We start from the raw sequence: 57,671 nt of genomic DNA, 5'->3' as shown, positions 1-57,671 counted from the left end.
TTGAATGGTTTGAACCAGACCAGGGATGCAAGCCAGTAAAGCGCCGGAACGGCGATAATGGCTACGGCCAGTGTAATGTTTCGCGTCTTGAACATGATGTCTCTCCATACTGCACTGGCTCCAATATGAACCAGCATTGGGACGGCAGACTGTTATTGTTGTTGGCTGCTATTTTTCCGGTTTGTCAGCTGAACCTGCTGACTTGCCATCAGACTTTACCTCTTTTTTTGCTTTCTGGATTGCGTTTTCCGCAGCCAGGGTCTTGTCCTTGTCCAGCACCGCAGCAACCTTGTCCTTTATTGCCTTGGCCACTTCCTCATCCATCATGCCCATTTCATCTTGAATGTGGGCAATCCATTGTCCTGCCTGTTTTTTCTGGCTTTTTACATCGTCCTTGGCCGATGCAGGAACCTTGAGATCTTGCAGATGCCTGAACGTCAGAATCGCATCACTGTATTGCTTGTTTTCATACTGGGCGATGCCCTTGACCAGGTAAGCCTTGGCCCGCATCTTGGGTTCACGACTTCGAGTAGCCTTGGTCGCGGCTTTTACCGCCTCGGACCACTTGGACATATCGAGATTAACCTGCGCAGCGCTGTAATACAGATCCGGGTTGTCTGTCACCTTGGCGGCCTGTAACAGCGCTTCCAGCGCTTTGTCATGCTCCTTGGCCTGCAGCCATGCTTCGGACAGGAACTTCAGGTTCTTTTCGGTCGGCTTGACCATTTCCTTTTCCAGTCCTTCCTGAACCACGCTGGCCGCTTCAAAGGGGTCCTGGTTAAACGCGTACATCTTCGCGAGATTCATGTACTCGGTTTCCTTTTCAAGGTAACCCATCTTTCTCGCCAGTTCATAGACTGTCAACGAGCGCGTTGTATTGCCGACAGTAAAATACAAGCCTGACAACTGTTGCCAGTATTCCCGGGTCTTGGGAAATTCCCTGACCATTTCTTCGAGAATGGTGATTGCGTTCTGGTAATCCTTTTTCTGGAAATACAAACCAAGCAACAACTTGTACCAGGCCTCCTGGGCCTGATCATCATTCCTGATGGCGATTTCCAGGTGCTTGATTGCATTATCCGGAGATTTCAGCTGCGCATAGGAGATGCCCGCCAGCGCATGAGTTCGACCAATCGGTTTGGTTTCGTAAGTGAAACAGCGCTTGACCGTATCGATAGTCTTTTTGTACTGCTCCTGGGCCATGTAGACCTGGGCCAGGTTGTACAGGATCGAATGAGCCAGCGATTCGGGGATGGTGTTGTTTTTCAGTGCATCCTCAAAATGACGCTCGGCCTTGGGATACTGCTCCTTCGAGGCATAGATAAAGGCGTAGGTCTGGTGTCCCAGCGTACGCAAGTAAGGATCATGCTCCATGGACGGAAAAATGGTATCCAGCTTGGATTTTGCCTGGTCATATTTCTCATCGCCAATCATCAACTGCACGTCACCCAGGTGCTTGTGCATGCGCTCTGTAAGATTGTTCGCGGCATGTACCTGTGGCGCCAGGCTGGCGAGAATCAACAGGGACAATATTTTACGGAACACCATATTTAGCCTCTTACTGTTCCAGCTTGAATTCGATGGTCTGGGTTGCGCGCTGGCGCACAGGTTTGCCACCTTCAAGTTTCGCCCGGAATTTCCACTTCAGGATCGCCTGGATAGCAGCACGATCAAATACCTGGCGCGGCTTGGAATCCACAACGACGGCTTCGGCGACGGTTCCATCTTCCATAATTGTAAATTCAACCTTCACCCAGCCCTCGGTTCCAGACATGGCCGCGCGACGGGGATACTGTGGCGGAATACGAACAACCGGCACTACGTCACCGTCGCGCGAACCGCCGCCGGCACCGAGGAATGGTCCACCGGTCATCTTGTGTCGTGCCAGTTGCGGTATCTTGATGTTCAGGTCCGGCATGTCCGGGCGACTTTGTTCAGCGATCTTGGTAACCGGCTTTTGCGGTGGCTGCTTGGGCTCGGGCTTCTTCAGCTTCTGGCGGGTTTTGAGCTCAGTATCAGAGTCCCGCTTCAACCGGATAAAATCAATGGCGGCGCCGTTGTTTTTCGCGCTCTTGTACTTAAGATCATGGCTGATCAAACCCTGCATGACATAAAAAATGGCAAGGCTGGTGATAACACCTGCAGCAATAAATTTCGTGTAATACCAGTTGTTAATCATTACTGCACTGACGATCAGTTGTTGGTTGCGGCAATGGATATGTTATCCACGCCGGCAAGCTTGGTCTGGTCCATGACTTCCACCAGCAACCCGGTTTTTGATTTCTTGTCCGCCTGTATAACAACGGCACCTTCAGGGTTCTCAGCATGCAGCCGTTCAACATTGGCGCGTACAGCGGAAATATCCACTTTGCGCTTGTCGATCCAGATTTCATTCTGCTCGGTAATCCCGATCAGGATATTGCCACGCTCCTTGCGCTCGGCCGTCTTCGCACTCGGGCGATTCACATCAACACCGGATTCCTTGACAAAGGATGTGGTGACAATGAAAAAGATCAGCATAATGAAAACGATGTCGAGCATAGGGGTCATGTTGACCTCTACTTCTTCCTCATCATTAAATCGTCTTCTTCTCATGATTAATCCTCGTAAAAACGCAACAGGTCATTGAATCGTTCGCGCTCAAGACTGGCGCGATGACTTAACCTGGCACTGAAATAAAATCCGGACAGGGCGCTGACCAGGCCGGCCATGGTCGGAATCGTTGCCATGTATACACCCGATGCCATGGCACGCGCATTGCCAGTACCAAACGCGGCCATTACATCGAATACATGGATGATACCGGTAACCGTTCCCAGCAGCCCGAGCAACGGGCACAGGGCGATGATGGTCTTGATCATTCCCAGGTTGCGATTAAGCTCGAACTTCACCTCGGCCACATAATATTCGCGAATCTTGTGCGCATACCAGTCGTTCTTGATCTCACGCGCCTGCCATTTCTTGCTGAGCGACTCAACGTATGCCGGGAATATCTTTCCCATATACCAGTAACGTTCGATGATCAGCGTCCACAAGACAATGGTGATCAGCAGGATCACCCACAGCACCTGTCCGCCTGTATACAGGAAGTCGCGGATGCTGGTGAATGGCTCGAGCAGGAAATACATTATGACTTCGCACCTTCTGCATGCATGGCAATCAAGCCGGCGCTCTGCTCTTCAAGCACACCGATGATGAACTTGCTCTTGGTGTGGACCACCGTATAGAGCAGTACCAGCGGGATGGCTGTTACCAGGCCCAGTACCGTGGTGACCAGCGCCTGGGATATACCACCGGCCATGAGCTTCGGATCACCGGTACCAAACAGGGTGATCGCCTGGAAGGTTTCAATCATACCGGTAACCGTACCCAGCAGGCCCAACAACGGTGCGATAACGGCCAGGATCTTGATAATAGGCAGGCCTTTTTCAATCTCCGGGATATCCTTGAGTATGGCTTCGTCAATCTTCAGTTCGAGCGTCTCAACGTCAGTATTCCGGTTCTGTTCATAAACAGACAGGATGCGTCCCAGCGGATTGGTCGGATCCGCGGTCTTGCTTTGCAGCTGGCGCTTAACCGCCGCGTCGATCTTGTTCAGGGCCAGGTACCGATGGGCAACAATGGCCAGGCCGGCGAGGCCCAGCAATACAATGATATAACCGACCAGCTTGCCCTGGGCCAGGCGCTCGAAAAGATTCGGCGTTTGTACCAGCAGCGACAGGATAACGCCACGCGAAGGATCTACCGCCATCTCGACAAATCCTTCCTTGGCATCTTCCAGGTCTCCTGCCATGGAACCATATTGGCCAGCCGGCTGCCGACTCAATTCAGCAACCTTGTCGGTGTCGGACAGGTAACGCAGGAACTCGCCGTCAGAGACCAGGTTAAACAGCCCCACTCGTACGGTCGGACGGTTTTCTTCACCGCCGTCGGGCAGCAGGATCGGGCTTTCAAATTTCACAACTTTGCCGGACTCGATGATTTCACGCTGCAATTCAAACCAGAGTTTTTCCAGCTTGGCGATATCCGGCAACTCCTTGCTCTTGGCCAATTCACCGAGGAACGGCTGACGATCCTTGATATGGGCCGAGGTAATGGAGTTCTGGAAATTGGCCCGGGCATCTCCGGCAACCTGGCGAACCACACCGAATACTTCGCCGAGAGAACCCAGCTGCTCACGCAACTCGGTTTCCAGGACAGTCAGCTTCTTTTCATTTTTGTCGAAATCGGCCTTAAGGCGAGTGCTGCGCACTTTCTCGGCCGCCAGTTCCTGCTTGGCCTTGGCCAGCATCGCGGCACGCTTGGACTCTTCGTCGGCAAATTTTTTCAGACGCTGCCGGTTCTCGGCAGTTTCTTCGATTTTCGACTGCTGGACTTTTTGCAGCAACTCCGCGAACGGATCAGCCTTGGCGGGTTCATCCGCCGCCCACGCAGGGGTAATACACAGGCCGGAGATTAGTGTTGCCAATACAAGCTTTTTCATTGAATTGCCTCCGGTGCCTTGACGGGCATGGTAATCAGTTCGGGTGCCGCCTGCTTGCGCGCTATGCGCAATCCCTTCTGGATTGAATCATCATACTTGCCGGGCAATTCTTCCCAGGCGCGCTTGCCGTTGTTCCAGATGCCGGAATCGGAACCATCCAGGGTCTGGTACATGAGTGCAACCCGACCAACACGCAGGATATCCACGGTAACATCCTTGCCGCCGATGGCAACAACGTCGTGATAGGCCTCGATGGTGCGGCTGTATTCCAGTTCGATCTGGTAGGCTTCCATGATGCGGCGGTATTTTTCCGCCACGGTCACATCGGCACGGTTGATCATATCGCGGATTTCGCCAACCCGGTTGCCGCGCTCTTCCTTGAGGAATGGCGCGTCAAGCTCGATGAACTTGGACAGGGTGTCGGTCATGCGCATGATCAGCGGAATAATTTCGCGATTGGTCTCTTCGATGCTGACCATCTGCTGCTTGATGGACTCCATCTCCTTGACCTGCGAGTCGATCAGCTTTTCCAGGTGGTTGTTGTACAGGCGCAGGCTTTCTGTTTGCCGCAGCGTGTACTTGTAATCCTCGACCATTTGCTGGGTCTTGGTGGACATGGCGTCAATCCTGGTCTGGGTTGACCGGGCCGCTGCATCCACACCGGACTGGGTGGTGACCGCCTGCTTGAGGCCGTCATCCTTGGCCGGGTCCGCCGCAAAACCGGGGGCGGCTAATACCAGCATCAATAAACCCAGCGCACTGGCGCGGGAAGAGCCTGTTTTCGGATGCATTAATTCACTCCTGTACTCGCTTTGTCGTTGTCGTTTCCGACACAATAATTTTGCCACCGTCTGCAACTGACCGGGCTGCTAACACATTGGGGATAATCCGTTGTTCGTGGATATAGTCGTCACCAAAGCCAAATCAAAAACGTGTATATTTTTTCTTTTTAGTCCAGTGTTTGCAATGCCCAATCGGCCAGGCCGCCCGGGATATCGCTACACTTTACATCACTTTCCTCAGATTTCCAGTGGTTTGCACTGAAATTCCGCGTCAATTATTTGACGCCCGGACCAAAAAGAAAAAATAAAAAAAGGGGGAAGCCATAAAGGCCTCCCCCGATTTTTACTTGTCGTTACAACTCTACGTCGGATCAGAAATCCAGTGCGTAGCGAATGTACGAGAAGCGTCCGCGTGGGTCATGAACTGAGAAGTCATAACCTTCGGCTTCGGCATTAGAGAACGGCGGATCTTCGTCGGTCAGGTTGTTGGCACCAACGCTGAACTTGCCGTAACCGGAGTTGTAAGCCACGTTCAAATCCCAGGTGACAAACTCATCAACCGTGGTTTCCTCACCAGTAGTAGCATCCGGGTAGCCGGCATTGTAGCTATCGATGAAGTTACGGGTCAGGTTAACCGTGTAGCTGGCTGCATCCCATGCAATACCAAACTGGTTACGCTCCTTCGGACGGTTGTACTCGCCGATCAGTTCTTCGTACGGTTCGGTCGGGATCGGACGACGCTTGAAGGACTGCACTACGGTAGATACGTAGGAGAAGCCCAGCTTGCCACCACCCAGTTTCAGACCGTAGTTCAGAGACAGGTCATAACCGTTGGTCTTCTGGCCGGCGATGTTGGTGAAGCCATCGTTAATGAACAGGATTTGACCAGGAATCGGGTTACCTGTTACCGGATCAACACCAGTTGATGGTCCACGGTTTACGCGGCCCGGGAATGAACTTTCATTGTCCAGGATGTACTGAGTGTTGGCATCGATAACGTCGTCGTGCACGTAGCTCCACAAGTCATAACCGATGCTGAAGCCCTTCAACGGTTCCAGAACCAGACCGAAGTACGTGGACTCTGAAGTTTCCGGATCCAGGTCCGGGTTACCGGCGAAGATCGTGCGGTACTGTGAACCACCACAATCCGCGCTGGCGCCAGTATATTGACAGCGACTGGTATCAATCAGGAAAGGATAGGACTCAGACTCGCCCAGGTACAGTTCGGCCAGTGACGGCGCCCGGAAACCGGTGCCATAAGAACCGCGCAGTACCACCATGTCGATCGGCTGGTAACGCAGGGCGATTTTCGGGTTGGTGGTCGCACCGAAGTCACTGTAGTCATCACGACGACCGGCAACCTGCAGTTCCAGGCCACTCATAAGCGGTGCGCTGGCTTCCACGTGGAAAGACGTCAGCTCACGACTGCCGTTGGAAGACGTGCCACCGGAACCGATGATCTGGCCCTGCGCAGACAGGGAGTCCGGGTTGTCGCTGACACGCTCTTCACGACTTTCCAGACCGACCGCCATGGACAGAGGACCGGCTGGCAGTTGCATGACTTCGCCGGCTGCCTTGAAATCCCAGGCTTCCAGGTTGGAAATGGCGATACGACTGGTGCTGGCACGGATGCTGTCCAGTACGGCCTGATCATTGGTCGTAGTGCCGAACGGGTTAATGGTGCCGTCATTAATGGCGCCAATCAGGGCCAGGCGATTCACGTAGTTGGAACCGGTATCCACGGTACGAGAACGGCTACGAGTAGTGGCCAGTTCCCAGTCCCATCCAGCAAAGTCGCCCTTGATACCGACGAGGCCACGAGTGGCTGCGGTTTCAATGGAGCTGGTACGTGGACCCATTTCCAGCATACGCCAGCGAACAAATACGTCTTCACCGTATGTATTGAATGGCTGAGCAGTAGGAACCACAACACCTTCCACGTCACCGAACAACGGGGTCGGCGCCATTTCAGAGTAGGTCTTGTTCTGGTTGAATGATACCGACGCAAACATGTCGATACCGCCGCCCAGCTGGTGATTAAAGTTCACCAGTGAACCGGCGCGGGTGGTGGATGGAATCAACGACATGAACGGGTTGTAATCAAAGAAGCCATTGATATCGATCCATGCGCCTGTAGTCGCTGAACGAACGTTCGAGATCGGGTAAGCCGAGCTTCGGAAGTCATAACCACCATTGGCAGTTTGATCAGCACTGGACGAGAAATCACGATCGGTGAGCATGACAATTTCACGATCGAAGTAGTTCAACGCAAAGTTCAGGCTGGTCTTGCCGTTGCTGGTGCCACCAATGAAGTTGAACGCCTGCTCGTCACCGCCGCCACCGGCAGTTGCGCCGACACGAACGTCACCAGAAGCGCCCTGGTAGTTATCCTTCAAGATGAAGTTGATAACACCGGCCAGTGCTTCAGAACCGTATACAGCAGAGGCGCCGTCTTTCAGGATTTCGATGCGTTCGATGGCGCCCAGCGGAATGCTGTTCAGGTCAACGAATGAATCGGTGATGTTCTGGGAGAAGCCGTAGTTGGCAACGCGACGACCATTAATCAATACCAGGGTAGCATCCTGGCCCAGACCGCGCATGGAGATGGCTGATGAACCCGGTGCGAAAGAGTTACTGAACTTCTCATCGTAGGCACCGCCGCCGTTTGAAGTCAGGTTCTGAAGCAGTTCGGAAACAGTGCTGACACCAGAACGCTCGATATCTTCCTTGTCAATCACCAGAACCGGTGATGGACCTTCCATATCGGTACGCTTGATGTGAGAACCGGTGACTTGTACTTTGTCGAGTTTCGCGGCGTCTTCGTCTTTCTCCGCAGAGAAAGCGATAGGACTGGCGAGGCTCAGGCACAGCGTCATTGGAATACCAATGGACGCCAATCTCCTTGTCAGGAGACTTAACGCTGGTTTGGACATAATGCCCCCCTGTTGTTTGGTTTGTTTTTCAAGTTGCTTATTTCGTGTCTGTAAACACTTTTTGGGGCAAGACCCGTTGCATCACTCGGGAGATCAGCTTCGCGCGTATACACCCACCCCAATATGCCCGGTAATTTAGTACTTTGCTCCCGATTAAACAAGTGATTCATTAAATAAAATCGATATATACGCTATATCATTAATCACTAATATTACCTGTTACTAATATAAATCGATCGACCGCTCATTATTCGCCTCGCGACCAAGAATCCACTGCACACCGGTGCATGAAATCATGGGAGCAATAGAAGGCCTGCTCTTTGATTCATATCAATAATTAATATGGAGTGCGAACGAGATGGGGGGAATATCTGAACAAGGGCTTTTTGGATGGTGACCGCCAAAGTTGGCACCATTGAACGACATCGTTCGTAATGTTGATTCAGGCGCGACACGAGACCAGCAAGGAAACGTGGCTTCAGGGCTTTGTTTCAGGCGCCTCCTGCAGATACCCCGCTTCCGTCAGCAGCTTGTCGAGCAGCTCTACGTTATAGCCGGAGACCACGTGCTTGCCGATTTTTACCGTCGGCACCGTCAGCTCACCGCTGACACGCTTTAATTCAGCCTGCATGGCAAGATTGTCACTGACATCGTGCACGGAGTAGGCAAGTTTCTTGCCATCAAGATATTGCCGCACCAGGTCACAGCTGGCGCAACGAGGAGTGAGGTATAACGTCACGGGATAAGTCACGTTCCGGGTATTCCTGCGCCCGGACTCACGCGAGCTGCCGGTCTGGTAACCAAAATCCTTTTCTTCCACCTTGTAGCCGGAGTCTTGCGGGGCCGGCTTGTCGTGATACGAAACGTTGCCCTCTGCATCGACCCACTTGTAGAGCCGCTCGGCGTGGACATCAACCACACCAACAAGCACTGCCAACAGCAGCCACGCAGCATGGATTGTCAGGCGTGTACGATTTTTCATCTAGATTCCCCGTATCCGGATATGCATACCACCCAGCTTCTTTCGATTCTGTTCACGATCCCACCAGATGCCGGCAAAAAAACCCACTATCAGCGCGGCCACAGCGACTGCGATCCAGACGATATTGATACCGGCTTCGGCCATTTTTGCTCGCGTCTCGGCCGCGGCCAGCGCGTCACGCATTTCCGATTCCGCCTGCAGTCGGGCTTCATCATTCTGGCGGGCGAGATCATGCTGCTCGGTAATCGAACCAAGCTGCTTTTCCAGGATCATAACCTTGTCATTGGCGGTGCGCAGCTCCACGCGAGCATCGTTCAATTGTTTGCGCACCTCTTTGAGCACCGCCGCAGACGGTTGTTGACGACTCAAGAAGCGACTCTCCACCCAGCCTTCAACGCCACCCAGGCGAATTTGCGTATAGGCACCCTGGCGCTGCACTACTTCGGGCTCATCGCCGGTTTTGAGTTGCCCGGACGCCGGCTGTACATCCGTCGGACCAGGAAAAACCGGCACAGTCAGCTTGTCAGTCACATGCACGGTTTCCGCCAGCACCGGCGAGATTCCACCAGCGCCGACCAGCACCATTGCCATAATGCTCACGTAGCGGCATGCGGCCACGATTGATCTCCCTTTCAATGCCATGCTCATCCTCGTTGCTGTCCCGGTTACGCGGCCAGGCCCGAATGCCTTAACAAGGCATCAATGCTGGGCTTGCGGCCACGAAACGCAACGAACAGCTCCATTGCCGGTTGCGAACCGCCGCGCTCGAGAATTTCCTCGAGAAACGCACGACCGGTAGCCTGGTCAAACAGGCCGTTTTCCTCGAACTTGCCAAAAGCATCGGCGGACAATACTTCGGCCCACTTGTAACTATAATACCCCGCCGCGTAGCCACCACCAAAAATGTGACTAAAGCCATTCTGAAACCGATTAAAGTGAGGCGGCTCGACCACGGCGACCTCCTGCCTTACCGAATCAAGCAAGGCCTGCGGCGATGGCCATTGGCCGTATTCCGCGTGCAGGCGCAAATCAAAAATGGAAAACTCCAGCTGCCGCGCCAACTGCATGGCCGACTGGAAATTGCGCGCGGCATACAACTTGTCAAACAACTCCGCCGGCAGGCGGTCACCGGCCTGGTAGTGACCGGAGATGCTATCCACCACGTCGCGCTGCCAGCACCAGTTTTCCATGAACTGGGACGGCAGCTCCACGGCATCCCATTCGACGCCGTTAATGCCGGCAACACTGACATAATCCACCTGGGTCAACATGTGATGCAGGCCGTGGCCAAACTCATGAAACAGCGTGGTGACCTCGTCGTGCGTCAACAATGAAGGCTGGCTGCCAACCGGCGGTGAAAAATTGCACACAAGGTAGGCCACCGGCTGCTGAACATGGTCACCGCTACGCTTGCGGGTAATGCAGTCATCCATCCAGGCACCACCGCGCTTGTGCGGTCGTGCATAACAATCGAGATAGAACGCGCCGCGAGCTTGATTATCGGCATCATATATCTGGAAGAACCGGACATCGTCATGCCAGGTCTCCACGTCGTTGCGCGCCTCAACGCGCATGCCGTAGAGGCGGCCGATGAGATCAAACATGCCATCAAGCACCTTGGGCAACGGGAAGTACGGACGCAATTGTTCCTGCGACAACGCGTACTGCTGTTGGCGCAGCTTTTCTCCATAATAGGGGATGTCCCAGGCCTGCAACGGCCCATCGAGCCCTTGTTGCCGGGCAAACTGTTCAAGCATCTGGCGATCTTTCAGCGCGACGTCGCGTGATCGACCGGACAGGTCATACAAGAAGTCGCTGACTTCGGAAACCGTATCGGCCATTTTGCGCGCCAGCGACAATTCAGCGTAATTGGCAAATCCCAGCAGCCCGGCCATTTCATGACGTAACTGCAGGATCTCATCTATTAAAGGTGCGTTATCCCACTGCCCGGCATTGGGGCCCTGGTCACTGGCCCGGGTTGAGAAGGCGGTATACACCTGCTCACGCAAATCCCGGCTATCAGCGTATTCCACCAGGCCAAGATACGACGGCGCATCGAGGGTAAAGCGCCAACCCTGAACCCCGGCCCGTTCTGCGGTTTGCCGCGCCAGCGCCAGCGCTGACTCCGGCAGCCCTGCCAGCTCGGCCTCATTGATGATATCCAGGTGCCAGCCATGAGTGGCATCGAGCACATTGCGCGAAAACTGGTTGCTCAAAAGTGCCAGGCGCTTCTTTATTTCCGCAAACCGCGCCTTGTCTGCGCCTTCCAGTTCAGCGCCATTGAGACGGAATTCGCGCAAGACATTGTTCACCAGCTGGCGCTGGGCCACGTCCAGCTGCGCAAATTCGTCGCTGTCAGCAAGCAAGCGGTAGCGCTCGTAGAGCTTCGGGTTTTGCGCGATCTCGGTTGCGTACTCGCTGATTTTTGGCAGGCAGCGTTCGTAGACGTCGCGCAAGGCTTCGCTGTCCATCACCGAGTTCAGGTGCGAAACCGGTGACCATACCCGGTGCAGGCGCTCATCCAGGCTTTCCATAATGGCGACAAACCGGTCCCAGCCCGTGGCCGCGTCATCGGCGACAAGGCCGGTAATGGCAGCGCGATTCTCCATTAATACCTGGTCCAGTGCCGGCTCCACATGCTCCGGGCGAATCGCCGCAAACGGCGGCAGGTTATAGTGATTCATTAGCGGATTGCTGGTGTCATTCATACTGGTAAACCCTGTTATTGTTATGCGTCGGTGTGAGTCGGATTCAATCAATCAAGTTTACGCATAACGGGCGCATCAGGCCAAACATGCGTATGATCTGCCGGTATGAGCACAGATTCCCGAGACCACGATTTATCCGGCCATCCCTACGATGCGCTGACCCCGGATGTCATTCTCGACAGTGTTGAAGTGGCATTGTCGGTGCGCTGCACCGGCGCGTTGCAGCCGCTGAACAGTTATGAAAATCGTGTATACCGTGTGGATATCGAAGACCAGGCGCCGGTAGCGGTCAAGTTTTACCGGCCCGGGCGCTGGAGCGATGCCACCATTCTCGAGGAGCATGCCTTTGCCCTCGAGCTGGCCGGCCACGAAGTGCCTGTTGTCGCGCCGACCATTGTCGATGGCCAGACCCTGCTGCGCCACCAGGTTGCAAACGGCGAGTTCCGGTTTGCCGTATTTCCGTGGGCGCCGGGGCGCCGACCCGAGCTGAATTCCCGTGATGACCGGGTTCGCCTGGGCCGCTATCTTGGCCGCCTGCATAACATTGGCGCCAGCGCCAGGTTCAGGCACCGACTGGCACTGGGCATAGATAACTACGGTCGCGACTCGGTCCGGTTCCTGCTGGATAACCCGTTTGTTCCCGACTACCTGCGCACTTCCTACGAGCAAATCAGCAAACTGGTCATCGAACATTGCGACATATTGTTCCAGCGTCATCGCCCGCAGTCATTGATACGCCTGCACGGTGACTTTCACCTGAGCAACGTGCTGAGCTGGGAAGGCAATGTTTACCTGGTGGACCTGGACGATACACTCACCGGTCCGGCCATCCAGGACCTGTGGATGTTGCTCGAGGGCAGTGAAACCGACATGGCCGAACAGCTGGAACAGTTGCTGGAAGGCTACGAAACTTTTCGCGCCTTTGATCGCAACGAGATCGGGCTCATCGAAGCCCTGCGTAGCCTGCGACTGCTGCACTACAGCGCCTGGCTTGCGCGCCGCTGGCACGACCCGGCGTTCCCTCACAACTTTCCCTGGTTTGATACGCCGCGCTACTGGGAAGAACAGATTCAGACCCTGCAGGAACAGCTGGCCAAGCTGCAACAACCACCGCTGCAATTGCAGGGCAGTTACAATTTCGACGCGTGGTAAGATTGATATATTGATACAACCGGGCGACACAACTGTCGTCGTATTTTCTGGTGAAGGCTATGGCAGAACATTTTGATTTCCTGGTAATTGGCGGTGGCAGTGGTGGCATCGCGTCAGCCCGTCGTGCCGCCTCCTACGGCGCCCGCGTGGCACTTATTGAAGGCGGCGCCATTGGCGGCACCTGCGTCAACGTCGGCTGCGTACCGAAAAAAGTCATGTGGAATGCCGCGCACATGGCCGAGGCCGTGGCTGATGCGCCGGCCTACGGTTTTGATATCAGCAACAACGGTTTTGACTGGGCGAAACTGAAAAACAGTCGCGACGCCTACATCAAGCGACTTAACGGCATCTATGATCGCAACCTCGACGCCAGCAAGATCACCCGCATCAACGGCTGGGCGAGCTTCAAGGACAAGAAAACCGTAGTTGTTGGCGAACAGGAATATACCGGCAGTCATATTCTCATCGCTGTCGGCGGCACGCCCATGGTACCCGACCTGCCGGGCGCCGAGCTGGGCATTACCAGTGACGGATTTTTCGAGCTGGAGCAACAACCGTCGAACGTGCTGGTCATTGGTGGCGGTTATATTGCCGTGGAACTGGCCGGTGTGTTGCACGCACTGGGCTCGAAAGTCACGCTGCTGCTACGCGGTGAAATGTTCCTGAAAAATTTTGACGTCAGCTTGCGCGAAACCCTGATGGAAGAAATGCTGGCAACGGGTATTAACATACTCACCTGCGTCGATATGGATCGCCTGGAAAAGAATGACAAGGGTCATGTCAGCATTCATGCCAAGACCGGTGATCACTGGGGTGATTTTGATTGTGTCATCTGGGCCACCGGCCGCAAACCCAAGACCGAAACACTCGGGCTCGATCATGCCGGTATCGCCGTGGACAAACGCGGATTTATTCCCACCGATGAATTCCAGCAAACCAATGTTGAAGGCGTCTACGCTGTCGGTGACGTGACCGGTCAAATGGCACTGACGCCGGTTGCCATTGCCGCCGGCCGACGCCTGGCTGATCGCCTGTTCGACAATCGCACTGACAGCAAACTGGATTACAGCAACATCGCCAGCGTTGTTTTCAGTCACCCGCCCATTGGCACAGTCGGCTTGAGCGAAGAAGAAGCCGGTGCGCAATACGGCGAAAGCATGGTCAAGGTATACCAGTCGCGTTTTACCAACATGTACCACGCAGTCATGGAGCGCAAGTCGCCGACAGTCATGAAGCTGGTCACTGTCGGTGATGATGAAAAAATTGTCGGCGTCCACATCATCGGAACCGCCGCCGACGAAATCATCCAGGGTTTTGCTGTCGCCGTGAAAATGGGCGCGCGCAAACGTGACTTTGATAATACTGTTGCCATCCACCCGACCGCGGCTGAAGAACTGGTCACCATGCGCTAGAATATTTATCGGGGGTCATCATGATTCGAAAGTACAAGGATATTTCACCCGCGCTGGGCAGCCGCGTCTACGTGGATGAACAGGCCTGCGTCATCGGTGACGTAGTGCTTGGTGATGACTGCTCCATCTGGCCGATGGCGGTGCTGCGCGGCGACGTCAACAGTATCAGGGTTGGCGCGCGCACCAATATCCAGGACGGCAGCGTTGTACACGTTACCCACAGGTTCAGCTCCTTGCCCGAAGGTCACGCGGTCAGCATTGGCAACGACGTCACCATCGGGCACAACGTGACCGTCCACGGTTGCAGCATTGGCGATGAATGCCTGATAGGCATTGGCTCAACCATTCTTGATGGCGCCGTTATCCACAAGCACGTGTTACTGGGTGCCGGGTCACTTGTCACTGAAGGCAAGGAACTGCACGGTGGCTATTTATGGCTGGGCAGGCCGGCCAAAAAGGTTCGCGAACTGACTGAAGATGAAATCAAGTGGTTCACTTATTCCGCGAATCATTACAGAAAATTGAAAGATGACTACCTGGCCTAATACATTAAAAAATTAATTAGTTATCGGCCAGCCACCTCCCGAATTGTCTCAAGATTCCTCAAAAACACCCGATATCACTTACAGTTTCACAAACTGACGGTAGGCGCCCAGAGTACATTATTATTGATGTATTCAATAAAGGCGGCTACTATCTTCGGTGACAGGAGCGGCGGTACCGCGCTGCCATAAATCCCCCGGCATAAAGGACCAGTCATCAGATACTGGACTGAAACAGAGAGCCGATGGTGCGTGCCGGTGTGCATTTTTGTATGACGACTTAAATCAGGATTACTATAAATAATGAGCAAGATAGCCAATCGTCTGAACAAATACCTGGTCCAGCAACAACTGTCATATCGCGCCGCCAAACCCGGGGAATTGCCACCTGCAAACCTGATCGTTGCCAGGCTCCTGTGCGACGACAACGACTGCGCGCTGGTGGTTTTTCCAGCATCACTGCATTTCGATATAACTGTACTGTCCACCCTGACTGGCAGGAACTGGCACGACGCCAGTGAAGCCCGGGTACGGAAGTTGTTTGACGACTGTGATCCGCGCAACCTGCCGGCAATGGCGGGCGCCTATGGCATCAACGCGCTAGTCGATGATTCCATCAGCTCCTTTGCATCAGTAACATTTCCGGCGGGCAACACGGAAACCATTATCGAAATGGCGCGGGCAGATTTCGCTCAAAGCCTTGGAAAAGCACAACGACTGTCGTTTGCGTCGGACAAGGAAGCTGCGCCGATACTGGATGCTCGAGTCAATGACCAGCCAGATCTTTATCTCAAGCTGACCAGGCTTGAGTTACCAATGATGCCGGAATCGGCAACACGCATATTGCGTTTCATGAACCACCCGCATGCACGAATCGATGAGCTGGTCAGCGTTATCGAAGCTGACCCGGCACTGACAGGGCAAATTCTTCGCTACGCGAGCTCACCGTTTTTCGGTTTTCAGGGTGAAATTGATTCCGTCCACAAGGCCATTACTATCGTGCTTGGCCAGGACATGGTTTACAGCATTGCACTCGGGCTGAGCATGCTTGGCAAGCTGATGATGCCACGGCAACAACGCAAGGAATTCACCCGTCACGCGGTTTACTGCGCGGCACTGAGCCAGGAAATTGCCCGCAGCCTTCCCAGGAAGTACGGCGCCAAACAGGGTCGCGCTTACCTCGCCGGCCTGTTACACAATATCGGGCGTGCGTTACTGTATCACCTGTACCCGACGGATATGGCAGGTATCGCCGAAGAGTTTCAGCAACACCCTGAACGACCATTGACCGAGATAGAATCCGAGGCGCTGCAAATCAACCATACGCAGGCTGGACTACTGTTGCTGCAACAATGGAAACTGGATTCGGCCATTTTCAATACCGCGTGCTACCACCATAACGAAGACTATAATGGCGATGACGCATTGTATTGTCATATCACCCTGCTGGCTAACCGATTCCTGGCGACCCGCGATATTGGCGAAGAAATTACCGACGTGCTGCCAGCATCAATACTTGCCCGCTACGAAATTGACGAAATAAACCTGCAGCTCAACCTAGAGGATATTCTCGACGCCGCTGAACACCTCGACGGTATGGTAAACATGCTTGCCCCCTGAGGCGGTCACTTGACCCGGCGATTGTCTTGTTCCAAAAATAAAGCTACCGTTGCGGCTTGACTGGTAATCAACTGACAACCCGGGAATCCGTTCATGAGCTCCGCTGTTTGCGCCAAACTCCTCATCCTGTTCGCATCCATCGTCCTGGTAGCTGCGGCCCTGTCCGCAATAGGCCTGTGGCGCGCCGTAGTCACACAACAGAACCACCACACGATTACTGCCTGGCGCAATGCTGTTGCCCTGCCCGGCGCCATGGGTATCTTCATGTTATCCATGGCCGCGGTACGCCCGGTCATATACATGGGTGAAGTTGCCGATACCTTGCTGGTCTGGTCACTGGCGGCTTCGGGCACCGCCCTGGCCATGTCCTGGCCGGTAGCGGCCATCACCGGCGAACACGGTCTGAGCCCGAAAAGGAATTTTCTCAATCTTTATGTGTACGGCGGCAACGTCGTCGGCGTAGTCGGCGCGATTGTTGGAACCGCGATTATCCTGGTCGGCGCCATCAAGTCTGCCATGGAGCTGGCCAACAACGGTTTCTGATTCACGACCGGTTTATTCAACCAGCTTGAGGCGAAACTCCTTGCCGCCATCGGCATGCACCGAATCGTAAGCCCGAATAATCACTTCCCGTGTACCAGCCGGCACCTGCACGCCACTCAAACCACGCGTAAACGGTTGCTCATCCACGTGTGGATGCAGCAATACACGCGTACCCAGCACCTTGCCGTCAGGGCTGAGCACTTCCCACTTGTTGGCATAATGATCCCAGCCGGCATCATCATGTTTCAGCGTGACCCGAAATTGCCAGCCGTCAGCCTGCCTTGTGGCAATGGCATTGACCACGTCCGCTTCTCCCGCCGACGCGAACTGCGCGCACAGCGTTAACAACATGGCAGTTACAGGCAGCCCCTGTTGGCGCATAAGCTCCTCCATTATTCATATTGCGGTTAAGTCCGGTCTTGATCCGGGATACAATAGCCAGCCAGCACCAGGCCAGCTTGACCAGCATAACATTCGGGCGCACTTCAGGGACAATGACCAGTAACAAGAGCAAGGGCAACAATACACCGGAAATTCACAAGGGCGCTGGTCACAGCGCCCCGTACCCGGTCAGTCGTCTCGGCGCGGCCGTCGAGCTGGTGGACCTGGCAAGGCAAATTCAGGATGCCGATCAACTGACTCACGCCAAGGCCAACGCCAAGTTGCGCATTATTGCCGACCAGATCCGAGTTTTACAAAACGAGGCACGCAAGGTGCTGGAAGACGTCAAGCAGGAACAGGACCTGCACCGGGTGCAATGCAACTTTCCACGCAAACCCGGGCAAATGTGTCACCTGTACCGGAAACCCGATGGCAAACGCTACTTTTCCTTGCTGTCGCCCGAAGACTGGAACGGTACACCACCCCATGATTATCTCGGCAGTTTCCGCCTGGAAGCCGACATGTCATGGACACCGCTGGACAAGCTTGGTGAATCCGATAACAGCCGTGAGTTGGTCAATCGATTGCTCGCCGCAAGTTTCGATCCGGAGCGCTGACAATAACCGTTTCTGCCGTGGGCTGACGCGACGCTGAATTTGGGCTAGGCTTGCTGTTGATTCAATCTCGTCGAGTAACCATTCACTTATGCCCGTTACTGCCATTAAGGAATTTCTACGATACGAAGCTGCAAGCGGCATCCTGTTGCTGATTGCTGCCGTTGTCGCAATGGTGGTTGAAAATTCCGTCGCCAAGCCATTTTATGATGCACTGCTTGGTACACCCGTAGAAGTACGGATAGGCGCATTTCAAATCGCCAAGCCTTTGTTGCTCTGGATCAATGACGGCCTGATGGCGGTATTTTTCTTCCTGATCGGGCTCGAGATAAAGCGCGAGTTTCTTGCCGGCGAACTGTCTGACCCGGCACGCGTGGTCTTGCCGGTTATTGCCGCTATCGGTGGCATGGCAGTCCCGGCTGCCATTTATTCGTTTGTCAATTGGGGTGACGCCGTTGCCATGAAGGGCTGGGCGATCCCGTCGGCAACTGACATCGCCTTTGCTCTTGGCGTGCTTGCCTTGCTCGGTGACCGGGTACCGGCATCACTGAAAATTTTCCTCATGACCCTGGCCATAGTCGATGACCTTGGCGCTATTGTTATCATCGCGTTGTTTTATACAGCCGACTTGTCAGTCACATCGCTTGTTGTCGCGGCACTGGCATTGTCGTCGCTGTTCGTACTCAATCGACGTGGCGTACTGAACATCACACCGTACATTCTCGTTACCGTGGTGTTGTGGATTGCCGTGTTGAAGTCGGGCGTGCACGCAACCCTGGCCGGTGTACTGGCGGCGTTCTTTATCCCGTTCAGACATGAACCGGGATCGACCACGACTCAACTGGAAAAGCTGGAACATGATCTGCATCCGGCCGTGGCCTTTGGCATCCTGCCGCTGTTTGCTTTTGCCAATACCGGCATATCTCTTGATGGTCTTGGTATCGAGTCTTTGACTCATACTGTGCCACTGGGCATTGCCGCCGGCCTGTTTCTCGGTAACCAGCTGGGCGTATTCGGGTTCACCTGGCTGGCGGTGCAACTGGGTTTTGCCAAGTTGCCCAAGGATGCAGGCTGGCTGCATGTTTACGGTGTGTCACTGCTGTGCGGCATCGGCTTTACCATGAGCCTGTTTATCAGCTCCCTGGCATTTGAACAGGGCGGCCCTGACTTCGCTGTCGATGACAGGCTTGGCATCCTGGTTGGCTCAATACTATCCGGTGTGCTGGGCTACCTGGTATTGCGCATTAGCGCGGCACGACAGCCGCACTAGCAGGCCGCACAGTGCGGCCCGGGCGTAGCGTTATAAATTAACTCATACCCAGGTTGAGCCGGGTCTGGACGTTCAATATACTTGCCCAGGCAACCGATCCCGGCTCAGGAAAACAAGAATAACAACTCATGGCAACCACAAGCAGGACAATAAAGCAGGCGGATTTTAACCCCAGGGTATGTAGCTACTGGACATTGCTCTGGGTATTCGGGGTTGGCATTACCGGCGTGGGCATCTTGCTGTTACCTTTCATCATCCCGCTGGCATTCAAACTGACAAGGTTATACCTGTCGCACATGAGTTGTACGCTGACACAGCATTCCCTGGTCGTTAAAAAAGGCATCCTGGTCAAGACCGAGAAAACCATTCCGCTTGAGAAGATCACGGATCTCGGTTTATTGCAGGGCCCGATTATGCGCCTGTTTGATATACATGCCATGTCCATCGAAACAGCCGGCAGTACCGGTTCCAGTTCGCCCTATGCGTTTGGCAGCCCGCTGATTTCCATCGCCGGCATCATCGATGTAAAGGAATTCCGGCAACAAATATTGGACCAGATTGAGCTAGCAGCAGATAACAGTGGCTCAACTGCGACTACACAAAATATTGATGCCGGACTGTTGACCGATATTCGTGACACGCTTCACAGGATTGAGCACCAGCTAAACCGTGACAATTAGCCCTGGCCGATAGCCGGCGTAGTCGTGGCCATAGAAAGATGATGGGCTAAACGGGCGGCGTGCTCACAGATACGATCCACGGACCGAATTGCTTCCAGCCGGCGCGTGCCCTCATCAACGCTGATCGCATTACGCGCAACACTGGTCATGACCTGGTTGCGCAACTCGCCGGCCCGGCCACCGATGGTCGCGGCCAGCGCCACGCCGCGCTCGGCTGCAACCAGGTGATTTTCTGACTCCACGTCATCAATAATCGCCAACAGATCAAGGATAATGGTATCCCGATCCTGCTCAAGTTCCAGCATACGTGCCGCCGTGTCGAGGCGGCTGCCGCCTTCAAAACACCGATCATGCAAACGCTGGGCATGGTCCATGGCATGAAACAGGCTGACCAGTTGCGCATGTCGCTGGCTGTCAGCATCATGCAGTTCAATGGCATCAACAAAGGCCGCGGTTTTCAATAACTCGTTTTTCAGTTCGACCAGGTTACCAAAGCTGCCACGACTGTTGTCACCCAGGACAAACACCAGGTGACGCATTAACGCCAACGACTCCGCGCGCAACGCTGCGGCGGCGGCATTCAGTGCCGATGGCGCATCCTGTAACAACTTGCGATCAAGGCCACGGGTATAAACCGGTGCAGTGTGGGGAATCATGCGCTCCACCAGGGCAGCAAACTGCCGGGTGAGTGGCAACACGATGATTACACCGAGCGTATTAAAACTTGTGTGAAATGTTATCAAGGCAATCTCGGCATGGCTGTCCAGTTGCCCGGGCGCCACGGCATGCCACAACAGCATATACGGTGATATCAGCAACAAGGCGCCGGTGCCGGTAAAGCAGTTATAGATGACATGGGACAAACCGGTACGACGCGCATTCACCGTGGTGCCGATGGTGGCCAGCGCAGTTGTTACGGTTGTACCCACATCCATGCCCACTACCAGCGCCGCGGCCTGCGGGAAGCTGATGGCGCCGGCATGCAATGCCGTCAGTGACAAGGCGACACCGGCACTGGAAGACTGGGTGATAGCGCTGAACAACATGCCCGCCAGGAACAGGCCAAGACGACTACGCACGCTGTCCGCGGGAAAACTCTCCGGCGTCAGCCATTGCTGCAGGGGCGCGGCACCCTGTTGCATCACGTAGATACCGACAAAGATCACGCCAAAACCGGCAATGGCCATGCCAATAACTGACGCCCGACCACGGGCAAACAGGCGGAACAACACACCCACCAGGATCAAGGGCAGCAGCACAACGCCAACCTGCAACTTGAAGCCCAGCAATACCACCAGCCAACCGGTCATGGTCGTGCCGATATTGGCACCAAAGACGATGCCCAATGCTTCGGCAAAGCCCATGGACCCGGCGCCCACCAGGCCCACCGCCGCAACCGTCGTTGCACTGGAGGATTGCAGGATCGCCGTCATCACCGTACCGGTCATGGCGCCGGTTAAGGGAGTATGGGTAAAACGCAGCAACATACGGCGCATGACATCGCCAGTGAGTGAACGCAGGCTGTCGGTGAGTATCACCATGCCCAGCAGAAACAGGCCCAGCCCGCCCAGGGTCTGGATGATCACGGCAGCCATGTTGACCGGGGAATCCGGCATCGGGGGAGTCCTTGCTACAGGTAGCCCAAGGAAAAGAGTAACATGGCGTAGATATTTAATTCAGCCTAAATCATGGAGGCCGAATCACACCAGGGACTCCGGGAATGACTGAACAATTCACCGGCCGACCTGCAGATCTGTCGTCGTTATGGCATTTGGACATCCGGGCAAGATCATGGATTTTCGGGAATTATTTTCAAGAGTAAATTTTGATCATGGAGATATGCCATGTGTGCAGCTTTATTCCGGGTGATATTCGTATCAATAATTGCATTTTCTTTTGTCTCGCCTGTTTCTCACGCCAGTGACATCGAGAACTGGCGCTCCGTTTTACACGACGTTTCTGAATTTGAATCAAAGAATATCTCGCATTTCGCATCGCATGACTTTTCCAGGCTGATATCAAACCGAGACGCAGCAGAACAAGACCCAATGTCCAGCTATGAAGGCGTCTTCGGCCCACGATACCGGCGCATAGATTTTTATATTCAGGCCAAAAGAGAATCGGAACAACGCTATCAGATAACAGGCAAAAGCAGGCTGGGGAAAATATTCGAGCACTTTCCGGGCACGCCGTTCTGACCGGAATACGACGACCAAAAATTCAGTATTTCAACGAGGATGTTTTTATAGCCATGTTTGACATGGCTCTTGCCGAACCAGGCGATAAAGACGGTGATGGAGTATTTTCAGGTATCTTCGCCGCACTGTTCCGAATTACTGACACCGGGGTGAAGATATTTTGGGCAGAGTCAGGGGATTACAGGGAATGGAACGACATATTTGTTGGCGAATGGCGCCGGAATGGACGCGATCTTTCCCGAAAGGTTGTGTTTTCATTCCATGCAGCAGGATTGCATACCAAGCTACCATATACTGGAGATTTTAGTTCTTTAGTGAGAGAAGGAGAGGGGCCAGGATTGGAAATAATCAACGATAAGTATCTTCCATACGGCTGGAAAAATTATGACTACTTACACAACAAGGAATATTGGTGGAAATAGTTAAGAAGAAAAAACAAATCAATGCTTCGCCATTTGTATCTGGTCAAGCCAATTGGTTCCATTTGGCTTCAGAGTCACACTACAGCGACCAGCTTTAGAGCCGTCCGGACTTTTGTTTAAATAAGCGCGGAGGGATTTGAATATAATCCCTCCGCACCTTTATTTTGAATATTACCAAATTTCCTTTTCAAGGATTAAACCGGGTTACCATAAATACCCTGCCGCCAGTCCCAGACCAATCACTGCTGCCACCCATAAGCAACTTGTCGTCTGATTGAATAGCAACCGCGTTACCTGTCGTGCCAGCTGTCGGGTGCACTGATACACCACCGGTTCCAAAAGTCGTATCAAGGATCATAGCGCCGGTACCGTTACCATTAATTCGCATAATAAACGCGTGCGATGCGGTCCCGTACATACTGTTTCCAACCACAATAATATTGTCATCTGCAGTAACGGCTACGGCATTTCCGAATGTGAACAAATCGCCCTCGTCAAGATCGAGGAACTGAGCAAACCCGCCACTGCTGTCAACCCGATAAACTGACACACAACAACCACCGGCTTTGTTGTATTGGCCGACAACAATGATACGTCCGAGTGAGTCAATCGCCACGGCGTTGGCTTCGGCGTCATAAGCGGTAAAGGCGATTGTATGGTTTCCGGAAAGTCCAAACGTGGTATCCGGGGTACCGTCAATATTAAGCCGCGATACGATCATATCCTTGGTCGTCGTATTGTTCCAGACAGCGTAATAGTACCCGGCAACTACAATTTTTCCGTCATCCTGGATTGCCATTGCGTGCGCGTAACTTCCTGCTGGACCGAACGTGGCATACCCTTTGCGTTTACCCGGGTTTAATGAATCGGCATCACCAAAAGTCGTATCCAGGGTGCCATTACTGTTATATCGCAGTACACGCATGTGCGCGGCGACATCGGTCACTGACCAGCCAGCAACAAGGATCTTGCCGTCGGGCAAGACCGCCACATCGCGTCCGGCTCCGTTGCCAAACGAAATAGAGTCAGTTGTTTTACCGTCTACACTGTAACTAGTATCAAGTACTGGTGGAATGCCTGTCGTAAACCTGACTGATCCGAATTCAGATGTCGTAGCAGATTTGAATTGTTGTCCTGCCAGCACAACCTTCCCGTCAGCCTGCAGTGCAACGCCATAAGCGATATCATCAATACCGTTGAAATCTGCCTGGTAACCGTCTATACAACCCGATATATAAGTACCATCTTCGGGGATACACACCCAGGAAAAATTAGCGAGTCCCGTAGAAACCTGCCTGGAATAACCGGCAAGTATGATTTCACCATCCGGCCTGATGGCCAGGTCATGCCCGTAATTATCATGCAGCAACGGGCCAGCCGTAGCGATGCCACTACCTCCGCCGAAACCCGCATCAAGCGACCCGGGTGCCGCCCCGGGAGCGGCAGTATCACTCGGTCCCGGACAGCCTGACAACACGACTGCAAGCACTATTACCAGATTCAATCTCATACTTTCGTATAACATTCGTAACCTCCTGCCTATCTCAATGAACAGGATTCAGGATACGCTAAATATATATATAATTTCCACCACTAAAATATAGACCTGTAAAAAAGACGCGACCTCTTGGTAGATATAAATAGAACTTGGAAGGTTTTACGTTTTAATCCGTGGTGATCAAAAGATTCATGATTGAAGTTATCAAGCTGATCAAGGGGTCGGGTCTACCGGGCGATCTAATAGATAACCGGGTTTCATACACAGAAATCCGGTCATTTCGACGGCAAAAAAAGAAAAGCCGCCCGGATAAATCGTGGACGGCAAGTAGTTGCTTGAGCGTTGTAGTATTGAGGGCTAGTTATCGCTCATACGCAAGATTCCGGTGACGATACCGAGGATTTGCACTTCTTCGTTGCGCAGGTAGATGGGTTCCATGTCACTGTTGGCGGGCTGCAGGCGGATGCCGTCAGCCTCGACGTAGAATTTTTTCAGGGTAACCTGTTCGCCGTTAATCATGGCGACAACCGATTCACCATTGGCGGCGGTTTCGCGCTTTTGCACGATAATGACATCGCCGTCGCGAATCTGTTCCTCGATCATGGAGTCACCGCGTACTTTCAGCGCATAGGTGTTCTTGCGCATCATGTTGGCGGGGATGGAAACCGTCTCCCGGTCTTCGTTCAGGTCCACCGGCAGGCCGGCGGTGACATAGCCCAGCAGTGGCACTTCGACCATGGCGGCAGGCATAACGCCCACAGGTTCCAGACCTGGAATGAACGTCGGGTGCTTTTTCTTTGGAATCAAGTAGTTAACGTTACTCATTGATCTTTTTCTTTAAGTTTTTTATGAGAGTAACGATTACGTAAAAAGAAATCAACACCAAGACCGCCCCGCCTCACGCCTATCCGGACGCCTCCGGGGCGATTCTGGCGAGACAAGGCCACAAGACAGCTCTGGCGAGGAATGTGTTGTGACTTGTTGCGGGGGTTTTTGTGTCAACTGCGCTACCCGATCGACCTGCCCGGGCAAACCAGGAACGGTATTATGCGCCCGACAACGCCCGGCGCACGGCCGCAATCACGGGCGCGGTATCCGGCATCACGCCGCGCCAGACATAAAACGATTCTGCCGCCTGCTCCACCAGCATGCCGAGACCATCCACCGCGCCGACACCGTGCTTGCTCGCATGGGCCATGAACGGCGTTGGTTCCCTGGCGTACATCATGTCGTAGACCAGTTCGCAGTTTTCATAGGCGCTGTCGGGAACCGGCGGCAGCTCACCGCCCAGGCTGGCGGCCGTGCCATTAATAATGATATCGAAAGACTGCCCGGCCAGTTGCTCAAACCCGGCCGGCTCTACCGGCGCGATGCTGCCAAACACCTTGGCCAGCTCCACGGCTTTTTCCACGGTGCGGTTGGCGATAGTAAGTTGTTTCGGGCCTTGCTCCAGCAACGGCACCAGCACACCGCGCACGGCACCGCCGGCACCCAGTACCAGGATACGTTTTTGATGCAGCGTCATGTCCAGGTTCAGGGTGAGATCACGCAACAGGCCAATGCCGTCGGTGTTGTCGCCATAAAGGCTACCGTCATCATTCATGCGAATGGTATTGACGGCGCCTGCCAGTTCGGCGCGATGGCTGCGTGTATCAACGAGCTGCCAGGCTTCCTGCTTGTAAGGCACGGTGACGTTCAGGCCCTTGCCGCCTTGCGCCTGGAACTGTTTTACCGCGTCGACAAAACTGCCTGGCTCGACATCTATAGCCGTGTAGTCGATGTCCTGGCCGGTTTGCGCGGCAAACTGACCATGAATAAACGGTGAGCGTGAATGGCTGACGGGATGACCCATGACCGCGTATCGATCTGACATAAGCGCCTCGGTTAATTCTGCAAGTAGTGCACGACCAGCCCGGCGAAAATGACCATGCCAAAGTAATGATTGTTCAGAAATGCCTTGAAGCAGGCGCCACGTTCACGATGACGCATTAACCATTGTTCGTAACCGGCAATACCGGCAGCCACGGCAAGGCTGATGAAGTACACCGCGCCCAGTTGCAAATAGAAGCCAACCCATGCCAGCAACAGCAGGCACAAGGCGTGATTGATGCCAATCATCAGGCGATCATAACGACCGAACAGGATGGCAGTGGAGCGCACGCCGATCCTGAGATCATCTTCGCGATCCACCATGGCATAGGCGGTATCATAAGCCACGGCCCAGAACACATTGGCCATGAACATGGCCCAGGCCACCGGTGGCACGCTGCCGGTTTGCGCGGCAAACACCATGGGAATGCCCCAGCCAAAGGCCACGCCCAGGTATACCTGCGGCATGTGGGTAAAGCGTTTCATGAACGGGTAGCTGAACGCCAGCAAGGCACCGGCAAAGGACATGATGATGGTGAGCCGGTTCATTAACAGTACCAGCACAAACGCCAGCAGGCTTAACACTATAAATACTGCCAGCGCTTCCTTTTCGGTTATGCGGCCGGCAGCCAGTGGCCGGTTTTGCGTGCGCTCCACGTGCGGGTCGACATGGCGATCGGCAAAGTCATTGACGGCGCACCCGGCGGACCGCATGAGCACGACGCCGGCAACAAAGACAAACATGACCAGCGGGTCCGGCTTGCCTTCAGCCGCCACCCACAAGCCCCACAAGGTGGGCCATAACAACAGCAGGATACCAATGGGACGATCCAGTCGGACGAGATAATAATATTCGCGCAGACTGTGCATTACCGCTCAGGGGATGCAGATACCGACAGTGGGCAGGAACACTTCGCACACCAGCAGCGGCTTGTTATGCAAACGGAACACCGAGCGTCTGCCCCAGATCTCGTGCGGCGTTTTTGAGAGCGGCGCAGTGGCGCGGGCAAACATGCGTTCACGTTCGGTCAGGCGACAGATTTCCATTTCATCACGCACCATGGTGGGATCGGAAAACAGAACCGCGCCCAGTGAACGCGAGCGCAGGTGCGCCAGTTTTTGTTCCGGACCGGTCAAGGTGCTGCCGGGAATAACCGTGCGCGCATACACCCACGGCGTTGAACCACACTTGAGGTACACTTGACGGATTAACGCATGACGATCAATCGGCACTCCCAGGCGCAAGGCTTCGTTGCGCATCGGGCGACCCCATCGCTGATCAATTACAGCAACTGAAAACACATCCGGGCAATTGCTGATAATACGCTGTGTCAATGACGCGGTGTCCAGCAGGCATTTCCAGTATGCGCGTGGCATCGCCGTATTGCGAAGACGCTTGCGCGGCATCCACACCGGCTCACGAATCGCCTTGTCATTAAACTTCATATTCGCCGCATCTCCTGATGCCATTTGTCTTGTTATTCATACTCATACATCACCGAGGTGACGACGCGCACCGAGCCAGCGTTGTACCAGGGCTTCGGCCAAAGGCTGGTCGGCCTCCAGCGTCTGCGCGCTTTGCTGCACTGCCGGCAACAGGTCCTGGTCCCGGCCCAGATCCGCGACCCGGAACCGCGGCAAGCCGGTTTGGCGTGTACCCAGCAATTCACCGGGACCGCGCAACTCCAGGTCGCGCCGGGCCACCTCGAAGCCATCATTGGTATCGCGCAATACCGCCAGTCGTTCACGCGCCAGCTGTGACAACGGTGACTGGTAAAGTAACACGCAACTGCTTTCCGCCGCACCCCGGCCAACACGACCACGCAGCTGGTGCAGCTGCGACAAGCCCAGTCGCTCGGCATGCTCGATAATCATGGTCGTGGCATTGGCTACGTCCACGCCCACCTCAATCACGGTGGTGGCCACCAGCAACTGCAACTCGCCGGCCTTGAACGCCAGCATGGCGGCTTCTTTTTCTGACGGCCGCAGTCGACCATGAATCAGGCCAACGCGCAACTCCGGCAAGGCCTGGCGCAGATCCTCGGCCATGTCAGTTGCCGTTTGCAGTTGCAGGGCTTCCGATTCCTCAATGAGTGGGCATACCCAGTAAGCCTGGCGACCGCCAAGACAGGCAGACCTGACCCGCTGCACTACGTCACCGCGTCGGTTATCGGGAATAACAACCGTGGTCACCGGCGTGCGCCCGGGTGGCAACTCATCAATAACCGATACATCAAGATCGGCGTAAACCGTCTGCGCCAGTGTTCGCGGGATCGGTGTTGCCGTCATGACCAGTTGGTGCGGTGCGGCAATGCGTTCACCCCGGCCATTGGCCGACTTGCGCAGCAAGGCCAGGCGCTGATCAACACCAAAACGATGCTGTTCATCCACAACCACCATGCCCAGCTGATGGTAATGCACATCTTCCTGGAACAAGGCATGGGTGCCAATAACCACCCTGGCTTCACCTTCGGCAATAGCGGCGAGCGCATCGCGTCGTGGTGCCGCGGCCAGCTTGCCGGTAAGCAGCTGTACCCGGATACCCAGGGGTTCAAGCCATTGATGAAAGTTGCGCCAATGCTGGTCGGCCAGCAATTCAGTCGGTGCCATGACCGCTACCTGGTAACCGGCTTCCACCACCATGCAGGCCGCGGCAACAGCGACCAGGGTTTTGCCGGAGCCGACGTCACCCTGCACCAGTCGCTGCATGGGTACCGGCTGCGCCAGGTCTTCGGTAATTTCCTGCATTACCCGTTGCTGTGCCGCGGTGGGTGAAAACGGCAAGGACGCCAGCAATGCTTTATAAAGCGTCTCCCCTGACGTGATGGCGACGGAACTGGCCTGGCGTCGTAGCGAACGCTGTTGCCGGAAGCTCAGTTGCCAGGCCAGCAATTCCTCGAAAGCCATGCGTCGTTGCCAGGGATGACGACCACTTTCCAGCCGGGTGATATCCACGGCTGGATCAGGTTCGTGCAAATTGCGCACGGCATCGGCCAGGGATGGCCAGTTGCTGTCAGGCAAGAATTCGGCCGGTAACAGTTCCTCGATACGCTCGCCAAACGACGCCAGTGCCTGGCGCGCATACTTGCGCACGCTCAGGCGATGCAGGCCCTCGGTGGTATTGTATACCGGTGTGAGTTTTTCATCGGCCTCGGCATCTTCGCCATAAGCCAGCAGTTCGTATTCCGGGTGAATCATTTCCAGGCCGTCACGACCGGCACGCGCCTCACCAAATACAAACAGGCGTGCGCCGTGTTGCAGCCGATCCTGTTGCGCCCTGGAAAAATGAAAAAAGCGCAGGGTTAAAAAGCCGGTGTTATCGCTGATGCGCACCAGCAGGTTACGCTTGCCGCGGAAGCTGACATCGGCCAGTTCAACAACACCGGTTACCTGGCTTTCCTGTCCCGGCGTCAATGAGCCTATGGCCTGGATATGCGTGCGATCCTGGTAGCGGTACGGGAAGTGCAGCAACATGTCCTGGATCGTAACGATGCCCAGGCGCTCAAGCTTCTCCGCGACTTTTGTGCCCACGCCCTTGAGCATGGTCACGGGCAAGCGTTCAATGGGTTCCTTGCTCAACGTCGCGCCTTGCTGCGATGACCAAACAAGCTGATCAGCCCAACTCCATGATGGCGTCCATTTCCACTTGCGCGGCCTTGGGCAAGGCAGCCACGCCGACAGCGGCACGCGCCGGGTATGGCTCGGCGAAATACTGCGCCATCACTTCGTTGACCAGCGGGAAATGGGACAGGTCTGCAAGAAAGATGTTCAGCTTGGCAATGTCGGCAAGTGAGCCACCGGCCGCCTCGGCAACGGCGGCAAGATTATCGAATACACGCCTAATCTGCGCGCGCATGTCGCCGCCAACCAGTTCCATGGTCACCGGGTCCAGCGGGATCTGTCCGGACAGGTATACCGTCTTGCCAACCTTGACGGCCTGGGAATAGGTACCGATTGCCTGCGGTGCCTTGCTGGTACTGATAATTTCTCGACTCACTGGGCCTCCCGGCTGTGCTTCTGAATGTAGGTTTCGGGTTACTTGATAACGGTCAGCTCTTGATGCGCCGGACCCGGACAACATTTTCAAGAGTACGCACCTGGCGCATGACATTGGCCAGGTGCTGACGATGACGTACTTCGATAACAAAACTCAATGTTGTGTCCTGACCTTCACGCTCTTCGAAGTTGACCGCGTCAATATTGGCATCGGCATCCGATATAGCAGCGGCAATAGATGCCAATGAGCCGCGCTGGTTACGTGCATCGACACGCAAGCCGACCGTGAACACACCCTCAATGCCCGGCTCCCATTGCACATCGATCCAGCGATCCGGCTGTTTGCGGAACTCGGAGATATTCGGACAATCATCGGTATGTACAACGATGCCGCGGCCGGAAGAAAGAAAGCCTGCGATGTTGTCACCGGGAATCGGTCGACAGCAACGGGCATAATTCACCATCAGGCCTTCGGTGCCACTGATAAGCATCTTCGCATGAATATGTTCGCCGGGCTCACCATCCTGGCCGGCGGGTATTAACTGCTGTGCGACAATAGCGGCAACGCGCTTGCCAAGGCCAATCTCCGCCAGCAGCTCATCCCAGGTTTTCAGCGACAATTCCTTGAGCAGGGTTTCACGCCGGGCCAGCTCAACATCATGCAGATCAAATCCGTTGTCGCTGAGCGCCTTGTCCAGCAGCCGCTCACCCAGTGATACCGATTCACCGAACTGTTGCGACTTGAGGTAACTGCGAATATGGGCGCGGGCACGACCGGTAGCAACATAGTTCAGCCAGGTCGGACTGGGTCGGCCCCATTCGGAGGTGACAATCTCCACATGATCACCGTTACGCAATGGCGTGCGCAGCGGCACCAGCTGATGATTAACCTTGGCGCCAATGCAATGATTGCCGACATCACTGTGCACATCGTAGGCAAAGTCCACGCAAGTGGCGCCACGCGGCAGTTTCTTGATCTCGCCGTTAGGCGTGAACACGTAAACCTCGTCGGGAAACAGGTCGACTTTCAGGTGTTCCAGGAACTCTCCCGGGTTGCCACCTTCCTGCTGCATGTCCAGCAGGTCCTTGAGCCATTGCAATGCATGGTTATGCATCACCGGCTTGCTGTCACCGGACTTGTACAGCCAGTGCGCAGCAACGCCAACATCGGCAACACGATGCATGTCAAGCGTGCGAATCTGTACTTCCGCCATCAGGCCAAAGGGGCCAAAAACAATGGTATGCAATGACTGGTAACCGTTGGCCTTGGGAATGGCAATATAATCCTTGAACCGCCCGGGTATGGGCTTGAACAGGTTATGAATCACGCCAAGCACCCGGTAACAGATATCAACGCTGTCGACGGTAATGCGAAAGGCATAGACATCGTAAATCTGGTCAAAGGACAAATGCTTGTCGCGCATCTTGCGGTAAATACTGTAGAGGTGTTTTTCGCGCCCGGTTACCGAGCCATTGATTTTTTCCTCTTCCAGCCGCGCAAGAATAGTACTGCGAATCTTGTCGACCACCGCCTTGCGGTTTCCGTGGCGCTTCTTCATTGCCGAATCGAGCACGTCATAGCGCCCGGGATGTAACAGCCGGAAACCATGTTCTTCCAGCTCATAGGCCCATTGGCGAACGCCAAGGCGATTGGCAATGGGTGCGTAGATTTCAAGCGTTTCGCGGGCGATGCGTTGCTGCTTTTCACGACGCAACGCACCCAGGGTGCGCATGTTGTGCATACGATCGGCCAGCTTGATCAGGATAACGCGAATATCCCGGGTCATCGCCAGCAGCATCTTGCGGAAGTTTTCCGCCTGTTCTTCTTCCTTGGAGGCAAATTCGATCTGGCTGATCTTGCTGACACCATCAACAAGCTCGGCTACTTCCTCGCCGAATTCCCTGGCCAGCTGTTCCTTGGCCGTTGGCGTATCTTCTATTACGTCATGCAGAATAGCGGCAATAATACTCTGGGCATCCAGGCGCATGGCCGCAAGAATGCGCGCAACTTCCAGGGGATGGTAAATGTAGGGTTCGCCGCTGCGCCGGAGCTGGCCTTCATGGGCCTCGGCGCCAAACAGGTAGGCACGGTAAACATCCGCTACCTGGTCCTTGTCCAGGTAGGTGCCGAGCAGTTCGCACAGGTCGCTGACCAGCAGCCTGCGCTCACCATTTTCGGCTTCTGTGGAATCAGGCTTCGGCGTTACCTTCTTCACCGGCTGCCGGGGTCAGCGCGGTTTCAGTTTCAGCCGCGCCTTCATCAGTTACTGCGTCTTCTTGTTCAGCGACTATTGCCGCCCGGGCCTGGGCATCCAGCACTTCCTTGGTAATCAGGCCTTCAGCGATTTCGCGCAGGGCAATGACAGTGGGTTTGTCGTTTTCTTCTGCAACCATTGGCCGGGCATTGTTGGCCAGTTGACGTGCGCGGCGCGCGGCCAGCAATACCAGCTCGAACCGGTTATCGACGTGATCCAGGCAATCTTCTACGGTAACACGTGCCATGAAATATCCTCTTTGATCTCTTTTACGGGCGCCCGACCGGGAAAATCCTGAAATCGGGGAAAGCGGCCAAGCATACTGAAATTGGCGACAAAAGTCAGTCGCCAATATGGCCCGGAACAGGGCCATCTGCGGACTCAGGAGCCGGCCAGCAACATCTGCGGGTCCAGCGACAGTGGCCGCAGGCGTCCGGGCTCGCCGGCAACAATGGCCTGCAAGTCAGTCAGTGCGGCAGCAAAATCATCGTTGATAATAACGTGGTCAAACTCATGGTAATGGGACATTTCCGATTCGGCGTCACGCATACGCCGGGCAATGATTTCCTCGGAATCCTGGCCACGACCACGCAACCGCCGCTCCAGTTCATCCCGGGAAGGCGGCAAGATGAATACGCTCAAAGCCTCCGGCAACCTCGCCTTGATGCCGCGCATGCCCTGCCAGTCAATATCCAGCAGCACATGCTTGCCCTCGGCCAGCAACGACTCGACCGCGTCCACCGACGTACCATAATAGTTGTCGAATACCCGGGCATGCTCCAGGAAGCGGTCGCCGGCGATCATTTTTTTGAACTCATCGATATCTACAAAATGATAATGCACGCCATTTTGCTCGCCAGGACGCGGCGCGCGCGTGGTATGTGACACCGATACCGCCACCGACGAATCTCCGTCTATCAGGGCTTTCGCCAGGGAACTTTTACCGCCACCCGAAGGTGCGGAAAGAATAATCAATTTGCCGCGCTCAATCATAGGCTGCGCAGTGTACTCGAAATACAATCAAAATCAATAACTTGGGCAAGATTTTTCTGTTGACTCGCGTAGTTACCCAAAACTACAATTTATATGGGAATAGACTATGCTTATCTGACAGCCGCGGACAAAGTGCCGCGTTCCCTGGGCCTGCGAATCAATTGACTCGGAATCAATCGGGACTGCAACTGTAAAGGCGACGGATCATGCCTGGCTCTCTACGATACAAAATCAGCCTGTTACTTGCCCTGCTGGCGTGCAGCGTTATTGCAACCATTGCCGTCATTTTTGCCTACACATCCAGCGCCCGTAATGATGCAGCGGCAATCAACGTTGCTGGTCGCCAACGGATGATTGCACAACAAATCCGCTACTACAGTCATACCAACAACATCCCGTTTAACAACAGGAAACAGCAACTGCTCGGCCTGATAAACCAGTTTGACGAAGCATTGTACAAGCTCGAGCACGGCGGCAACGTATCGGGAAGCGAGCTCGACAAGGCACCGCTGAGCACCCTGCCCAGCCTGAATAATCTCAAACAACGTTGGCAACTGGTTCACAATGCCCTGATCACCATTATTAACAGCCCGATTGAAGACAAGGATACCCGGTATGCGCTGTTACATATCGAATCCAACATTCCGGCTCTTGCCCGTGTCGCCAATGACCTGGTTACGGATTTTGAACAGGCCAGTCTTGAAACAAAAAGGAACCAGACCGCCATGCTGGCCATCCTGTTTTCAGCCAATCTTTTGCTGCTGGCGGTTTCACTATGGCTGATCCGACAATACACGTGGGAGCTCAGAAGAAAAGAAACCATTACCCGCGCACAGGATCAGCTTGTCAACCAGATACATGACGCGGTGATAACCATGAACCTGGGCGGTTTCATCAAGCAATGGAATGCCGGCGCAGAAAACTTGTTCGGGTATCCGGATACCCAGATTGTCGACAGGCACTTCAGCTCACTTTTTCCCCGACAACAGTCTTCGACCCGGGCAAAGAAAATGATCCTGTCGCTGAAAATAAACGGAATACTCGATGAAAAAGTGGAGTGCAGGCACAGCAGCGGCAGAACAATTATATGCCACCTTTCGATGTCCCTGCTACGGGATGAATATGGCAATCCCAAGGGTATCATTGCCTATTCAATAGACCTCACCAGGCAGCATATTGCTGAGCAGCTGGCAAAAACCAGGGAGCTGGAGTGGCGCGATACGTTTAACGCGATTCCGGATTTTGTTTGCGTTATCGATCCGGATTTCCGGATCATCAAGGCCAACAGTGCACTCAAAAAACATTTTGCCATCAACCTGAATACCCCGGTCGACCGGCGCTGTCATGAATTGTATGGCTGCGCCAATCACAATAGCGACACCTGCCCGCACGCAATAACGATGCAACTCAAAAAGCCGGCAACGGCCACTATAGACTCGTCCTGTGCCGGCCTGTCGCTGCTCGTGACCACCTCACCGATTCTTGACGACAAGGGAAAGTATATTGCGTCCGTGCATATCGCCAAGGATATCTCGAGACAGTGGCAGGCTGAAGAAAAGCTCCGGCATCTTGCACACTATGATCACCTTACCGGCCTGCCGAACCGAAATGTATTTTTTGACCGGTTAAGACAAATGCTCGGTCGCAGCGAATGGAGCGATCGTCTTATCGCGGTACTGTTTATCGATGTCGACCGTTTCAAAAACATTAACGACACCATGGGTCATGACACCGGTGACCAGATGCTCACCATCCTGGCATCCAGGCTGCAGAACTCGATACGCGACGGCGATACGGTGGCACGCCTGGGTGGTGACGAGTTTGCAGTGATCCTCGCGGACGTGGCCAACAAGGCTGATATCCCCGGTGTTGCAAAAACCATCCTCCGGAACATCAAGGAGCCGATGTACATCAACACGAGGGAGTTCTTTGTTACCGCGAGCATCGGCATCTCCCTGTGCCCCGAAAACAGCAATGAAGCCAGGAAACTGGTTGCCCAGGCGGATATCGCCATGTATCACGCCAAAGACCGCGGTAAAAACAATTTCCGGTTTTACGACAGAAACCTGGACCTGTTAACACCCGAGCGACTGGCCCTCGAAACCCGGCTCCGGCAGGCACTGGAGCGAAAGGAATACGAGCTTCATTACCAGCCCAAGGTTTGCCTGCAAACCGGAAAGGTAGTTGGTATGGAGGCCCTGCTTCGATGGCAATCCGGGCAAAACCAGACCACGCTCCCGGCACAGATAATACCGATACTGGAGGAAACCGGCCTGATTGTTCCGGTCGGTAACTGGGTACTGGAAGCAGCCTGTGCGCGCAATATCGCCTGGCAACAACAAGGCTTTCCGGCGGTGCGCATGGCGGTCAACCTGTCAGCTCGTCAGTTCCAGCAACCCGGGCTGGTGGCAACCGTTGCCGAGGTTCTGAAAAATACCGGCCTTGATCCAGGCTGGCTGGAACTGGAAATTACCGAAAGTATTTTGATGCAGGATGTCGAGGCCACAAGCCAGACACTGCATCAACTAAGTCGGCTCGGCGTTCATATCTCCATTGATGATTTTGGTACCGGCTACTCATCCCTGGGATATCTCAAGCAGTTTCCGGTCAGCACACTGAAAATCGACAAGTCTTTTATCCGGGATATTTCCGCCAACGAGGACGATCGCGCCCTGACAAGGACAATTATCGCCATGGCGCGCAGCCTTCACATGCGGGTAATCGCAGAGGGCGTGGAAACATTCTTCCAGATCCAGTTTCTGAAAGAGCACGGTTGCGATGAAGTACAGGGATATTATTTCAGCAAACCTGTTCCCGAATCGGAATTCGTATCGCTGTTGCATGACAACGTGCGCTACCCGCTTCAGGACCCGGCGGAAAACCGGCCTGGCTACTGAGAACCGTTTGCATTCGCCTGCCTTGAATTCCTGGCATTTAAAATTACACTTGTGATTTCTGCTGACAAAAACAAGTGGTTATATTATGAAGTTTCGTTGTTTGATGGTCCTGGTCATCTCTTCCGTCGTTTTCCTGTCGACTCCCGTATCAGCCTCACCGGACAACGGTCAGGTCACCGTGATTCACGCGGGCAGCCTGATTGATGGCATCAGCCAGTCCGCGCGCAAGCAGGTATCGGTGGTTGTTCACGATAACACCATAACCGGGATCAAGGCCGGTTATGTATCCATACCCGGCGCCCGGGTAATTGATCTCAAGAACAGCACGGTCATGCCCGGCTTCATGGATATGCATACCCACCTGGCATTGCAGTTCAGCAAGAAGAGTTACTCGGAAGGCTTTTTCATGGATGCGGCGGACTATGCCTACCGCTCCGTAGGTTACGCGGAAAAAACACTGATGGCCGGCTTTACCACCGTGCGCGACCTGGGTGACCGCTATAACGTCACCATCTCGCTGCGCAATGCCATCAATAAAGGTGAAGTGGCCGGTCCGCGAATTTTCACCGCCGGCAAGTCCATTGCCACTACCGGTGGCCATGCCGATCCCACCAATGGCGTCAATCAACAACTCAAGGGTGATCCGGGCCCAAAGGACGGTGTCATCAACGGTCCGGAAGAAGCACGCAAGGCTGTACGTCAACGCTATAAAGACGGGTCAGACCTGATCAAGATTACCGCCACTGGCGGCGTGTTAAGCCTGGCTACCAGTGGTGACAACGCCCAGTTCACCAGTGAAGAGCTTGATGCCATTGTCGGCACGGCAAAAGACTACAACTTCATGGTAGCGGTTCATGCGCATGGCGTTGAAGGCATGCAGCGCGCCATTCGCGCCGGTGTTGATTCCATTGAACATGGCACGCACATGGACAGCAGGACCATGAGCATGATGAAAAAACACGGCACCTGGTATGTACCGACCATACTTGCCGGCAAGTGGGTGGAAGAAAAAGCCAGGCTGGATGATTTCTTCCCGGCCGTGGTACGACCCAAGGCAGCAAGCATTGGCCCGCTGATCCAGAATACCTTCAAAAAAGCCTACAAGTCCGGCGTGAAAATCGCCTTTGGTACCGACAGTGGCGTTTCCGCGCACGGTGACAACGCAAAAGAATTCCAGTACATGGTGGAAGCGGGCATGCCACCCATGGAAGCGATTCAGTCTGCCACGGTAATGGCGGCAAAACTGCTGCGCAAGGAAGACAAACTTGGCAGCATCAGCGCGGGCAAATTTGCCGACATTGTCGCCGTCAAGGGTGACCCGCTGCGTGACATCAAGCTGCTGCAACAGGTCAGCTTTGTCATGAAAGATGGCGTGGTCTACAAGTCCGAATAAACAGGATCGTTATACCGACAGCTTCTTTTCCCAGAACCGGGCTTGACCCATGGCCGGGTCAAGCTCGTAGGCGGCAAAGCCAAAACGCCGATACGCTGACTGCGCCGGGCCATTGCCTTCCAGCACTTCCAGCGTCAGCTTGCAACACCCCAGCTCTTTGGCCAGTGTTTCCACCTCGGCCAGCATCTTGCCGGCAATATCGCGTCCACGATGCGATGCCAGCACGACAACATCATGAATATTCATTAACGGTTTGCAGGCAAAGGTCGAAAAGCCCTCAATACAGACAACCAGGCCAACAGGCTCATCGTCATCATAAGCCAGGACGGCATAGGCATCGGCGCGCGCATTAAGCCGGTCCGCCAGGTTGGCCCGTGTGAAATCGGAGAGTGCTTCGCCACCACCCATGGGATCCATGGCATAGGCATTTAACAGGTACACCAATGCTTCGGCATGGGATGAATCGCCGAGATCGGCGCGAACTATCTGCAACATATCAACTACCCGGATACTCTTTACAAATTGGTACGGTCACCATGGCTTTTTGGTTGTGAAATCACCAGGAACCGCAAATCCTGTTCCGACCGGTTGAACACCTGGTGCGGTGTTTGAGCCGGTACATGCAAACCGTCGCCACGGGCCAATTCAAATACTTCGCCATTCAGCTCAAACGTCGCACTACCTTCAAGCACGTAAAAAAATTGTTGTGCCAGTGAGTGAAAATGGCGTTGTTCATGCATTCCGGGAGGCAGGCGCTCCTCGATAACGCTCATGGCATCGGTTTTCAGCAGGTGCCAGCCGTCCGCGCCATCACCCCAATGATAATGCTCCGCCTTGTCCCGGTTCACGACACTCATGCCTGATCACCCTTCTGCCAGATTCGTACGGACAACGGCCATTCTACCTGACGTTTGTCGGTATCGCCCCATGCTTCCCTGAACTGATCGGCCATTTGTGCAACAGCATCAGCACCGGTGGCACGCTGGCAGCGTTTCACCGCTGACCAGGTGGCCAGGTAGCCCAGCAGGTGATCAAGACCCCAGCGCGAAGTCATGACAAAGTCCGGCGCCGGCAATTCTTTCAAGGGCAAGGTAATGGTTCGATAGCCGCTGTCTATCAGCTTGCGCTCGGCAGGCCAGTACTCCTTTAATACGGGACCGTATAACTGTGCAGTCAGAGCATCGAGTTCCGGCGTAATACGCAGCAGATCATAGGTCCAGCAAGCAAGAATACCGCCGGGCTTTAGTACGCGCTGAACCTCGTTGGCAAAGCCTTCAAGATCAAACCAGTGCAGCGCCTGGGCAACAGTGACAAGATCAATACTCTCAGTGCTGATCCCGGAATTCTCGGCACTGGCAACCCGGTAGCTGACACCGTCAACCACCGTCGCGCTGGCAACCTGCTCGGCACTGGCATCGGTAGCGATAACATCGCCAAACCAGGATGCCAATGACACGGCGGCCTGGCCGTTACCGGTCGCACAATCCCATGCCCGCTCACGTGTTGGCGCAATACCTGCCAGGTATGAAAAAAGCGCTTGCGGGTAATCGGGGCGGAATTGCCGGTAGTCCCCGGCGTGGCCCGAGAAATGATCTTTAAATGTTGCATTCATCATGCAAAGGCGGCCCGGGATCAAAACCGGATGCAAAACAGGTCCCCGGCAACCCGATTACAGCATGATAGTTTCTTCGTCCGAAATATCCTTACGACGTCTTTTCGGACGACCAATCACCACCAGGACCAGGCCGGCAACAATGAGACTGCCTCGTATAACCCAACCGATCATGGCTCCCCATGTATCAATGACCGCCAATGCCGGGTGCGCAAATGCCGCCAGCTTTAGTGCAATCAATATGATACCGGCAAGTATTGCCAATATTCCGATGAATCTCATTATTCTGTCCTCGCTTGCTGTGCCGGAAGCGCATCACTCCTTGCCAGGTCATGCGTACCGACGGGTTTCAGTCAATTATTCAATATTCTGAACCTGCTCTCGCATCTGCTCAATCAGCACTTTCAGCTCAACTGCCACGTTTGTCTGGCGAACATCATTGGCCTTGGAACCCAATGTGTTTGCTTCCCGGTTCAGTTCCTGCATCAGGAAGTCCAGGCGCCGACCGATGGGTTCTTTTTGATCAAGTACCCGGCGCACTTCCTTGATATGGGTATCAAGCCGGTCCAACTCCTCGTCCACGTCAGATTTCTGTGCATGCAACACCATTTCCTGTTCCAGCCGATCCTGGTCCATTTCCTGCCTGGCATCAGCCAACCGGTCCAGCACGCGCTGGCGATAAGCCTGGCGCAATTCAGGAAGAATGTCGCGCAATCCGGTCACCAGGGCTGTCATGGTATCCAGCCGCTGAACCATGAGCTGTTTAAGCGTCTCGCCCTCGCGCTCACGACCGGCCAGCAATTGGCCCAGCGCCTCGTCAACCAGCGCCAGGGCAGCGGCAGCCAGGCCTGCTTCATCAATATCCGGTGGCATTACCAGTCCAGGCCAGCGCAACACGTCATTGACCGCGAGCGGTGCAATGTCATCCGCTTTCTCCTGCACCAGTGCCGCCGCTTCCAGCACCCGCTTCATCAGCGGCTCATCAATTGTAAAGCTTTGCGCCGCTTCTCCGCCCACCTGGAAACGAATACCGACATCAACCTTGCCCCGGTTCAGGCGTTTGCCAAGGCGGTCACGGATAGCCGGTTCCAGGCTGCGCAGGTCTTCGGGCAGGCGCAGGGACGGTTCCAGGAACCGGTGATTCACCGAGCGCAGCTCGATACTCATGGCGCCCCATTCTGTATTGCGCTGGACGCGTGCAAATGCGGTCATGCTTCGGGCCACGACTGATCCTCGTATTTCACTGGTTTTCGGGGAGTCCACAACCTTACCGGAATTCCGGGCGAAAAAATATGCCATTCATTTATTCGCCATCTACCCATTGCCGGGGGCCGCGTCATGGTATATCTATTAATATATGAATCCTGATTGCCCCGGAAAGTAATGGCCACCAAAATCAAATACGCGCTGCCCAAGGGTCGGCTGCTTGAGCATTACCGCATCGACAAAACGCTTGGTGGTGGTGGCTTCAGCGTGGTTTACCTGGCAACCGATCTCGAGAACAGCGAGCAAGTAGTCATCAAGGAATATCTGCCCGGCGCCATTGCCAGTCGCAACCGGGATGATTCGGTTCACTGTCTCGCGGAGGAGCATCGCCGGCACTTCACCATCGGCTTCAAACGCTTTCTTGAAGAAGCGTCAGCACTGGCCACGCTCAAACATCCCAATATTGTTCGGGTACACAATTTCTTTCGGGCCAACAACACCGTATACATGGTCATGGACTATGAATACGGCAAGGATTTGCGCCACTTTATCAAGCAATATAATGGTCGCCTGTCGGAAAAATTCATTCGCACTGTGTTCCCTGAATTGCTCAAGGGACTGGACGAACTGCACCGAAACAACCTGCTGCACCTGGACATCAAGCCGGCCAACATTTTTCTGCGCCCGGGCGGCAAACCGTTATTGCTGGATTTTGGTGCAGCGCGGGATGCACTGGACCCGTCCAACGCCGGGCCACATACCCTGACCAAGGGTTTCGCTCCCATTGAACAACACCAGCACAAGTCTGTTGGCCCGTGGTCCGATCTTTACGCGCTCGGCGCATCAATGTATGCGTGCATGGCTGGCAAGGCGCCGCCACCGGCGACCGACAGGATCGTCAAGGACAAGCTGAAACCGGCGGCAATTACCTCGTTTGGCCGCAATTACAGTGCACAACTGCTGGATGCGGTGGACTGGTGCCTGCAACTGCACCATGCAGACAGGCCGCAAACCGCCTGGCAATTGCTCGAATTCCTGAACGAACAAGACTATACGGGACCGGCGGCCGCCAGCCCCTGGTACAAAAAGGCCCTGGGCCTGTTGGTCAAATAAACATCAAGGTACTGAACATTGATATACAGCCTGTCCCAATACTCCCTGCAAGGCGGTCGCAAAAGCAACCAGGATCGCATTGCCTATGCCGAACGTGAGAATTCCATTCTCATGGTGCTTGCCGATGGGCTCGGCGGCCACCGCGGTGGCGACGTGGCCGCCGAGGTGTTTACCGAGTCCGTGATTCGCTCGTACCTCGGAATCAAGAACAGCTTTATCAAGGAGCCGTCAGCGTTCCTGGCGCTTGCCATGCTCGGTGCGCATCACAATGTACTGGCACAACGTGACGTGCTTGGGGACAATGCCAAACCTCGCACCACCGGTGTCGCCTGCCTGGTACAGGATGGTTATGCCTACTGGGCCCACGTGGGTGACAGCCGGCTGTACCATATTCGTGGCGGCACGGTCATTGAGCGCACCAGAGACCATAGCGTTGTCGAGCGTATGTACAGCGAAGGACTGATCGCCAAGGAAGAGATTCGCACTCATCCGCAAAAGAGTCATATCACCCAATGCATCGGTTCCAGTAACAAGCCGAAAATCACGTTGGGCAAGGAAACCCGCTTGCACACTGGTGATTACCTGCTGTTATGCAGTGATGGCGTCTGGGAAGGACTGCCATCGCCGCAACTGGCGGCGCATCTGGAAAATACATCTATTGAAGAGGCGGTTGAAAATATCCTGCACACGGTTGAAGACAAGATGGGTGCGGGCTGTGACAATATTTCCATAATTGCGCTTAAATGGCAGGATCGGGCCACCACCAAGCCACCACTGCAAAAGGGTTTCAAAACGGAAATCACCGAAGACGTGCTGCGCGAACAGGCTATGGCCAAAAGCCGCCGACGAGCTGCTTCAAAACCCGAACCTGACCACCTGCCCGCTGACGAACCGGATTCAGCCACAACCGAAGTCGAACCCGCCCACCCAGACAAGCGCAAGGATATCGGCAGTGAAATTGCCGAGCTGGAAGATTTTCTCAAGAAAAAATCCCAAAAATAGCTTGTCGGTAAACTTCAAATCCCGGGTATCCTCCGGGTGGCGGCGGTAGGAATCCCCCGGTGTTTTGGCTACACTCGCTAGCCCGAAATTCCTGACGAGCACAAGGCCCATGAGACCAAGCGGCAGACAAACAGACGAACTGCGCAATATCAAGATAACCCGTAATTATACTTGCCACGCCGAAGGCTCGGTGCTGGTGGAGTTTGGTCGCACCAAGGTATTGTGCAACGCCACTGTCGAAGAAAAGGTTCCGAGGTTTCTGCGCAATACCGGCCAGGGCTGGGTAACCGCCGAATACGGCATGCTGCCGCGTTCGACCGGCCAGCGCATGGACCGTGAGGCCGCGCGAGGCAAACAGGGTGGTCGCACCATGGAAATCCAGCGCCTCATTGGCCGTTCACTGCGCGCCGCAGTGGACCTGGTAGCACTGGGCGAACACACCATTACCGTTGATTGTGACGTGATCCAGGCTGATGGTGGCACCCGCACCGCTTCCATTACCGGTGGTTGTGTCGCCCTGCACGATGCCCTCAGCCACCTGGTGGAAAATGGCTCACTGGCGGCACACCCGCTCAAGCACCTGGTCGCTTCTGTATCTGTGGGCATTTTCCAGGGCACACCGATACTCGACCTGGATTACCCGGAAGACTCCAATGCCGAGACCGACATGAACGTGGTTATGGATGACAGCATGCGCTTTATTGAAATCCAGGGCACCGCTGAAGCCGAACCTTTCAGCCGCGAAGAAATGCTGGCCATGACTGAACTGGCCGAAGCCGGTATCACCAGGCTGCTTGATGAACAGCGAAAGGCACTGCAAGGATGAGTGATATCGTGCTGGCCAGCAGCAATACCGGCAAAGTAAGGGAAATCCAGGCACTGCTGGCTGACACTGACATAACCATTGTGCCTCAAAGCCAGTTCAACGTAGTCGATGCAGAAGAAACCGGCCTGACTTTTGTGGAAAACGCTATTTTGAAAGCCCGCAATGCCGCAGCTCACACCGGCCTGCCGGCCATAGCCGATGATTCCGGGATTGAGGTCGATGCTCTCAATGGTCAGCCGGGTATTTACTCGGCGCGCTACGCTGGCAAGGGTGCCGGTGATGTCGAAAACCTGAACAAGCTGCTGAACGCACTTCGGGATGTGCCCGAAACGCAGCGTGGCGCACGATTCCAGTGCCTGATGGTTTACATGCGACATGCCGAAGACCCGACGCCGCTGATTTGCCAGGGAACCTGGGAAGGACGCATTCTGCTTGAGCCGCGTGGACAAAACGGCTTCGGTTATGACCCGGTTTTCTATGTGCCCACACACCAATGCAGTTCGGCTGAACTGGACCCAGCCACCAAGAATGCTATCAGCCATCGCGGCCAGGCATTGAAACAACTCTGCCAATTGCTGGTTCGTGTAAACACGTAATTCCACCCGTCACTGTCTTTGGCGCGATTGGTGCCAACAGCTGATTTCTCCTTTTTACTGCCGTAAATAGCAGTTTTCAATTCTGCAACAATAGTTTGCACAATATGACAACAGCCTCCCGGGCTTTTAGATTATAAAGAACCATCGGTTTAAAAACTATTTGCCAAAAAAAGGAACTGTAATGAGAAAATCAATAATGATCCTGTCCCTGTTATGCATGACCGCTACAACCAACGCGGCCGATAATCCGGGATCGGAATTCATTAAAAACATGGTCAACGGCAATCACGGTGATGCAATTGCACAACTACAATCCATGGCCGAAGCCGGTGACACCGATGCCCAGTACCAGCTCGGGTACATGTACGGAACCGGTTCGACGGTTAAACGCGATCTGGAACTGAGCATGGCCTGGTATGACAAGGCCGCCAGGAAAGGTCACAAGGGTGCCATTCATCAATTATCCCTGATGAAAAAGCGCCATGAATCCATAAAAGGTATCGGCTACCTGAACTGATAGTTGGTAAACACCGCTGTTCCGTAATGCGGGCATGGCAGTATAATCCCGGTGACTATACTGTTGATGCCGCCATGGAATCGTTCCCCGTTGTTCCGCTCTCGCTTTATGTCCATGTACCCTGGTGCATACGAAAGTGTCCCTATTGTGATTTCAATTCCCATCCACTAAGAGATACGCTGCCTGAAAACGAATACATTGATGCATTGCTGCGCGACCTAGAATCGGAGCTTCCCCGTATATGGGGCCGGCGCATCAGCAGCATTTTTATTGGCGGTGGCACGCCCAGCCTGCTGAGTGGCAACGCTGTTCAGCGCCTGGTCCAGGGGTTGCGCAGCAGGCTGGCATTGCTGCCTGGTTGCGAGATCACACTCGAAGCCAATCCCGGAGCCAGTGACAACCAGCGCTTCGCCGCCTATCGCGAAGCCGGCATTAACCGGCTTTCCATCGGTGTACAAAGTTTCGATGACGACAAACTCCGGACACTTGGGCGGATACACTGTGCCGATGATGCGCATCGGGCCATCGAGGCTGCCGGTACAGCCGGTTTCGACAACCTAAACCTGGATCTGATGTTTGGCTTGCCGGAGCAGGTTGTCGACGAGGCATTGGCTGATATCCGAACCGCCCTGGCCTATCGTTCGACGCACCTGTCGCTTTACCAGTTAACCATTGAACCCAACACCGAGTTCGCCAACCGGCCGCCATCGGTCGCAGATGACGACACCCTGTGGGACATGCAACAGGCGCTCTTCACCGAACTTGCTGTAGCCGGGTTTCAAAACTACGAAGTCTCGGCCTGGGCACTACCTGGCAGACAGTGCCAACACAACCTGAATTATTGGCAGTTTGGTGACTACCTGGGAATTGGTGCCGGCGCCCACAGCAAACTGACATCGCCGGGGACCATACGACGTTTTGCCCGGCGCCGGCATCCACGTGACTACATGGAAACAGCTGGCTCAGTACAATGCACAACTGAATCCCGGACACTGAACCGGGCCGACCTTTGTTTTGAGTTCATGCTCAACAGCCTTCGCCTGGCCAATGGTTTCACGATATCCGGCTTTGAGCATTACACGGGGCTGGGTCAGAGCGAAATCGAGCAGCCTCTGAGGCAGGCTGTTGATCGCGGCTGGCTGGAATACTCCGATGATGATCATGTCCGGCCGACGGAGACCGGCCGACGATTTCTCAACGATGTTATTGCCCTGTTCTTGGAGTAGTTGGCACAGTGTCACACGAACAGGTTGTATTGCCTGATCGTCGCAAGCATGGTTCACTTGCCCGGGTAATCGCACACAAGCCCATAACAGAATCAACTCGGCATTTCATACATGCATTTCAACAAACCCGCCAAGCTGCTTTTACTCCTGGCTCTCCTGGTACTGATACATGCCCTGTTTTTCTGGCTTTCCTGGAAAATGGACAATGAGCACCAAGTCATCCACAGCAGCACACGGTTCACGCTGATCAATGGCGACAGGCCAACCATTGCTGACTACAAGGGCAAGCCATTGCTGGTACATTTTTGGGCGACAAGTTGTCGGGCCTGTATCCGTGAGGTTCCCGAGTTGGCTGATATGTACCGGGCACTTCATCCCCACGGGCTGGAAATGATTGCAGTCGCCATGCCTTACGATCGTCCCGATGCCGTTATCACTTATGCCGACAAGATGGCCATGCCGTGGCCGGTTGCGCTCGACGTGCAAGGTGATACGCTATCCGCATTCGGCCGGGTCCAGGCAACACCGGCACATTTTCTGCTCGACCCGTCCGGAAAGGTCGTCTACCGGCATATCGGTACACTGAATATTGATACCATCACATCCAAAATCAACACACTGTTGGCAATAAAGGCAAATACGCAATGAAAGACTATTTTGTTGACCAGGCCCGCTACCAGGCCTGGGCCATGAACGAACTGTTCAAGTCACTGGATACGCTTGATGATGAACAACGCCGAGCAGATCGCGGCCTGTTTTTCAGGGATATACACAAGACGGTTGATCACATCCTGGTGTGCACGCGCAACTGGAAATATCGTCTGCAAGATCAGGCTGACAAGGCAACCGGTTATGATGTGCTGCTTTACAGCGACTGGGATCAGCTGAAACAGGCAGTTGTGGATGAGTTCAATAACATTCACGACTGGCTCGATACACAGGCCGATGCCTGGTTCGCCGGCGACCAGACCTACACGTCAGCGGGCAACCAACGAACCGTCGCCGTCGCCGACGGGTTAATCCACATAATGACCCACGCGGTCCATCATCGCGGACAGATCAGCACGGTCTGCACGCAGCTGGGTGCACCCTGCCCGGAAATGGATTTTGTCTACTATCGATGGAGGGCCTGAACATGCTTTGGGTAAAATCACTGCATATTATATTTATGGTCACCTGGTTTGCCGGACTGTTCTACCTGCCAAGGCTGTTTGTCTATCACGCCATGTCGGAAGACCAGGTCAGCATCGAGCGCTTCAAAATCATGGAGCGGAAACTGTATTTCGGCATCATGGCGCCAGGTGCAATCCTGACCATCGTTTTTGGTTTATGGCTGTGGCTGGGCTATGGTTTTACCGGCGCCTGGCTGCACATCAAGCTGGGACTGGTAATCATTCTCATTGTCTATCATTTATATTGCGGAAAACTTATGAAAGCCTTCAAGCAAGATCGCAATACCCACGGCCATGTGTTCTTTCGCTGGTTTAATGAATTCCCGGTCTTGATACTTTTTGCCGTAATTTTTCTGGTGGAATTAAAGCCTTTTGGGGGTGTATAAATTATTCACTTGAATTTGAAATAATTGCCCCTATATTCACGAGCCTGACCGGCAACAACAAAAACAGGCCGGCAGAGGGCAGGAAGGAAGGAGATGGTCTAACTAACAGGAGTAATCCATGCGCCTACCGCTTGCCTTGCAATCTTTGCTGGTCGCGGCCGTATTCTGGCCCGGCCCCGGCATTATCGCTGCCGAAACCCTTTCCCTTGATGCAGCCATTAACCAGGCCCTGAGCCAGAACCCGGTCATTGCCGGCGCCGAAGCCCGGGCCGAGTCTGCCAAGGCACGGCTAAGCCAGGCCAAGGGCAGCCTGTGGCCACAACTTAACCTGAACTACCTCCATACGAACAGCGATAACCCGCTCGATGTATTCGCAGCCCGGTTGATGACACGAAGCGTAGACCCGGCTACGGATTTCAGCGCGCAAAACCTCAACGAACCTGAAGAGGTTACACTGCAAACCACTCGACTGAACCTGAACTGGCCCATCTATACCGGCGGCCAGCGCCTCGCCGGCATTGCCGGCGCACGTGCAATGAGTGAAGCCGGTGACCTGGGTTTCCGCTTTACCCGAGACCTGGTTCGCTACCAGGTCACCAGCACCTACCGTGCCCTGCAGGCGGCCGATGCCGGGCTTGATATTGCCACCGACGCAGTAAAGGCCGGCGAACAACACGTGGCCACCACGCGCCGACTGACACGCGAAGGCCGCATCATCAAGTCTGATCAACTGACCGCCGAAGTGTTCCTGGCAAGAATGAAAGGCGCGCTGGCCCAGGCTCGTCAGCAACGCGAAACCGCACAACTCCAGTTAAGCACCATACTCGGCAACCAGGCCGGGCAATCGTACACACCGGTCAGCTGGGTTGCCCCGGTCATTTCTGCCGTCACCGATGCTGATGCACTGGTAGCCAGGGCACTGGCGCAACGACCTGACCTGGCAGCCGTGAAAGCACAGGAACAGGCTGCACTTGCGCGTTTGCGCGGTGCCAGGGGCAAGCTGCACCCGGTGGTCGGCCTGACCGCCAACCGTGACCACTATGACAGCGACTTCGGCGAAGCCGATTCCTGGAATGCGGGCGCATACGTACAACTGAACCTGTTCAATGGCGGCAGCGACTATTACGGCATACGTGCCGAACACCAGGCCGTGGCCGAAGCCGGCAAACAACTGGAACAAAAACGCCTGCAGGTGGCGCAGGAAGTACGCACCGCGATCAGCCGAAAACAGATTGCTGCTGACCGCCTGCTGATTGCCAATGACACAATTGGTCGCGCCCAATCCGCGGTAACCGAAGTACAACGTCGGTACGGCCAGGGCCGCACCATTCTCATTGACCTGCTGCAAGCTGAAGCCGCGCTTGTGCAAACCAGGACCGAGGCGTTGTCAGCGGGACTCGAATACGAACTGGCTGACGCTGCACTGGCACTCGCTGTTGGTAATTCCGCGGCCACCAAGGGAGAATAATCATGCAGCTACATAACCGTATTCATACACAACTAGCCATGATACTGACAATGCTGGGTACAACCCTGTTCGTCAGCGGCTGCGGACACGATACCAGGGTTACATCCTCAACGCCGCTACCGACACTTGAACGATCCACAACCGTGCTTTCGGACAATGGCAACGGCACCTTGACGGTACCACGGTCCGGAATTGTCTCGAGAAACGGTACACCCGGGGTGTTTGTATTCGATAATGGCCAGGCGCGGTTTCGCATGATCCGGCCCGGAAAAGTCCATGGCGACCAGCAACAGGTGCTCAGCGGTCTGAACGGCAGCGAAACACTGGTAACCGGCTCATTGAACGAAGTGCGCGACGGCAGCCCGATCACGGTAGCCCGTTGAACCCGGCAACAAGGAATTCAGTCATGTCCAACGATACATCTTTGAATATTGCCGGGCGCGTGACCCGGGCTTTTGTCAACAACAAGCTGACGCTGCTGATTATTGTCTTTTCGCTGATTACCGGCGTGCTCGCCTTTATTTTCACGCCGCGCGAGGAAAACCCACAAATTGTTGTACCGGCAGCCAACATTATTATTGCCAAGCCCGGCGCCACGCCGAGGGAAATCGAACAACTGATTGTCAAGCCGCTCGAAGCCATATTGCAGGGCATGAACGGCGTTGAGCATACCTACGGCATGGCCATGGACTCTGTTGGCGTTGTCAGCGCGCAGTTTTATGTTGGCGAAAACATGGAAGACTCACTGGTCAAGCTTTATGACCGGATCATGAGCAACCTTGATCGCATGCCACCCGGCACACAACAGCCCCTGATCAAACCCGTCGACGTCAATGACGTTCCGATCCTGACCATATCGCTGTCATCGCAGACGCGTGATGACTATCAGTTGCGCCAGACAGGAAACGACGTACTCGAATACCTGCGACGCATGGACAACGTATCGATATCGTTTATACACGGCGGTCGTCCGCGGCAGATCAATGTCGACCTGGATCTCGACCGCATGAAACGCTTCAACATCAGCCTGCTGGAAATTCGCCAGGCACTGGAAGCCACCAATATCGATATTCCCTCTGGCAGCCTGGTCAACCATAACCGCGTAACTACAGTATCTGCCGGCGGCTCGTTGAGAAATGCCAGGGATGTCGGCCTGCTGGTGGTGGGCCTGCGCGAACACCGGCCGGTATATCTCAAGGACATCGCCGCGGTAACAGACGGCCCGGGCGAAATTGATACGGTTCATCGCATCGGATATGGCCCGGCGCATGATGGCAAGCGCCCGGAAGATTACGAAGTAGCAGCAATCAGTATCGCTATCGCCAAGCGCGGCGGTACCAATGCGGTTACCGTGGCCGAAGAAGTGCTGGCACAGCTGGAAACCATTCGCACCAGCATCGTGCCCGATGATGTCTCGGTCAATATTACCCGAAATGATGGCGCCCGTGCTCGAGATGCAGTCAACGTACTCATGGAGCACCTGGCCATTGCCATTGCCACGGTTGTCGGACTGCTGGTGATCTTCCTCGGCTGGCGTGCCGCCGGTATTGTTACCCTGACAATCCCGCTGATCCTGTTTATCGTTTTGACCGTGGGATTTGTCACCGGCCAATCCATCAACCGGATTACGCTATTCGCCCTGATCCTGTCGCTTGGCTTGCTGGTGGATGATTCCATCGTGGTTGTCGAAAACATATTCCGGCATTATGCGCGCAAGGGTGTGGACAAGCTGCATGGCGTGATTGACGCCGTTAATGAAATCGGCAGGCCCACCAACCTCGCCACGTTTACTGTCATCCTGGCGTTTCTGCCCATGGCCTGGGTCACAGGCATGATGGGTCCTTACATGGGGCCGATTCCGTTCAATGTACCGGTGGCCATGATCACTTCGCTGATTATCGCCTACACCGTCGCGCCCTGGGCGGCGTATCGCTGGCTCAAGTGTGAACCGGGACATGGTGATGACCACTCCCAGGGAAAACTTGAGCAGTGGTATACGCGCGGTATGGAAGCGTTGCTGGGCAGCGCCAAAATACGCAAGCGCTTCTTTATTGGTGTCGGTACAGCCATGCTTCTGGTTCTGGCCATGCCCGCCTTCAACCTGGTGTTGTTCAAGATGCTGCCGAAGAACAATACCAACACCTTTAACGTCACCATTGACATGCCCAACGGTACGGCGCTGGAAGAAACCGACCGGGTTGCGCGACGTGTTGGTGACATTTTGCGCCAGCACCCGCAAGTGCAAACCTACGAGACCACGGTTGGCGAACCCGGTGTTGTCGATTTCAATGGCCTGTTGCGTGGCAGCAGCCTGAAGCGCGGCGCGCACATGGCTGAAGTACGCGTTAACCTGCGCGACAAGCACAGTCGCAGCCAGTCATCAATTGACGTTGTGCTGGACTTGCGCGAATCCATGACCGCGCTGGCCACGGAGACCGGTGCCAATATCAAGTTAGTCGAAGATCCACCGGGACCACCGGTACGTGCCACCATCCTGGCCGAACTCTATGGCCCGGACTACGAGACACTGCAAAAACTGGCAGCCGATATTCGTGACAACGTCTTTGCTCACACCGATGATGTCGTAGACATTGACGACAGCCTGGATGATGACAGCCAGCGTTACCGAATCGTCGTCAACCGGGAAAAGGCCCTGCTCGCCGGTATCGCCCCGGCCCAGGTAGCCGAATCCCTGCATGCTTTCCTGGCCGGTTACAAGGCCGGCAGCCTGCGCATGGAATTCGAAAAGGAGCCGGTTCCCATCGAGTTCCGCATTCCCGTTGCTGACCGCACCCAGGCCGCGGACCTGAAACAGATCTTTTTCAACAACCCGCAGGGGCGGCAGGTATTATTGACCGACATTGCCGAGATCCGTACCCAGCAGGAAGAAAAGACCATTCTGCACAAGGATCAGCGGCCAGTTGTTTACGTTACCGGCGAACTGGGTTCCACCAGCCAGGTCTATGCAGTATTGAAGATGTGGCAATACCTGGGTGAACACAAACTGCCCGGTGACGTTCAACTCAAGCAATACTTTATGTCCAAGCCAGATGCTCTTGGCTACAGCCTGCGCTGGGATGGTGAAATGCGCCTGACACTGGACGTGTTCCGCGACCTGGGCTCGGCCTTTGGTGTCGCCATTATCCTGATTTACCTTGTGCTGGTTGGCTACTACCGGTCATTCGGGATCCCGCTGATTGTAATGGGCGCAATTCCGTTGACCATCATCGGCGTACTGCCGGGTCATACCATTATGGGTCAATACTTCACCGCCACATCGATGATCGGTGTTATCGCCCTGGCCGGTATTGTTGTGCGCAACTCACTGCTGTTAATTGACTTCATACTCGAGTACCAGCGCAGCGGGCACACAGTACAGGAGGCCGTGTTGAAGGCCGGCCAGACCCGGTTACGGCCGATCATGCTTACGGCCATGGCGATTGTCCTGGGCACACTGGTGATTATTGTCGACCCGGTATTTGGTGGCCTGGCGGTATCGCTGATATTTGGCACCATTGCCTCCACCGTGCTGACACTGTTTGTCATCCCGCTTATTTACTTCCAGGTCGACCCTGGCAAACAGAAATAACTTCATTCACACCCTGGCCCGGGATCGGGCCGGGGTGCACTCTTTTCCCTTCCTTTCGTTCCGGGTTATTCCTGCTATGCTTGTGATGCAGGAACAATTTACCTGCCAAAAGAATAACAACACGCGACTCCTCTGACCTGCCTGGACCCGCAATACCCGGGCAGATAACGAACATTAACGATTTGAGGTGACTATTCATGGTAGAGAAATCAACCGTCGCCAGGGTGCATAACAGTTTTGGTCGCTGCCTGCTGGGAGACAGGTTCTTTGACCGTTTTTATGAAATCTTTCTCGCCAGCAACGACGAGGTCCCGAAACGTTTCGCCAAAACAGATTTCAAAAAACAAAAGGAGCTGCTGCGCCACGGCCTTGGAACGGTTCTAAACTATGCGACAGGCAGCAATGCCATGGCAAACCATGCCGTTGCCCGGCTCAAGACCAGCCATGGCAAAGAAAATCTCAATATTCCCCCGGCACTTTATGCGAGCTGGATCGACTCGCTGGTGAAAACCGTTTCCGAATGCGATCCCGAGTTCACGGAGCAACTTCGCGAAGACTGGCAAGAAGTGGTTATGCCGGCAATCAAGGAAATGGTGTCAGGCTACAGCAAGTAAAAAAATGGGGCTTCGAAAGCCCCAGGAAGAGAAATGTACACCACGCCAACAGCGCGTGTACTACCGTGATACTCGTTCGAATAGCCGGCGCGCGGTTTTCAGTCTTCAGCACCGCAATCGGAATCAGCTGGCACGAAAAACAAGGCCTGGGCCTCGGTGTCAGCATTCGCAGACGCCATGTGGGTTAAGCCAGCGGACACGGCAAACATCATCAGGATAAACATTGATTTGAACAGTTTCATTACACACCCTTTCACTATATTGCGTTAACTGAGGTTTGGATTTCACAGATCCTCGTCACGAATTCTTGTCTGTCCCGACCACTCTCCACGCGGGACTTATTTTTGCGGTGAGCAGATTCACCGCATGGGCTGCTCAACCGGGGCCAACTGTAAATTGGACGCATTACAAAGCTCTTACAAATAGACTTATGCTTAATAAACAGTCACTTGGGAGTGTGATTGGGGATGATTGGGGTAACCCTGCAGCATGGATCAGGGTTATAGGGCGTAGAGTTAATTGCCTGCCCGGACAAACGAATGGTCTATTTTTCGATGACCGACCTACTCAGGCGCAATGGTCTTGTACAACGATACGGTCTCCGGGCCGGGCGTGGTTTTCAGGATTCGGGATAGCATGGCCCGGCACTGCTGGTACTGGCGAATCGCCTCGGCCTGCTGACCCCGGGCAATATGGGCAGTCATCAATTCCCGGTGAAACACCTCGGCCACCGGATCGATTTCAAGCGCGTACTCGCAGACCTGCTCAACTGCGTCCCATAAACCCAGCTCACCAAGACGGGCGATACCTTGCTGCATCGCCGACAGTGCCCGTTTGCGCAATCGGGTCTGCAGCGGCAACGCCCAGAATGCGTCAGCGTCGTGGGCCAGCAGGTCTCCCTTGTAGAGCTCGGCAATAATTCTCGTCGACGACATGATTCCGGCGCCATCATTGTCCTGGGGTGCGGTACGCAACAACCGGGCTAATGTTTCAATTTCACGCTCAAGCACATCGGCATCAATCCACCAGAACCTTGGATCCATCGTCAGCTGGCCGTTGGCCAACACCAGCGCATCATCATAACCCAGCAACTTTCTCAACCGGTGCAGTGTCGTATGAAATACTTTCATTCCGGCGTCACCTTCAGCATCAGGCCACAATGTCGACACCAGGGATTCCACGGCGATGGCTTTGCGGCCGAAACCGATGAATGCCTTGAGTATCTGCATGGGTTTCTTCTGACCGCTGCCGGAAACGGTTACCGGTTTGTCATCAATTTCCAGGGAGAATGTTCCGAGGGCATGAAGGCGTATGGCAAATGGCCAGTTCCCGGGTACTGGTCGGTCTTCCGGTACCGACAAGCCACGCTGACGGATCATGGAGACAGCATAGTCAGTCTCCACATCCAGGCTCAATGCTTCGGCATATATCGATGCCATTTCGGCGTTGTCCCACTCGATATGGTTACGAATATTGGCACGACTGGCGATGCGCAACATTTCAGCAAGCAGGCCTTTACCGATCTCGTTTTCCGATCGCACATTGTGTATGCGGTACTTCATCAGCAACGCCTTGTATATAATCGCCCCGGCATTGATCTCGCTGGCCTCACTGTAAACCGCATCGGCCAGTTCATATGCCTTGTCCGTATTACCCTGACGATAATAAACATAGGCGCGCAGCATCTGGTGTGGCATATAAAAAAACCGGTTGCCACTGGCATAGAGATTTTCATCAGCAATGGTCACAAGTTTTGCCGCATTGTTAACATCGCCCCGCAGCACTGCACCCCAGGTTTTCAGGTGATAGTACTCGTAATAGCTCCAGTGGTGGCCAGGCTGCAAACGCTCCTGTAATCGCGCCAGGCCCCGATCAATCTCAACGAAATCCTTGCGCGAAATAGCCGCGTAAACATGCTGGGTCAACAGCTGACCATCACGAAAATGAATACCGGTCCTGTCAGCGTAGTCAAACCCTTTGGCAACCATATCCGATGTATGCTCAACCTGGGCCAACATCCACAGATACGTGGGCGCCAGCGCATACCAGTGAAGATAATGTTGTGGCAGAACCTTACCGGAATTGATGCGTGATTCGAGAGCATTGAACACCGCTTCCGCCCTGGCCAGCTCCGCGCCATACCAGGCATGGTATAAAAGTATGTTAGAACCGACCATAAACCTCATATGGTCGTCTTCACCATGAATCACCACTTCTTCAGCCCGATCCAGCCAACGCTCCATATCCGGATGACCCGGTTGACGATAGGCCAGGGCGACAAGAATGGCGCAGGCAAAGTTATCACTGCTTTGCTGGTCAGGAAAGGTGAACCCGGGCTCCATGTAGGCAACGGCATCCTGAATCCAGTCATCCAGCGGGCTGTAATCCTTTCGTTCACGCAAATAGCAGTAAATTACCGAGCGCCAGATTTCAATCTTTCGACGGACATTGGCTGTCGGCCGATACTGCTCGTAGGAACGCGACAATAACTCTCTTGCCGAGGCCGGGTCGTAGGGTGTTTTGGCGAGACCCAGCCAGTAATTCAGATCCGCAGATTCGGTACGGATGTCCTCCGGGATGCTTTCCAGCCAACGAACCACGGTCAATCCACGCCCCTCAGACAGCATTTCTTCCGCCTGCTCGCCAATCATCAGTACAGCGGCATGCCATTGACCTGCCTTGATCATCAGTTCTATGGCCGCTTCGACCATACCTTGTCGTTGCAATACCTCCGCGGATCGTGCGATCAGGCGCAACACGCTCGCCTGGCCTACATCCTGCTCAAGTCGATCACGCAGGAATTGCTGAAACAACGGGTGAAGCTCGAAGACAGGAGAGTAATCGCTGCTCTCAACGGTAAAGTAGTTGCGCTCGGCAAGACCACTCAGCAACTGCCCGGCTGCCGGGTTGCTCGAAAGATGTCTCGCTGATTCAACAGTAATTGCCGGAAGATAGGCAACTGCCAGCAGCAACTCCTGTTCAGCCGGCTCAAGACGATCAAAGATCTCGCCGTTGAAATATTCAAACACGGCCTTGCGGGAAGGATAGGAGTCAATATTTTCAAGCAGGCCCCCGGCGTTACAGTTTTCAATGCGAAGAATGAGGCCGGCCATCCAGCCATTGGATGCCTGGTTCACCGCCCGCACCTGTTCCTGTGTCGCGGTTTGTCGCGTACAGCGCAATCGAATAATCTCGGCACACTCGTCATCGGTAAGACGCAATGCATCGCGATTAACAAGCTCAACTTCTCCGGCGAGCATAAGTCGCGACAGGCTTTCCGGCGGATCATGACGACTGACAACGACAATCTGCCTGCCCGGTGGCAGTTCTTCAACCATTACCGGCAATAACCCGATGATTGACGAATCCGCTCCTGCTTCCTGGAAATTATCCAGCACCAGCACTCCGCGTGCAGAAATCTGTTCGAAAAACTGGCGAAAGAAATTTCTGGCAAAAGCATTCAGGCCTTCCAGGTATTCCGGCCGGAATTGCGGCAAGTCGACTTCACCCCTGGTCAGGTTCGCGGTGGCAAGCAGTGTCATGTACTTGAAAAACGATGCGATATCCGCGTCACCCTCATCAATCTTGTACCACAACGGCGAAAACCGCTTGGCCCGCAGGTAGGTTGAGATTAACGTGGTCTTGCCGGATCCCCCTGCAGCGGACAACCAGACGACCGGTTTATCCCTCGAAGCATCGAGTTGCGCGAACAAACGCTTGCGTTCGCTGACCAGCTTTGGCGCAGGCGCAGTTAACTTGGCGAGCTTTACCGATGACATTACGCTGTCACTCCCGGACCGCGACGCCGAAAGGCGCAGGCAGTCTTGCCGCTCGCGTATTTTTGAATCCTGATTTAATCAGCATAAAACAATCCGGCACTTTCAGTTTCCACAATAGTGCTGCATCCGGTTCATCAAATTCAGCAGACCGAACCGGATTTCAAACCCTACAAGGTGCCATGAACAGGAGTGTTCTATTGCAGGTGCAATACACGAAGCTCCGCGCCTCTTTCGGGCAGGTCTTCGGTTTGCACGTGTACACCCTGGGCTATAGCAACAGTTAATATAATTTTTATTGCTACCGAGTCGCGCAGGAATAATTGTAGTAATGTTATTTCCGGGTTATTTATTGGAGCAAGTCTCCTGTGACCCGCTCCGCCGGATACTGTCTTTGGCAAATCAAAATCGTTGGCAAAGTATGCAACAACTGCACTGACAATTCCAAAAAGACTTTTTCTTACAGGCCAAGTTAAGGAAAATCCCGGAGCCTGTCAACGCGGCACAACGTTCCCGGCGCTTACAGGAAGACCGCGGTTAATAAAGGTCAATTGGATCTATATCCAGTGACCATCGGACCTTTCGACCGGTTTTCAGGTTTTCAATGGTCGGCAAATTCCTGCGAAGCAGTTGGTGCAAAGGACGTCGATCAGCCGCCTGGATCAATAACTGGCCACGATACTTGCCAGCCCGTCTCCACATTGGCGCCTGTACCGGTGAATTCACAACGACCCCGGCAACTGCGTTTGCTGATATCAACAAATAGACTTTTCCCAGGAAAGTCATGACCGCCTCTCCGTCGACTGCCTCGGCACGCAATACCGCCAGGTAACTGCAAGGCGGAAACTGGGCTGTTTCGCGCAAGTCCAGCTCCTGGTCTACAAAACCCGGGTAATCATGTTGGCGCAGGAAGTGAAATACCGGGTGCTCAGGATGCCATGTCTG

Annotated in this window: 56 protein-coding genes (2 of these 56 cut by a window edge); 25 read left to right on the top strand and 31 right to left on the bottom strand. The window is 54.5% G+C overall.

The features are described from left to right. The 11 genes from OEZ10_05900 to OEZ10_05850 form a co-directional block, all read right to left on the bottom strand. Positions 1 to 95, bottom strand: partial view of a DUF885 domain-containing protein gene (locus tag OEZ10_05900; GenBank protein ID MDH5632514.1) — the 5' end (the start) only. Its footprint begins 1,735 nt before the window's first position; the window shows 95 of its 1,830 coding nt (coding positions 1-95); its start codon is at positions 93 to 95; its stop codon lies off the left edge, out of view. A 73-nt stretch (positions 96 to 168) separates the two neighbouring features. Then, on the bottom strand, positions 169 to 1,548 hold the full coding sequence (locus OEZ10_05895) for a tetratricopeptide repeat protein (protein ID MDH5632513.1): 1,380 nt from the start codon (positions 1,546 to 1,548) through the stop codon (positions 169 to 171). A gap of 10 nt (positions 1,549 to 1,558) precedes the next feature. Further along, positions 1,559 to 2,179: an energy transducer TonB gene (locus OEZ10_05890; GenBank protein MDH5632512.1), complete on the bottom strand. Its 621-nt coding sequence runs from the start codon at positions 2,177 to 2,179 to the stop codon at positions 1,559 to 1,561. Between the two features lie 14 nt (positions 2,180 to 2,193). After that, positions 2,194 to 2,595, bottom strand: coding sequence for a biopolymer transporter ExbD (locus OEZ10_05885; protein ID MDH5632511.1), 402 nt, complete (start codon positions 2,593 to 2,595; stop codon positions 2,194 to 2,196). 2 nt (positions 2,596 to 2,597) lie between these two features. Next, on the bottom strand, positions 2,598 to 3,128 hold the full coding sequence (locus OEZ10_05880) for a MotA/TolQ/ExbB proton channel family protein (GenBank protein MDH5632510.1): 531 nt from the start codon (positions 3,126 to 3,128) through the stop codon (positions 2,598 to 2,600). Further along, positions 3,128 to 4,483, bottom strand: coding sequence for a MotA/TolQ/ExbB proton channel family protein (locus OEZ10_05875; protein MDH5632509.1), 1,356 nt, complete (start codon positions 4,481 to 4,483; stop codon positions 3,128 to 3,130). The genes OEZ10_05880 and OEZ10_05875 overlap by 1 nt, the downstream gene beginning before the upstream one ends. Then, positions 4,480 to 5,274, bottom strand: a complete 795-nt coding sequence (locus tag OEZ10_05870) for a DUF3450 domain-containing protein (GenBank protein ID MDH5632508.1) — start codon at positions 5,272 to 5,274, stop codon at positions 4,480 to 4,482. Before OEZ10_05870 ends, OEZ10_05875 begins: the two co-directional genes overlap by 4 nt. Before the next feature lie 362 nt (positions 5,275 to 5,636). Continuing rightward, positions 5,637 to 8,198 carry a TonB-dependent receptor gene (locus tag OEZ10_05865; protein ID MDH5632507.1) on the bottom strand — a complete coding sequence of 854 codons (2,562 nt, stop codon included), beginning with the start codon at positions 8,196 to 8,198 and terminating at the stop codon, positions 5,637 to 5,639. Between the two features lie 478 nt (positions 8,199 to 8,676). Further along, on the bottom strand, positions 8,677 to 9,180 hold the full coding sequence (locus OEZ10_05860) for a glutaredoxin family protein (protein MDH5632506.1): 504 nt from the start codon (positions 9,178 to 9,180) through the stop codon (positions 8,677 to 8,679). After that, complete coding sequence (locus OEZ10_05855; GenBank protein MDH5632505.1) at positions 9,181 to 9,822, bottom strand: hypothetical protein; 642 nt, start codon at positions 9,820 to 9,822, stop codon at positions 9,181 to 9,183. Between the two features lie 23 nt (positions 9,823 to 9,845). Continuing rightward, positions 9,846 to 11,888 carry a M3 family metallopeptidase gene (locus tag OEZ10_05850; GenBank protein MDH5632504.1) on the bottom strand — a complete coding sequence of 681 codons (2,043 nt, stop codon included), beginning with the start codon at positions 11,886 to 11,888 and terminating at the stop codon, positions 9,846 to 9,848. A gap of 105 nt (positions 11,889 to 11,993) precedes the next feature. Here OEZ10_05850 and OEZ10_05845 point away from each other — a divergent pair, with 105 nt between their 5' ends. The 5 genes from OEZ10_05845 to OEZ10_05825 all read left to right on the top strand — a co-directional run bounded on the left by OEZ10_05845 (position 11,994) and on the right by OEZ10_05825 (position 17,157). Continuing rightward, the gene (locus OEZ10_05845; protein MDH5632503.1) at positions 11,994 to 13,040 is read left to right on the top strand and encodes a serine/threonine protein kinase; all 1,047 of its coding nucleotides are present in this window, start codon (positions 11,994 to 11,996) and stop codon (positions 13,038 to 13,040) included. 59 nt (positions 13,041 to 13,099) lie between these two features. Next, on the top strand, positions 13,100 to 14,452 hold the full coding sequence (gene gorA, locus OEZ10_05840; GenBank protein ID MDH5632502.1) for a glutathione-disulfide reductase: 1,353 nt from the start codon (positions 13,100 to 13,102) through the stop codon (positions 14,450 to 14,452). 20 nt (positions 14,453 to 14,472) lie between these two features. Then, positions 14,473 to 14,997 (top strand): gamma carbonic anhydrase family protein, encoded by a 525-nt coding sequence (locus OEZ10_05835; GenBank protein ID MDH5632501.1) that lies wholly within the window; start codon positions 14,473 to 14,475, stop codon positions 14,995 to 14,997. A 300-nt stretch (positions 14,998 to 15,297) separates the two neighbouring features. After that, positions 15,298 to 16,614, top strand: coding sequence for an HDOD domain-containing protein (locus OEZ10_05830; GenBank protein MDH5632500.1), 1,317 nt, complete (start codon positions 15,298 to 15,300; stop codon positions 16,612 to 16,614). Between the two features lie 93 nt (positions 16,615 to 16,707). Further along, positions 16,708 to 17,157 (top strand): hypothetical protein, encoded by a 450-nt coding sequence (locus OEZ10_05825; GenBank protein ID MDH5632499.1) that lies wholly within the window; start codon positions 16,708 to 16,710, stop codon positions 17,155 to 17,157. A 12-nt stretch (positions 17,158 to 17,169) separates the two neighbouring features. Here OEZ10_05825 and OEZ10_05820 read toward each other — a convergent pair whose 3' ends face one another. Further along, complete coding sequence (locus OEZ10_05820; protein ID MDH5632498.1) at positions 17,170 to 17,538, bottom strand: hypothetical protein; 369 nt, start codon at positions 17,536 to 17,538, stop codon at positions 17,170 to 17,172. A 113-nt stretch (positions 17,539 to 17,651) separates the two neighbouring features. On the opposite strand from OEZ10_05820, the gene OEZ10_05815 reads away from it, so the two are divergent. The 3 genes from OEZ10_05815 (at position 17,652) to OEZ10_05805 (ending at position 20,102) form a co-directional block, all read left to right on the top strand. Continuing rightward, positions 17,652 to 18,155 carry a DUF2452 domain-containing protein gene (locus OEZ10_05815; GenBank protein MDH5632497.1) on the top strand — a complete coding sequence of 168 codons (504 nt, stop codon included), beginning with the start codon at positions 17,652 to 17,654 and terminating at the stop codon, positions 18,153 to 18,155. Positions 18,156 to 18,243: 88 nt separating this feature from the next. Further along, positions 18,244 to 19,422, top strand: coding sequence for a Na+/H+ antiporter NhaA (gene nhaA / locus OEZ10_05810; protein ID MDH5632496.1), 1,179 nt, complete (start codon positions 18,244 to 18,246; stop codon positions 19,420 to 19,422). Between the two features lie 128 nt (positions 19,423 to 19,550). Continuing rightward, on the top strand, positions 19,551 to 20,102 hold the full coding sequence (locus OEZ10_05805) for a PH domain-containing protein (GenBank protein MDH5632495.1): 552 nt from the start codon (positions 19,551 to 19,553) through the stop codon (positions 20,100 to 20,102). Here the strand turns inward: OEZ10_05805 and OEZ10_05800 are convergent. Beyond that, positions 20,099 to 21,718, bottom strand: a complete 1,620-nt coding sequence (locus OEZ10_05800; GenBank protein ID MDH5632494.1) for a Na/Pi symporter — start codon at positions 21,716 to 21,718, stop codon at positions 20,099 to 20,101. The two genes, OEZ10_05805 and OEZ10_05800, sit on opposite strands and share 4 nt — an antisense overlap. A gap of 228 nt (positions 21,719 to 21,946) precedes the next feature. Here OEZ10_05800 and OEZ10_05795 point away from each other — a divergent pair, with 228 nt between their 5' ends. Together OEZ10_05795 and OEZ10_05790 are read left to right on the top strand one after the other, a co-directional pair. Next, positions 21,947 to 22,300 (top strand): hypothetical protein, encoded by a 354-nt coding sequence (locus OEZ10_05795; GenBank protein ID MDH5632493.1) that lies wholly within the window; start codon positions 21,947 to 21,949, stop codon positions 22,298 to 22,300. A 53-nt stretch (positions 22,301 to 22,353) separates the two neighbouring features. Then, positions 22,354 to 22,722, top strand: a complete 369-nt coding sequence (locus OEZ10_05790; protein MDH5632492.1) for a hypothetical protein — start codon at positions 22,354 to 22,356, stop codon at positions 22,720 to 22,722. 187 nt (positions 22,723 to 22,909) lie between these two features. On the opposite strand, the gene OEZ10_05785 is transcribed toward OEZ10_05790, so the two are convergent. The 10 genes from OEZ10_05785 to gmk form a co-directional block, all read right to left on the bottom strand. After that, the gene (locus tag OEZ10_05785; GenBank protein MDH5632491.1) at positions 22,910 to 24,247 is read right to left on the bottom strand and encodes a hypothetical protein; all 1,338 of its coding nucleotides are present in this window, start codon (positions 24,245 to 24,247) and stop codon (positions 22,910 to 22,912) included. Positions 24,248 to 24,577: 330 nt separating this feature from the next. Then, positions 24,578 to 25,045, bottom strand: coding sequence for a transcriptional repressor LexA (gene lexA, locus OEZ10_05780; protein ID MDH5632490.1), 468 nt, complete (start codon positions 25,043 to 25,045; stop codon positions 24,578 to 24,580). A 220-nt stretch (positions 25,046 to 25,265) separates the two neighbouring features. After that, positions 25,266 to 26,093, bottom strand: coding sequence for a shikimate dehydrogenase (aroE, locus tag OEZ10_05775; GenBank protein MDH5632489.1), 828 nt, complete (start codon positions 26,091 to 26,093; stop codon positions 25,266 to 25,268). Positions 26,094 to 26,104: 11 nt separating this feature from the next. Next, complete coding sequence (gene ubiA / locus OEZ10_05770; protein ID MDH5632488.1) at positions 26,105 to 26,959, bottom strand: 4-hydroxybenzoate octaprenyltransferase; 855 nt, start codon at positions 26,957 to 26,959, stop codon at positions 26,105 to 26,107. Between the two features lie 6 nt (positions 26,960 to 26,965). Next, a complete protein-coding gene (locus OEZ10_05765; protein MDH5632487.1) occupies positions 26,966 to 27,535 on the bottom strand; it encodes a chorismate lyase in 570 nt (189 codons plus the stop codon). A gap of 42 nt (positions 27,536 to 27,577) precedes the next feature. Beyond that, the gene (recG, locus tag OEZ10_05760) at positions 27,578 to 29,668 is read right to left on the bottom strand and encodes an ATP-dependent DNA helicase RecG (protein MDH5632486.1); all 2,091 of its coding nucleotides are present in this window, start codon (positions 29,666 to 29,668) and stop codon (positions 27,578 to 27,580) included. Positions 29,669 to 29,702: 34 nt separating this feature from the next. Next, positions 29,703 to 30,086 carry a RidA family protein gene (locus tag OEZ10_05755; GenBank protein ID MDH5632485.1) on the bottom strand — a complete coding sequence of 128 codons (384 nt, stop codon included), beginning with the start codon at positions 30,084 to 30,086 and terminating at the stop codon, positions 29,703 to 29,705. 52 nt (positions 30,087 to 30,138) lie between these two features. Continuing rightward, positions 30,139 to 32,301, bottom strand: coding sequence for a bifunctional (p)ppGpp synthetase/guanosine-3',5'-bis(diphosphate) 3'-pyrophosphohydrolase (locus OEZ10_05750; GenBank protein ID MDH5632484.1), 2,163 nt, complete (start codon positions 32,299 to 32,301; stop codon positions 30,139 to 30,141). Then, entirely contained in the window at positions 32,276 to 32,587 is a 312-nt protein-coding gene (gene rpoZ / locus OEZ10_05745) for a DNA-directed RNA polymerase subunit omega (GenBank protein MDH5632483.1), read from the bottom strand. Before rpoZ ends, OEZ10_05750 begins: the two co-directional genes overlap by 26 nt. A 134-nt stretch (positions 32,588 to 32,721) precedes the next feature. Next, a complete protein-coding gene (gmk, locus tag OEZ10_05740; GenBank protein ID MDH5632482.1) occupies positions 32,722 to 33,333 on the bottom strand; it encodes a guanylate kinase in 612 nt (203 codons plus the stop codon). Between the two features lie 206 nt (positions 33,334 to 33,539). Here gmk and OEZ10_05735 point away from each other — a divergent pair, with 206 nt between their 5' ends. Next, entirely contained in the window at positions 33,540 to 36,230 is a 2,691-nt protein-coding gene (locus OEZ10_05735) for an EAL domain-containing protein (GenBank protein MDH5632481.1), read from the top strand. 85 nt (positions 36,231 to 36,315) lie between these two features. Next, positions 36,316 to 37,623 carry an amidohydrolase family protein gene (locus OEZ10_05730; protein MDH5632480.1) on the top strand — a complete coding sequence of 436 codons (1,308 nt, stop codon included), beginning with the start codon at positions 36,316 to 36,318 and terminating at the stop codon, positions 37,621 to 37,623. Positions 37,624 to 37,632: 9 nt separating this feature from the next. Here the strand turns inward: OEZ10_05730 and OEZ10_05725 are convergent, their stop codons facing one another. The 5 genes from OEZ10_05725 to OEZ10_05705 form a co-directional block, all read right to left on the bottom strand. Next, positions 37,633 to 38,118, bottom strand: a complete 486-nt coding sequence (locus OEZ10_05725; protein ID MDH5632479.1) for a GNAT family N-acetyltransferase — start codon at positions 38,116 to 38,118, stop codon at positions 37,633 to 37,635. Positions 38,119 to 38,138: 20 nt separating this feature from the next. Then, positions 38,139 to 38,480: a cupin domain-containing protein gene (locus OEZ10_05720; GenBank protein MDH5632478.1), complete on the bottom strand. Its 342-nt coding sequence runs from the start codon at positions 38,478 to 38,480 to the stop codon at positions 38,139 to 38,141. Continuing rightward, positions 38,477 to 39,238, bottom strand: a complete 762-nt coding sequence (locus OEZ10_05715) for a class I SAM-dependent methyltransferase (GenBank protein MDH5632477.1) — start codon at positions 39,236 to 39,238, stop codon at positions 38,477 to 38,479. Before OEZ10_05715 ends, OEZ10_05720 begins: the two co-directional genes overlap by 4 nt. A gap of 54 nt (positions 39,239 to 39,292) precedes the next feature. After that, positions 39,293 to 39,517: a hypothetical protein gene (locus OEZ10_05710; GenBank protein MDH5632476.1), complete on the bottom strand. Its 225-nt coding sequence runs from the start codon at positions 39,515 to 39,517 to the stop codon at positions 39,293 to 39,295. A gap of 75 nt (positions 39,518 to 39,592) precedes the next feature. Next, complete coding sequence (locus tag OEZ10_05705; protein MDH5632475.1) at positions 39,593 to 40,459, bottom strand: YicC family protein; 867 nt, start codon at positions 40,457 to 40,459, stop codon at positions 39,593 to 39,595. Between the two features lie 159 nt (positions 40,460 to 40,618). Here OEZ10_05705 and OEZ10_05700 point away from each other — a divergent pair, with 159 nt between their 5' ends. From OEZ10_05700 to OEZ10_05640, 13 genes are all read left to right on the top strand, one after another. Beyond that, positions 40,619 to 41,554: a serine/threonine protein kinase gene (locus OEZ10_05700; protein MDH5632474.1), complete on the top strand. Its 936-nt coding sequence runs from the start codon at positions 40,619 to 40,621 to the stop codon at positions 41,552 to 41,554. An 18-nt stretch (positions 41,555 to 41,572) separates the two neighbouring features. Further along, positions 41,573 to 42,556 (top strand): protein phosphatase 2C domain-containing protein, encoded by a 984-nt coding sequence (locus tag OEZ10_05695; protein MDH5632473.1) that lies wholly within the window; start codon positions 41,573 to 41,575, stop codon positions 42,554 to 42,556. 109 nt (positions 42,557 to 42,665) lie between these two features. Beyond that, positions 42,666 to 43,382 (top strand): ribonuclease PH, encoded by a 717-nt coding sequence (rph, locus tag OEZ10_05690; GenBank protein ID MDH5632472.1) that lies wholly within the window; start codon positions 42,666 to 42,668, stop codon positions 43,380 to 43,382. Next, positions 43,379 to 43,978: an RdgB/HAM1 family non-canonical purine NTP pyrophosphatase gene (rdgB, locus tag OEZ10_05685; protein MDH5632471.1), complete on the top strand. Its 600-nt coding sequence runs from the start codon at positions 43,379 to 43,381 to the stop codon at positions 43,976 to 43,978. The genes rph and rdgB overlap by 4 nt, the downstream gene beginning before the upstream one ends. A gap of 181 nt (positions 43,979 to 44,159) precedes the next feature. Next, entirely contained in the window at positions 44,160 to 44,495 is a 336-nt protein-coding gene (locus OEZ10_05680) for a hypothetical protein (protein ID MDH5632470.1), read from the top strand. A 26-nt stretch (positions 44,496 to 44,521) separates the two neighbouring features. Further along, positions 44,522 to 45,721 carry a radical SAM family heme chaperone HemW gene (hemW, locus tag OEZ10_05675; GenBank protein ID MDH5632469.1) on the top strand — a complete coding sequence of 400 codons (1,200 nt, stop codon included), beginning with the start codon at positions 44,522 to 44,524 and terminating at the stop codon, positions 45,719 to 45,721. 111 nt (positions 45,722 to 45,832) lie between these two features. Then, positions 45,833 to 46,369 carry a TlpA family protein disulfide reductase gene (locus tag OEZ10_05670; protein MDH5632468.1) on the top strand — a complete coding sequence of 179 codons (537 nt, stop codon included), beginning with the start codon at positions 45,833 to 45,835 and terminating at the stop codon, positions 46,367 to 46,369. Next, complete coding sequence (locus OEZ10_05665) at positions 46,366 to 46,854, top strand: DinB family protein (GenBank protein ID MDH5632467.1); 489 nt, start codon at positions 46,366 to 46,368, stop codon at positions 46,852 to 46,854. The genes OEZ10_05670 and OEZ10_05665 overlap by 4 nt, the downstream gene beginning before the upstream one ends. Before the next feature lie 2 nt (positions 46,855 to 46,856). After that, positions 46,857 to 47,279 (top strand): CopD family protein, encoded by a 423-nt coding sequence (locus OEZ10_05660; GenBank protein MDH5632466.1) that lies wholly within the window; start codon positions 46,857 to 46,859, stop codon positions 47,277 to 47,279. Between the two features lie 118 nt (positions 47,280 to 47,397). Beyond that, on the top strand, positions 47,398 to 48,747 hold the full coding sequence (locus OEZ10_05655; protein ID MDH5632465.1) for a TolC family protein: 1,350 nt from the start codon (positions 47,398 to 47,400) through the stop codon (positions 48,745 to 48,747). Positions 48,748 to 48,749: 2 nt separating this feature from the next. Then, on the top strand, positions 48,750 to 49,130 hold the full coding sequence (locus OEZ10_05650) for a hypothetical protein (GenBank protein MDH5632464.1): 381 nt from the start codon (positions 48,750 to 48,752) through the stop codon (positions 49,128 to 49,130). A gap of 23 nt (positions 49,131 to 49,153) precedes the next feature. Beyond that, entirely contained in the window at positions 49,154 to 52,336 is a 3,183-nt protein-coding gene (locus OEZ10_05645; protein MDH5632463.1) for an efflux RND transporter permease subunit, read from the top strand. A 197-nt stretch (positions 52,337 to 52,533) separates the two neighbouring features. Then, a complete protein-coding gene (locus OEZ10_05640) occupies positions 52,534 to 52,950 on the top strand; it encodes a globin (GenBank protein ID MDH5632462.1) in 417 nt (138 codons plus the stop codon). Positions 52,951 to 53,048: 98 nt separating this feature from the next. Here OEZ10_05640 and OEZ10_05635 read toward each other — a convergent pair whose 3' ends face one another. The 3 genes from OEZ10_05635 to OEZ10_05625 form a co-directional block, all read right to left on the bottom strand. Next, positions 53,049 to 53,192 carry a hypothetical protein gene (locus tag OEZ10_05635; protein MDH5632461.1) on the bottom strand — a complete coding sequence of 48 codons (144 nt, stop codon included), beginning with the start codon at positions 53,190 to 53,192 and terminating at the stop codon, positions 53,049 to 53,051. A gap of 321 nt (positions 53,193 to 53,513) precedes the next feature. After that, positions 53,514 to 56,729 (bottom strand): hypothetical protein, encoded by a 3,216-nt coding sequence (locus OEZ10_05630; GenBank protein ID MDH5632460.1) that lies wholly within the window; start codon positions 56,727 to 56,729, stop codon positions 53,514 to 53,516. A 534-nt stretch (positions 56,730 to 57,263) separates the two neighbouring features. Further along, positions 57,264 to 57,671, bottom strand: the 3' portion of a protein-coding gene (locus OEZ10_05625) for a primosomal protein N' (protein ID MDH5632459.1). Its footprint extends 1,812 nt past the window's final position; only the last 408 of its 2,220 coding nucleotides appear in the window; its start codon lies beyond the right edge, outside the window; the stop codon is at positions 57,264 to 57,266.

It is taken from the genome of Gammaproteobacteria bacterium (assembly GCA_029880545.1).
Classification (GTDB): Bacteria; Pseudomonadota; Gammaproteobacteria; order Acidiferrobacterales; family SZUA-150; genus JAOUOD01.
Note: the sequence above shows the minus strand (reverse complement) of the source record. Positions and strands in the feature narration are given on the sequence as shown.

Excerpts from the sequence above, each read along its gene's own strand:
- OEZ10_05880 (MDH5632510.1), bottom strand. The coding sequence starts at position 3,128 with ATGTATTTCCTGCTCGAGCCATTCACCAGCATCCGCGACTTCCTGTAT.
- rph (MDH5632472.1), top strand. The coding sequence starts at position 42,666 with ATGAGACCAAGCGGCAGACAAACAGACGAACTGCGCAATATCAAGATA.
- OEZ10_05865 (MDH5632507.1), bottom strand. The coding sequence starts at position 8,198 with ATGTCCAAACCAGCGTTAAGTCTCCTGACAAGGAGATTGGCGTCCATT.
- OEZ10_05870 (MDH5632508.1), bottom strand. The coding sequence starts at position 5,274 with ATGCATCCGAAAACAGGCTCTTCCCGCGCCAGTGCGCTGGGTTTATTG.
- OEZ10_05830 (MDH5632500.1), top strand. The coding sequence starts at position 15,298 with ATGAGCAAGATAGCCAATCGTCTGAACAAATACCTGGTCCAGCAACAA.
- OEZ10_05785 (MDH5632491.1), bottom strand. The coding sequence starts at position 24,247 with ATGTTATACGAAAGTATGAGATTGAATCTGGTAATAGTGCTTGCAGTC.
- OEZ10_05790 (MDH5632492.1), top strand. The coding sequence starts at position 22,354 with ATGTTTGACATGGCTCTTGCCGAACCAGGCGATAAAGACGGTGATGGA.
- OEZ10_05720 (MDH5632478.1), bottom strand. The coding sequence starts at position 38,480 with ATGAGTGTCGTGAACCGGGACAAGGCGGAGCATTATCATTGGGGTGAT.
- OEZ10_05710 (MDH5632476.1), bottom strand. The coding sequence starts at position 39,517 with ATGAGATTCATCGGAATATTGGCAATACTTGCCGGTATCATATTGATT.
- OEZ10_05725 (MDH5632479.1), bottom strand. The coding sequence starts at position 38,118 with ATGTTGCAGATAGTTCGCGCCGATCTCGGCGATTCATCCCATGCCGAA.
- OEZ10_05820 (MDH5632498.1), bottom strand. The coding sequence starts at position 17,538 with ATGCGCCAACAGGGGCTGCCTGTAACTGCCATGTTGTTAACGCTGTGC.
- OEZ10_05845 (MDH5632503.1), top strand. The coding sequence starts at position 11,994 with ATGAGCACAGATTCCCGAGACCACGATTTATCCGGCCATCCCTACGAT.
- gorA (MDH5632502.1), top strand. The coding sequence starts at position 13,100 with ATGGCAGAACATTTTGATTTCCTGGTAATTGGCGGTGGCAGTGGTGGC.
- OEZ10_05730 (MDH5632480.1), top strand. The coding sequence starts at position 36,316 with ATGAAGTTTCGTTGTTTGATGGTCCTGGTCATCTCTTCCGTCGTTTTC.
- OEZ10_05765 (MDH5632487.1), bottom strand. The coding sequence starts at position 27,535 with ATGAAGTTTAATGACAAGGCGATTCGTGAGCCGGTGTGGATGCCGCGC.
- OEZ10_05875 (MDH5632509.1), bottom strand. The coding sequence starts at position 4,483 with ATGAAAAAGCTTGTATTGGCAACACTAATCTCCGGCCTGTGTATTACC.
- OEZ10_05835 (MDH5632501.1), top strand. The coding sequence starts at position 14,473 with ATGATTCGAAAGTACAAGGATATTTCACCCGCGCTGGGCAGCCGCGTC.
- nhaA (MDH5632496.1), top strand. The coding sequence starts at position 18,244 with ATGCCCGTTACTGCCATTAAGGAATTTCTACGATACGAAGCTGCAAGC.
- OEZ10_05670 (MDH5632468.1), top strand. The coding sequence starts at position 45,833 with ATGCATTTCAACAAACCCGCCAAGCTGCTTTTACTCCTGGCTCTCCTG.
- OEZ10_05890 (MDH5632512.1), bottom strand. The coding sequence starts at position 2,179 with ATGATTAACAACTGGTATTACACGAAATTTATTGCTGCAGGTGTTATC.
- rdgB (MDH5632471.1), top strand. The coding sequence starts at position 43,379 with ATGAGTGATATCGTGCTGGCCAGCAGCAATACCGGCAAAGTAAGGGAA.
- OEZ10_05735 (MDH5632481.1), top strand. The coding sequence starts at position 33,540 with ATGCCTGGCTCTCTACGATACAAAATCAGCCTGTTACTTGCCCTGCTG.
- OEZ10_05640 (MDH5632462.1), top strand. The coding sequence starts at position 52,534 with ATGGTAGAGAAATCAACCGTCGCCAGGGTGCATAACAGTTTTGGTCGC.
- OEZ10_05655 (MDH5632465.1), top strand. The coding sequence starts at position 47,398 with ATGCGCCTACCGCTTGCCTTGCAATCTTTGCTGGTCGCGGCCGTATTC.
- OEZ10_05630 (MDH5632460.1), bottom strand. The coding sequence starts at position 56,729 with ATGTCATCGGTAAAGCTCGCCAAGTTAACTGCGCCTGCGCCAAAGCTG.
- OEZ10_05860 (MDH5632506.1), bottom strand. The coding sequence starts at position 9,180 with ATGAAAAATCGTACACGCCTGACAATCCATGCTGCGTGGCTGCTGTTG.
- OEZ10_05895 (MDH5632513.1), bottom strand. The coding sequence starts at position 1,548 with ATGGTGTTCCGTAAAATATTGTCCCTGTTGATTCTCGCCAGCCTGGCG.
- gmk (MDH5632482.1), bottom strand. The coding sequence starts at position 33,333 with ATGATTGAGCGCGGCAAATTGATTATTCTTTCCGCACCTTCGGGTGGC.
- lexA (MDH5632490.1), bottom strand. The coding sequence starts at position 25,045 with ATGAGTAACGTTAACTACTTGATTCCAAAGAAAAAGCACCCGACGTTC.
- OEZ10_05650 (MDH5632464.1), top strand. The coding sequence starts at position 48,750 with ATGCAGCTACATAACCGTATTCATACACAACTAGCCATGATACTGACA.
- OEZ10_05855 (MDH5632505.1), bottom strand. The coding sequence starts at position 9,822 with ATGGCATTGAAAGGGAGATCAATCGTGGCCGCATGCCGCTACGTGAGC.
- OEZ10_05825 (MDH5632499.1), top strand. The coding sequence starts at position 16,708 with ATGAGCTCCGCTGTTTGCGCCAAACTCCTCATCCTGTTCGCATCCATC.
- OEZ10_05805 (MDH5632495.1), top strand. The coding sequence starts at position 19,551 with ATGGCAACCACAAGCAGGACAATAAAGCAGGCGGATTTTAACCCCAGG.
- OEZ10_05815 (MDH5632497.1), top strand. The coding sequence starts at position 17,652 with ATGACCAGTAACAAGAGCAAGGGCAACAATACACCGGAAATTCACAAG.
- OEZ10_05645 (MDH5632463.1), top strand. The coding sequence starts at position 49,154 with ATGTCCAACGATACATCTTTGAATATTGCCGGGCGCGTGACCCGGGCT.
- OEZ10_05795 (MDH5632493.1), top strand. The coding sequence starts at position 21,947 with ATGTGTGCAGCTTTATTCCGGGTGATATTCGTATCAATAATTGCATTT.
- OEZ10_05800 (MDH5632494.1), bottom strand. The coding sequence starts at position 21,718 with ATGCCGGATTCCCCGGTCAACATGGCTGCCGTGATCATCCAGACCCTG.
- aroE (MDH5632489.1), bottom strand. The coding sequence starts at position 26,093 with ATGTCAGATCGATACGCGGTCATGGGTCATCCCGTCAGCCATTCACGC.
- OEZ10_05660 (MDH5632466.1), top strand. The coding sequence starts at position 46,857 with ATGCTTTGGGTAAAATCACTGCATATTATATTTATGGTCACCTGGTTT.
- OEZ10_05680 (MDH5632470.1), top strand. The coding sequence starts at position 44,160 with ATGAGAAAATCAATAATGATCCTGTCCCTGTTATGCATGACCGCTACA.
- OEZ10_05850 (MDH5632504.1), bottom strand. The coding sequence starts at position 11,888 with ATGAATGACACCAGCAATCCGCTAATGAATCACTATAACCTGCCGCCG.
- OEZ10_05885 (MDH5632511.1), bottom strand. The coding sequence starts at position 2,595 with ATGAGAAGAAGACGATTTAATGATGAGGAAGAAGTAGAGGTCAACATG.
- OEZ10_05635 (MDH5632461.1), bottom strand. The coding sequence starts at position 53,192 with ATGAAACTGTTCAAATCAATGTTTATCCTGATGATGTTTGCCGTGTCC.
- ubiA (MDH5632488.1), bottom strand. The coding sequence starts at position 26,959 with ATGCACAGTCTGCGCGAATATTATTATCTCGTCCGACTGGATCGTCCC.
- rpoZ (MDH5632483.1), bottom strand. The coding sequence starts at position 32,587 with ATGGCACGTGTTACCGTAGAAGATTGCCTGGATCACGTCGATAACCGG.
- hemW (MDH5632469.1), top strand. The coding sequence starts at position 44,522 with ATGCGGGCATGGCAGTATAATCCCGGTGACTATACTGTTGATGCCGCC.
- OEZ10_05715 (MDH5632477.1), bottom strand. The coding sequence starts at position 39,238 with ATGATGAATGCAACATTTAAAGATCATTTCTCGGGCCACGCCGGGGAC.
- OEZ10_05700 (MDH5632474.1), top strand. The coding sequence starts at position 40,619 with ATGGCCACCAAAATCAAATACGCGCTGCCCAAGGGTCGGCTGCTTGAG.
- OEZ10_05665 (MDH5632467.1), top strand. The coding sequence starts at position 46,366 with ATGAAAGACTATTTTGTTGACCAGGCCCGCTACCAGGCCTGGGCCATG.